This is a genomic window from Paraburkholderia hiiakae, from assembly GCF_904848665.1.
Classification (GTDB): domain Bacteria; phylum Pseudomonadota; class Gammaproteobacteria; order Burkholderiales; family Burkholderiaceae; genus Paraburkholderia; species Paraburkholderia hiiakae.
Window position 1 is genome coordinate 173014 of the sequence record NZ_CAJHCQ010000010.1, and the last position, 55717, is coordinate 228730.

Here is a 55717-nt window from a genome sequence, read left to right on the forward strand (position 1 = left end):
CGCGCTGCACGCCGCCAGCGCTCGCCGTAATGGGCCGTTCGTCGCGATCAACTGCGCGTCGCTGCCCGAGCATCTCGTCGAAAGCGAGCTGTTCGGCTATCGCGCCGGCGCCTTCACGGGTGCGCAGCGCGAAGGGCGGCGCGGAAAGATTCTGCAGGCCAATGGCGGCACGCTCTTTCTCGACGAGATCGGCGACATGCCGCTCGCACTGCAGGCTCGCCTGCTGCGCGTGCTCGAGGAGCGAGAGGTGACGCCACTAGGCTCCGAAGCTGTCATCAAGGTCGATTTCCAGCTCATCAGCGCGAGCCATCGCGATCTGGGCGAGCTCGTCGCCAAAGGACAGTTTCGCGAAGACCTCTACTATCGCCTGAGCGGCGTTGCCCTGCGCGTGCCGCCGCTGCGCGAACGCGAAGACAAGCTCCCGTTGATCCGGCATCTACTCGAACAGGACAACGAAGTCGCGCCCCTGCTTGGCAAGGACGCGCGACAGATCCTGCTCGATCATCCCTGGCCGGGCAATGTGCGCCAGCTGCGCAATGTGCTGCGCACGGCGGCTGCGCTGTGCGACGGTCCGGAGCTTACCGCTGCGCATCTGCCCGGCGACCTCGTACGCAGTGCGGGTCGGGCCGCCAGCCTGGCCGTGGCAGCCGCGCCGCTTGCGGTAACGGCAGACGCGGCTTCCGACTGCGGCGAGGACATCGATGACGACGATGGCACGGCACCCCTCAATGCCATCCTGCAGGCCGAGCGCGAAGCGCTCATGGGCCTGCTCGACACGCACCGCTGGAACGTGAGCGAAGTGGCGCAGGCGCTCGGCGTGACGCGCAACACCTTGTACCGGAAAATGCGGCGCGTCCACATTAAACGCTGACACGCCGCTCCCTTCCATTCAGGCATACGTCCCCGCAGGGCCGTCGTGCCGATAAGCGGCGGCCTCAGGGTGCATTGCGCGTTCAGGCTGATTCCGATGATGCGGACTGCCAAGCAGATCGAGCAGTTCGCTGGGCGTGTCGATGACGCGCAGACACGGCAGTTCTGAAATCGACTGATCGGCGCAGGCGCCATAACTCACGCGGATCATCGGCATACCGGCCGCCTGCGCGGCCAGCGCGTCGTTTGCCGAGTCGGCCACGTAGAGCGCGTGCGCCGGCGCGACAGCGAGCGCCTCGCAGGCGTGCAGAAGCGGCGCGGGCTGGGGTTTGCGCTGCGCGAGCGCATCGCCTTCCACAACGATGTCGAACCACACCGACAACCCGAAGCGCTGCAGCAGCGGCTCGACCTGATGCGCCTCCTTGTCGGTCACGACACCGAGCTTCAGGCCCATCTGGCGCAATCCGTCGAGTGCCGATTCGACGGCCGGAAAGAGCTCGGTGAGGTGGCCAGCTATGCTCCTGCCGTGCAGGATGCTGGCGAGATCGAACAGAACGGCGTCGACGGGCAGATTGCGCGACATCACTTGCATGAGGTATCTCCTGTTATTAAGCCGCTAACTGGCGGCCGAGTTTCCAGAAAGCGCGCGCCTTATCGTTACGCCGCGCGTTGCTGCCGATCGATCATCTTGAGGATCATCGGCGTGAAGATCAGTTGCATCGCGAGCCCCATCTTGCCGCCCGGCACGACGATCACATTTGGCCGGCTCATGAACGAGTCTTGCAGCATCGTGAGCAGATAGGGGAAGTCAATGCCTTTCGGATTGGCGAAGCGAATCACGACAAAGCTCTCGTCGGCGCTCGGAATATCGCGTGCCGTAAATGGATTCGACGTGTCGACAGTCGGCACGCGCTGAAAATTGACGTGCGTCCGGCTGAACTGCGGGCAGATGTAATGGGCGTAGTCGGGCATGCGGCGCAGGATGGTGTCCATCACCGCTTCCTGCGAGTAGCCGCGCAGCGTCTTGTCGCGATGCAACTTCTGGATCCATTCGAGATTGATGATGGGCACGACGCCCACGAGCAGGTCGGCGTGCTGCGCCACGTCGATGCCGTGTCCGACAAAGCCGCCGTGCAGACCCTCGTAGAAGAGCAGGTCCGTGTCCGGCTCGACGTCTGACCAGGGCGTGAACGTACCGGGCTCCGCGTCGTACTGCAGGGCTTCTGTCTCGTCGTGGACGTATTTGCGCACGCGCCCCTTGCCCGTTGCACCGTATTGCCGGAACAGATCTTCGAGCCGGTCCAGCACGTTCGCGGCAGGACCAAAGTGGCTGAACTGTTGCCGCTTCTCTTCCGCTTCCTTCATTGCGATGCGCATAGCCACGCGGTCGTGACGGTGGAAGGCGTCGCCCTCCACGATCTGCGCCTTGAGCTTCTCGCGCCGGAAGATGTGCTGAAAACTATTCATCACGGTGGTCGTGCCGGAGCCGCTCGAACCGGTGACGGCCACGATCGGGTGTTTGATCGACATGATGTCTCGCTTGAGTCCTCGTCCGTGTGCGGCATCAAGCGCATGCCTCGGGGCGGTACAACGAACGCTCGTTGAACAGCGGTGAGATGAACGGCCTGTCCACGCCGCGCTCGTACTCGCGGTAGTAGCGCTCGAGCCGCTCGACTTCGCACTTTGCGCCCAGAGCAACGCCGGCCCGTTCGCCGAGCGATGCAGGCCGCAGTTCGAGCACGCGCTCGCACCCCGTGCTCGCCGCGCCGCCCGCCTGTTCGACGAGCCACGCAAACGGCTGGGCCGCATGCAAGAGGCTCAGGCCCGCGCCGGGCGCCCCGTGGGGCTCGCAAGGTACGATACCCATACCGCCGCGCATCAGAATGCGGTGTACGTCCGCAACGGCGCAGCCGCTATAGCGCATGCTGAAGTCCCGCTCGCGCTCGCCCATGTTGCCCTCCCGGCATTCGCGCACATAGCGCAGCACGGGCGGCGCCCAGCAACGCTCGCGTGCGCCGTCGATCGACAATTCGGCACTGTCTTCCGGTATGCGCATCGAGCGGTGCGTGAGCACGAAGGCGCCGCTCTCGCGCGCCAGCGTGAAGCCGTGCGTGCCGCGTCCGAGCGTAAGTACGAGCGTCGTCGACGGACCATAGACGGCATAACCCGCTGCACGCAGGGCCACGCCTTCGCACAGCAATGCCCGCTCGTCGCCCATGGCCTCACCCGTTGCTTCGCGCACGGAAAAGCTGCTGCCAGCCATGCCGTTTTCGCCGGCCTGCCCGGCGCCGTCGAGTGCGTCGAAAGCCAACAGCCAGGCGCCGCGGGTCGAGGCCGCCGTGGCTCGTGCGGTGTCCACGCCGCTAGCCGTGTAGCCCGCGATGCTGGCGCTGCGCTCGCACAGCGCTACCAGTACTTCGCGCGCCGCGATGTCGACCGGCTCACGCATACCGCCCTCGGGCGTGCCCCCTTCCAGCGCAAACCGGTCGATCAGTGAAGCGATGAAGCGCACCGCCTGGGCGATCTCGCCGAGCAGGACAGGCAGGCCGGCGGCAGAAGATACGCCATCCTGGCTCGCCAGCTCACTGGCAAGGAAATCGTCGAGCGTCACGTGTTTGCTTTGCATGGTGGCCTCAGTGCTGGGCAAGGTCGACCGTTTGCTGACCCGTCGGCGCCATGCGGGCTTCGCCGGCGGCGGGTTCTGCGTGGGGCATTACGATCATGTCTTTCTCCAGGAGCGCCGCCACATGCGGCGACACAACAGATGGCAGCCCTACTGCACGAGCAAGATGCCTGCCAGCGCAGCGCCCCACCGCATCAGTTGCGTCCGCCAGTGCGCGTCTCGACAGCGTCAGCGCGGACGGCGTAGCGCTGCGTGCGGCCGGGCACTTCCTCGCGTTGGAGATGAAAGCCCTGCTCCACGGGCGGACGGTTGACGATGAACGATATGCGCATCGTCTCGAAGCCACGCGTCGAATCGAACACATTGAGCTCGATGTGCTCGTGCGGATGCGCCGGGCGGCACGCGTTCACATCGAACAGCACACCGGCCGCGCCGCGCAGGTCGAACATCGGCGGCCCCGCATTTCCCGATAGGTATTGCACGGATGCGTGTCGCTTTTCATCACGCCCGCCGCGTAGCGATCTCTCGTGGATTCCGTTCGGGCTTGCATTCAAAACTCCTTGATCCGGGTAAACCGTAGGCGTGTCTGCCGCGCTCTACATCGCGTAACACCTGGCACGCCTCTACGATAAAGCGCTGCGCAAATCAGTGAAATTCAAATATTCTTAGTCGTCCTATAAGGGAGCCCTTACCTGTCTCCGCGCGTTGCGCGCGCTTTCCAGGCGATTACCGGTCATGCTCAATTTCGTTCGTACGCTCACGCTGCGCCAGCTGCAGATCTTTGCCGCCGCGGCAACGCAAGTCAGCTTCGCGCGCGCGGCGCAAGACCTGCATCTCTCGCAGCCGGCCGTCTCCATGCAGATCAAGCAGCTCGAAGAAGCCGTCGGCCTGCAACTGTTCGAGCGCGTCGCGCGCAAGATGGCACTGACCGAAGCCGGCCAAACGTTCGCGCATCACGCCAACCGTATTCTCGGCGAAGTGAAGGATGCGCAAGACGCACTGCAGTCGCTCTCTCTCGCCGACAGTGGCGCAATCTCCGTCGGCCTCGTCAGCACCGCGTGCTATTTCGTGCCGCAACTCATCGCACGCTATTGCGCGCAATTCCCGAAAGTCGAAGTGCGCTTCACGATTGCGCATCGCGAATCGTTGTTGCACATGCTGCAAGACAACGCTATCGACCTCGCAGTCATGGGCCGCCCGCCGCGCGAGCTCGACGCCGTCGCCGAGCCGCTCGCGTACAACCCGCAGGTCATCGTCGCCGCGCGGGATCACGCGTTCGCCGTAGCCCGGCGCATCGACGTGCAGGAATTGCGCCATGAGACCTTCCTGATGCGCGAGCCGGGGTCCGGCACGCGCACGGTTGTCGAACAGATGTTCAAGCACCACCTCTTTGCGCCTGCGAAGGTCGTCACGCTCGACAGCAACGAGACCATCAAGCAGGCCGTCATGGCGGGCATGGGCATCAGCCTGCTCTCGCTGCATACGCTGCGGCTGGAGTTGCGCACCCGCGAAATCGCCCTGCTCGACGTGAGCGGCACACCCATCGACCGCGCGTGGCAGATCGTGCATCTACGCGCGCGCCAGCTCTCGCCCACCTGCCAGTCGTTCCGCCGCTTCGTAGTGGAAAACACCGAGACGTACCTCGCCGGCGAATATGCGGACCTGCCCACGGCGCCCGTTCGGGTCCGGCGTGGCGAGTGACACACTGTCACCGATACGGCACACGCACGCGGTGAACAGGTCGCCGTTCTCGATGCGCAGGTCACGCACGCTCACCACACGCACGCGCATCGGACCACGCGTCTAACCATCTAACAGCCCGCGTATAGACGGAAATTCGCTCAGCGAAGCGCGCATGGCATGACGCTTGCGTCGGTCGGCCCGGACCCGATGTCCGCTCACCGATCCGAGGAAGCGCCCATGACGCAATACGCCACGACGCCACACCCTGCGAAGCAAGCGAGCGCCGTCACCGTGAACGCACCCGGGCGACTGCATCTCGGCTTCCTCGATCCGGGGGCGTCGCTCGGCCGGCGTTTCGGCAGTCTCGGCCTCGTGCTCGACGGCATCAGCACGACGCTCGAGATGCGCCTCGCTCACCGTGGTGACGTTGGCAGCGACACGCCTGGCGATCAATATGCGGCCCCGCCCTATGCAAGCGAGGAGCTGCCGCGTCTGCGCGCGCACATCGAGGCGCTCAAGCGCCTGAGCGGGCATTGCACGCCGCTCGACGTGCGCTTGCGCCATGTGCTGCCCGTGCATGCGGGGCTCGGCTCCGGCACACAGCTCGCGCTCTGCTCGGGCCATGCGTTCGCGCGCCTGCACGGGCTCACACTCGATGCCTCCGAGCTCGCCCTCGCGCTCGCGCGCGGCGCGCGCTCGGGCATCGGCGTAGCGGGCTTCGAGCAGGGCGGACTGATACTCGACGGCGGCCCGCGCTCGGCCACGGAGCTGCCGCCGGTGCTCGCGCGCCTGCCGTTTCCCGACGAATGGCGCGTGCTGCTCGTGCTAGACGACGCGCGCAGCGGCTTGTCCGGCCCCGCCGAGCGCAAGGCCATGGCCGAACTGCCGCCGTTTCCGCAGGCGCTGGCCGCGCACGCCTGCCACCTCGCGTTGATGCAGATCCTGCCGGCCGCGGCCGAAGGCGATTTCGCGCCATTTGCGCGCGGCGTGAGCGAGTTGCAGGACGGCATCGGCCGCTACTTCGCGGCATCGCAGGGCGGCATCTATACGAGCCCCGCGGTCGCGCGCGTGCTCGACTGGGTCGGCGCGCGGCATTGCGCCGGCATCGGGCAAAGTTCGTGGGGCCCCACGGGCTTCGCCATCCTGGCCTCGCACGATGAGGCCGCGCAAGCCGTGGCCGCGGCGCGCAAGGCCGGCGTGGTCGGCCCGACGCTGCGACTCGAAATCGTCAAGGGGCGCAACACCGGCGCGACGGTCATTCATACGCCGGCCGTCGCCTGACGCGCCTTCTCAACCTCTCTTCGAGAATCGAAAAAACGATGGAACGTCCCTTCATACTCCATATGTTCACGCCGAGCCGGCAAATGAGCCCCTTCGACGTGAATATGGCCGTCGATGCGGGCTATCAGGTCGTCGTGCCCTACGCCGACGTCGGCATCGACAACATCGCTGCGCTCACGCAGGACGCGATCTTTTCACGCGGCCCGAAAGGCGTGGCGCACACCGGTCTCTTCATCGGCGGCCGCGATGTCGTGCTCGCCGCCGACATGTTGCTGCGCGCGCGCGAGGCGATGGTGCCGCCGTTCGAAGTCTCCGTATTCGCTGATCCGAGCGGGGCGTACACCACGGCCGCCGCGCTGGTCGCAGGCGTCGAGTGGCATTTGCGGCGTTCGCACGACACGGACTTCGAAGGCAAGCGCGTCGTCGTACTGGGCGGCACGGGACCCGTGGGCGTGATCGCGGGCGTGCTCGCGGCGCGCGCGGGCGCGCTGGTCTCGATCGCGAGCAGCCGCGGGCTCGAAGCCGCGCAGGCCGCCAGCAGCCGCATCAACGCGCGCTTTAACGTGCAGACGCGCGGCGCCGACGCGCAATTGACCGAAGCGCTCGACACCACGCTCTCGCGCGCAGACGTGGTCTTCTCGACCGCGGCGGCCGGCGTGCAGGTGATGAACACGCGCCAGGTCGATCAAGCTTCGCAACTGCTCGTCGCCGCCGACGTGAACGCCGTGCCGCCTGCGGGCATCGATGGCGTGGGCGTGGCTGACGACGGCAAACCGTTCGGCTTGCATCGGGCGCTGGGGATCGGCGCGCTGGCGATTGGCAACGTGAAGTATCAGGTGCAGCGGCGCCTGTTCGAACGCATGCTCGCGAGCGGGAAGCCGGTTTATCTCGGCTTCGAAGAGGCGTTCGCACTCGCGCGCGAAGTCGTGGCCGAGCGCGAGGCGCAGGCTGTCTGACCGGGCGATGCGCGACGTGAAACCCCGCCTCCCCAGCATGCGAACGCAGCCATGACGAGGCCCGGCATCGTCGTTGCCGGGCTGTCCGCGCGCATGCTCGCCGAGTCGGCGCAGCGCGCGGGCTGGCGAGTGATTGCGCTCGACGCGTTCGGCGATAGCGACACGCGGCGCGCCGCTGCATGCTGGGAGCCGATCGGCAACCCGGCGACGCTCACGCTCGATCCAGCCCGCACGCGCGCCGCGCTCGAACGCGCGAGCGGCTTGCGAGGCGTGACCGGCTGGATCGCGGGCAGCGGCTTCGAAGCCTGCCCGGAGCTGCTGCACACCGGCATCGAGTCGTTGCCGCTGATCGGCAATTCACGCGAGGCCTACGATGCGGTTCGCAGCCCCAAGCGTTTCTTCGCATTGCTCGAGGAATGCGGCATCGCGTTTCCCGAGACGCACATGGAACGCCCGCGCAACCCGCAAGGCTGGCTATGCAAGCACGCGAATGCCACGGGCGCCTGGCATATCCATCTCGCCGATGCAACAGACGATTGCACGCGCAACGATTCGTCCGATACGTATTACCAACGGCTCTGCTCCGGGCGCTCGATGTCAGCGCTGTTTCTCGCCACAGGCCGCAGCGCCACGGTACTCGGCATCAACGAGCAGATCGTCGTACCACACGGGGCGCATCCATTTGTCTGGCGTGGCGCGATCGGTCCGATTCCTGTGCCACCCAGGCTCGAGAAGCAGGTGCGCCATGCCGTGCAGACGATCGTCGCCGCGAGCGGTCTCGTGGGTCTCAATAGCCTCGATTTTCTGAGCGACGGCGAGCGTTGCATCGTGCTCGAAGTCAACGCACGGCCTTCCGCGACGATGGCGCTCCATGACCACGGCACGCGCGCTCCCCTGCTCGCGCAGCACGTCCGCGCCTGCCGCGGCGAGCTGCCGGAAATACCGGACGCAAAGGACCGACCGGCGCCGCCCGTGCATGGCCAACTGGTCGTGTTTGCACAGGGCGACCATATCGCGACGCCCGCCTTCGACGCCCAGGCGCGCCGCCTCGGCTGGTGTCACGACATTCCCGTCGCCGGCAGCACGATCGCCGCCGGCACGCCGCTTTGCACCGTCTCGGCGGCCTGTGCGCCGGGCACATCCGTCAATGCGATGCGCACGGCCCTCACCGTGCGCGCCGCCGCGATCGAACCCTTGATGAAGGTGTCCCATGAACGCTCACTCGCCCATCGTTGAATTCGCAACGAATGCCACGCCGCTCAGCGTCAACGCGCTCGCGCAGCCCCTGCTCGCATCGCTCCTCGAGCGGCAGACCGAACTCGGCCTCGCGGTGCAACGGGATGCGCGGGGCGTGCTGATCGTCGACGCCGGCATCGACACGCCCGGCAGCGTAGCGGCCGGCGCCGAAATCGGCGCCATCTGCATGGGTGGGCTCGGCAGCGTGCAGGTGCGCGCGAACGCCGGGGCGAGCGCACGCGACGAATGGCCCACCGTGATCGAGATCGCGAGCGCACAGCCGGTGCTCGCGTGTCTCGCGAGCCAGTACGCGGGCTGGAGCCTGTCGGCTTCTAAAGAGGAAACCGGCGGCAAGAAGTTCTTCGCGCTCGGCTCCGGTCCTGCGCGCTCGCTCGCGTGCAAAGAACCTCTCTACGAGGAACTGCGCTATCGCGACACCTCGTCGAGCGGCTGCCTCGTGCTCGAAGTGGACCGTGCGCCGCCCGAGGTCGTGATCGACAAGATCTTGCGCGATTGCTCACTGGACGCGCGCGGTCTCACCTTGATCCTCACCCCCACGACGAGCCGCGCAGGCACGACACAGGTGGTCGCGCGCGCGCTCGAAGTCGCGCTGCACAAGGCACATGTGCTGGGCTTTGCGCTAGAAGACATCGTCGAGGGCCGCGCGAGCGCGCCCTTGCCGCCGCCCTCGCGCGACGCCATCGAAGCGATGGGGCGCACCAACGACGCGATTCTCTACGGCGCTCGCGTGCACCTCACGGTGACCGGCAGCGACGATGCGGCACGCGATCTCGCGCAGCGTCTGCCCTCGTCGGCGTCACGCGACTTCGGCCGTTCGTTCGCCGAAATCTTCACCGAGTACGACTATGACTTCTATCGCATCGACCCGGCGCTGTTCGCGCCCGCCGAGGTGTGGGTGAGCAGTCTCGAAACAGGCCGCACCTGGCACGCGGGCGCCACGCGCTTCGATCTGCTCCATCCGCTCTGGCTCGGCGAGGCCTGACATGACCGCAAGAACGCTGCGCGTCGCGATCATGACCGACGAGACCGGCTGGCATACCTCGCGCCTCAAGCGTGCGCTGCGCGCGCGCGGCGCGCAGGGCCGCTGCGTGGACCTCGCCGACTGCCGCATCGACACCACCTGGGCCGCACACGGCCTCGTGATTCCGGGCTATGGGCGTGGCCTGCCGGACGCGGTGATCGTGCGCGGCGTCGCCGGCGGCAGCTTCGAGCAGGTGACCGTACGATTAGGCATCCTGCACGCGCTGCGCGAACTCGGTGTGCCCGTCTACAACGACGCACGGGCGATCGAGCGCAGCGTCGACAAGTCGATGACCACTTTCCTGCTGCACCGCGCGGGCATCGCCACACCGCCCGCCTGGGCCGGCGAGTCCTTGCCTCACGCGCGCCGTGTCGTGATGCGCGAGGCGGCGGCGGGCCGCGAGGTCGTGCTCAAGCCGCTGTTCGGCTCACAGGGCAAGGGCCTCGTGCGCCTTGGCGGCAGCGGTGAGAACGGGTGCGCTGCGCTGCCTTCTTTGCGCGATTACGGCGGCCTCGCGTATCTGCAACGGTTCGTCCCGCCCACGCGCACGCCGGGGTTCGACTGGCGGGTGCTGGTGGTGGGCGGCAAGGCGGTGACCGCCATGCGCCGGGTAAGCGAGCATTGGGTGCACAACGTCGCGCAAGGCGGGCGCTGCGAAGCGCAGCCGTTGACACCCGAACTCGCTCAACTCGCCGAGCGTGCCAGCGCCGCGCTCGGCCTCGACTACGCCGGCATCGACGTCGTGCCGTGCGACGACCCGGAGCGTGGCGCACAGGTCATCGAAGTGAACGGCGTGGCCGCGTGGCGCGGACTGCAGTCGGTGACTTCATTCGACATCGCGGGCTGCATCGTCGACGACCTGCTCACGCGGCGGCTCGCGCGTGCGCAAGCCGGCGCGCCTCGCGAGGCTGTCGCATGAACGCCCCGCACGACCCCGGGACGACGGCGAGGCTGGAAGCCGCGTTCCTGTGGGCCTGCGAGCAGGACGTCGTGTGCGCGAAACCGGGCAACGTCAGCTTTGCGTCCGCCGGACACGGCATGAGCGCCGAACTCTTCGTCGCCAGCGCCCGCGCGGCTTGCGCCCCGCTGACACGACGGGGCGCGCCGGTGGGCACGCGCATTGAAGCGGCCATCGCGAACACGCGCGCCGCCGCTGGCTGCAATACGAATCTCGGCATTGTGCTGCTGTGCGCGCCGCTCGCGGCGGCGTTCGAAGCGCCGCCGCCGCACGTCTGCCCGGCGCCCATCCAGGCGGCGCAGTCGATGCAGTCCGTGCAGCGCGTCTTGCGCGCGCTAACGGTCGAGGACGCCTGCGCCGCCTATCGTGCGATTGCGCTCGCCAACCCGGGCGGCCTCGGCAACGCGCCGAGTCAGAGCGTGGGCACGACGCCCACCGTTGACCTGCGCGCTGCCATGGCGCTCGCCGCCGATCGCGATAGCATCGCGCGCCAGTATGCGGAGGACTTCTGCGACGTGCTAGGCTTCGGTCTCGCGACTTTCCGTGCGGCCTACCTAGCGCGAGCCGAATCGCGCACGCCGCTCGCCGACGCGGTGCTGCTGACCTGGTTGCGCTTCCTCGCGCGCTGGCCCGATTCGCACATCGTGCGCAAGCACGGCGCGGCATGTGCACAGCACGTGTCGAACGAAGCGGCGGCCTGGCTCGCGCGCGGGCCGGATCGCCTTTGCGCGCCTCGCGCGCTCGACGGCTGGGACGCCGAACTCAAGGCGGCCGGCCTCAATCCCGGCACGAGCGCGGACCTGACGGTGGCGACGCTTTTTGCCGCCGCCTGCATGGACCCGTCACTGATTGCGCCCACAACGGCTTTTCTACCGGAGACACACTCATGACAAAGATAGACCGCGTGCTCGTTGGCGAATCGCTCGTCGGCGAGGGTAACGAAGTCGCGCACATCGACCTGATCGTTGGACCGCGCGGCTCGGCGGCGGAGAGCGCCTTCTGCAACGCGCTCACCAACAACAAGGACGGCTTCACGTCGCTCCTCGCGGTGGTCGCGCCGAATCTTCTTGCCAAGCCCAATACCGTGCTGTTCAACAAGGTGACGATCAAGGGCGCGAAGCAGGCCGTGCAGATGTTCGGACCGGCGCAGCGGGCGGTGGCGCTCGCGGTGGCGGACAGCGTGGAGGACGGCACCATACCCGCGGACGAAGCCGACGACGTCTTCATCAGCGTGGGCGTGTTCATCCACTGGCAGGCCGACGACGACCAGAAGATCCAGGACTACAACTATCGCGCCACACGCGAGGCGCTCAAGCGCGCGATCAACCGCGAGCCGCGCGCCGCCGAAGTGGTCAGCCGAAAAGGCGGGGCGAAACACCCGTTCGCTGCCAGCTGACGCCCCCACGAATCTCACCCGGCCGAACAAGCCGGACGGTCGCGGCGACGCCCGTCCGGCCATCCTTTCAGCGGCTGCCTTCGGGCGGAAACATGCCGGCGCCGAGCAGCGCCAACGCCACGCCTTCGCGCCGCGGCGCACCGCCCGTTGGCGCGCGGCGCCGCTCGATCGTGACACCCACGGCCTTCACATTCGCGAACTTGCGCGGCTTCACCAGCGCGACGCGCACCCAGTGCGCGCCGAAGTCGACCAGCAGCATCTGCGCGATCGTCTCGGCCAGCGCCTCGAGCAACTGCACGCCGTGGTTTTTCAGCAGCGCCTGCAACGCGCCGTGGACCTTGCCGTAATCGATGGTGTCGTGAATCGCGTCGGTCTCACACGCGCGGCTGCGCGGCAGTCCCGCCCAGAGGTCGATCTCCACCGGCTGCGGGTCGTGCAGTTCTTCCGGATCGATGCCGATCACCGTCTCGCCAGCAAAGCCCTCGATGAAAATGATGTCCATCGGCTGCGCGCCTTCGCCTTCGGTCTGACGCGACGTGCCGTCCGCGTACCGTGCGGGCCGGTCGAACATGCTCGTGTCGATTGCGTTCATCCTTGCTCCTCTCGCTTGCATGGGAAATGCCGGCACGCTCTTGTGCGCTCGCGTCGCGGCTCGCCTCGCGCCACCGGGGCGCGGGGTCTCGCAGCTCTCATGCAAGAACCGTCCCAGGCACGAATGTCGCAAGCAGAAGAAGCGTACGACGCCCATGTGCGGCGCGCGGGCAGGCCACAGGGGGCACCGGCAAGGCGAGACCCGTTGAGCACGCGCCTGCGCCCGTGACACTGTGTATCGCAAACTGCGCAACTCGCCGGAGCATCATGATCATGGCTGCAGTCCACGCCTACAACGAAGGTGAACGATGACCCAACCGCGGCAACCGGAAGACCCGCAGGACGACGCAACGCTCGCGAGGCCGCGCCTCGCGTGGGCGATCACCGGATCGGGGCACTGTCTCGAAGAATCGCTCGCGCTGGCGGCCGAGTTCCCGCACGTGGACCTGTTCCTCTCGCGCGCCGCCGCGGAGGTCTTGCCGCTCTACAAGATTGGCATCGCGCAACTCAAGACGCGCTTTCGCGTGTTTCGCGACAACAGCGCGAGCGCGGTGCCGGTGGGCATGCTCTACGAATCCGGCCTCTATCACACGCTGGTGATCGCTCCCGCCACGAGCAATACCGTTGCGAAATGTGCATTCGGCATCTCCGACACGCTGCCCACCAATCTGTTCGCCCAGGCGGGCAAGGTGGGTATTCCCGGCATTGTGTTCGCATGCGACACGGAGCCGGTCGTCGTCACGAAAAGCCCCCTCGACTGGGTCGAGCTGAGGCCGCGCAACATCGAGCTGCGCAACGTCGAGCGCCTGCGGGCCATCGATCACTGCCTCGTACCCACCTCGATCGATGCGTTGCGCGCGGCGCTCGAGACCCGGTACAGGTCGCTCGGTCTGCTCGACGCCGTGCACGGCTGCAACCTCGCTTGAGCACAATCGCCATGGAACATATCGTCTTTTTCACCGGACGCCTCGCCCAGCCGGGGCTGGAGCGGGTGCTGCGCAGCCTCGAACCCGCGCCGTTCACGTGGGAGATCCGCGAGGTCGGCCTGCAGGTCGCGGCGCTGATGACCGCCGACATGATTCGCCGCCGTGTGAGCGCGCCCATCGCCGCCGACCGCGTGATCGTGCCGGGCCGCTGCCGCGGCGACCTGGCCGCGCTCTCGGCACACTACGGCATGCCCTTCGAGCGCGGCCCCGAAGAGCTCAAGGACTTGCCCGCGTACTTCAACCGCACGGCGCGGCCTGTCGATCTCTCGAAGTACGACATCGCGATCTTCGCGGAAATCGTGGATGCGCCCAGGCTCGACGTCGAAGCCATCTGCCGGCGTGCCGAGCAACTGAAAGCCGACGGCGCGGACGTGATCGACCTCGGCTGCCTGCCCTCCACCGCGTTTCCTCATCTGGCCGACGCCGTGCGTGCGCTCAAGGAGCGGGGCTTGCGTGTCAGCGTGGATTCGATGGACGCGAAAGAACTGGTGCGCGGCGGCCGCGCCGGCGCCGACTATCTGCTCAGCCTTTCGAGCGAGACGACGTGGATCCTCAATGAAGTCGAGTCCACGCCCATCCTCGTGCCGCGTGAGCCCGGCGACGAGCCGTCGCTGTTCGCGGCGATCGAAGCCGTGAGCGCCATGGGCCGTCCGTTTCTCGCCGACCCGATTCTCGACCCCATTCCGTTCGGGCTGCTGAAGTCGCTGGTGCGCTACCAGCGCGTGCGCGACGCGTTTCCCGACGCGCCGATCATGATGGGCGTCGGCAATGTCACCGAGCTCACCGAGGCCGACACCTGCGGCATCAACGCGGTCCTGCTCGGCATGGGGGCGGAGCTGGGCATCTCCGCCATCTTGACGACCCAGGTGAGTCAGCATGCACGCCGGGCGATCCGCGAGGCGGACGTTGCGCGGCGCGTGATGTACGCCGCGCGCGAACAGCGCACACTGCCCAAGGGCATCTCTGACGCCTTGATGACCGTGCATGCGAAGCGGCCCTTCCCCGACACGCCCGAAGAAGTCGCCGAGACCGCGCGCGCCATCCGCGATCCGAACTTTCGCGTGCAGGTATCGAGCGCCGGCGTGCACGTCTACAACCGCGACGGTCACCACGTGGCCGCCGATCCGTTCGCGCTGTGGCCGCGCCTGAAGCTCGAAGGCGACGGCGCGCACGCGTTCTACATGGGCGTGGAACTCGCGCGCGCGGAAGTGGCGTGGCGGCTCGGCAAGCGCTACGCGCAGGATCAGTCGCTCGACTGGGGTTGCGCCGCCGAGCGCGATACCGAGAACCTGCTCGAGCAATGCGCGCCCGGCACGACGATGCGCAAGGAGGCCTGAATGATTCACGAGACCGTCGTCACCACCTGCTCGCTCACAGGCATGCGGCATGTCGCGCCGATGGGCGCGCGCTTCGAGCGCGAGAAGGTCATCCTGATGCCGTTCAGGCCGTCCACCACGTACGACAACATCATGGCGACCGGCTACGCGGTGATGAATTTCACCAGCGACGTGCGCGTCTTCGCGGGCTGCGTGACGGGCCGCAAAAGCTGGCCGACGCTGCCCGCCGATACCGTGCCGTGCGTGCGGCTGGCAGGCGCGCTGGCTCATGCGGAATTGCGCCTCGAACATGCAGGCGGCGACGCGGGCCGCCCGGTGCTGACCTTACGGCGCGTGGCCGAGGCGAATCACGCGCCCTTCACAGGCTTCAATCGCGCGCAGGCCGCCGTGATCGAAGCGGCGGTGCTGGTGAGCCGATTGCACCTGTTGCCGCGCGAAAAGATCGAGACGGAGATGGGCTGGCTCACGATTGCGATCGAGAAGACGGCCGGCCCCGCCGAGCACGAAGCCTGGCATTGGCTCACCGAAGCCGTAGCCGCTTATTACCCACGCGACGAGCGCGCCATCGAGCGCGAAACATCATGACCCGACTCCTCACCAGTGTGCGCGACCTCGCCGAGGCGCGCGAAGCGGCCGCAGCGGGCGCGGATTTCATCGACCTCAAGGAGCCCCGCGCGGGCGCGCTCGGTGCGCTGGCGCCGGCGCGCGTCTCGAGTATCGTCCGCATGTTGCGCGACACCTGGCCAGACCTGCCGGTGAGCGCGACGATAGGCGACCTGCCAGCGGGCGACCATGCGGCCATCGTCCATCACGCGGATCGTATCGGCCGCTGCGGCGTGGACTACGTGAAAGCGGGCGTGGCGCCTGGGCCCACGGCGCACGAGACGCTCACGCGCATGCGCGCGCTGCCTTGGGCCATGGTCCCCGTGCTGCTTTGCGACGACGGACTCGACCTCAGGCTCGTCGAGCACGCCTGCGAACTCGGCTTCGCCGCCGTGATGGCCGACACGGCGCGCAAGGACACAGGCAGCCTGTTTCACTGCGTGCCGCTCGCCGTGCTCGACAGCATGGTGCAGACCGCGCGCGCTCACGAGATCATGGTCGGACTGGCCGGCGCGCTGCGGATCGAGCATGTGCCGCGCGTGCGCGCACTGCAGCCCGACTTCGCCGGTTTTCGCAGCGCACTCTGCAGTGGCGCGCGCACGGGCCGACTGGAAGCCGCGCGCGTGCGCGAACTGCGCGCGGCGTTGAGCGGCGCGGCGCAGGTCGTGCCGCACGAGGCCGTGAAGGCCGCATAGCCGGTTCAGGAAAACTCAGGACGTTGCCGCGTGCAGCAGCAGTTCGCGAACACGCGGCCAGTCGTTCTTGCCAAGGATGTCCAACGGCCAGGAGGCGTCGCGGGAAAAGTGTGCGAAGCGCCGGTCGAGCACGCCTTGCTCCACATGTTGCGCGACGCTGCGCGCCGGGTCGATCTCGCACGATTTGACGATCAGGAGCCGCTCGGCGTTCAGCCGGTTGGCAAGCCACGCGGCGAGGCTATCCGACGTCACGTCCCAGTTCGTGAGCATGTCGGCCTGCTGCCGCAGCAGGTCGAACGGCGCCCATACGGCGGTCCTGCCTTCGTGCAGCGCGTGACGGATCTGGACCTCGCGCGCCGCCACCACGAGACGACGGCACAGACCCTGCATCATCAGCGCGTGCTGCGCCATCGCCAGCACTGCCATGTTGTGTGCGGCGACGTCGTCGAAGCGCCATACCGATTGATGCTCGCGCACCTGATCCGCGAAGCCTCCGCCTCCGGGCACGATGACCACGCGGCCACCGCCCAACTCGCTCAATTCGCGCAGCCACTCTCGTAGCAGCGGGTCGCGGCTCAGGCTGCCGCCGAGCTTCACCACCCACATAGGCGCCCCCCCGTCGGCATCGGGCACACCGCCGCGTCAGGCAAGCGCCGCATCGGCACGTTGTGCACGTTCATTGGCTTGCGCGAGCAGCAGCGCGACCGCCGCAGCGGGCGCGCATACTTGCGCCCAGTCAGCCACCTCGGCACGGGTCTCGATGAGCGTGGCGAAGCGCACGGCCTCATACCCGCACGACGCCGCCACAGCCTCCCCGAGAAACGCGCCGCAACCGGCCGCCACCACCACGACCGCGTCGCGCGACGGCGCACACGCTGCCAGCACGCGTGTCAGATTCGTGGCCAGATGCGCCAGTTGCAGGTCACGCCATTGATGGGCGAATGCGTTCCATTCGGCTTCCGTTGCATCGCGCGCATCATGGCCGATCATGCGTGCGAGACGCCGACGCGTTGCCTCAGCGTCCTTGCCGCATCCGTCAGCGGCGGGATGCTGGTCGTGCGCGGACTCCAGTTCGCCGGTGAGGCGGTAGATGTCGGCCGTGGTCGCAAAGTATTCGTTCATCACATTCCACGTCGCGCCGCGAAACCCGATACGTTGCGTCAGCGCGCACAGCGGCGTACGCACGACGCCCTGATAGACCAGTTCGCCCGTGCGCAGCCGCCCCGCATCGTCCGCGCCGTGCGCGACGATCCGATTGCCACGCACCGGAATCAGGTCCGTCGTCGTGCTGCCGATATCGATCAGCACCGCGTTGGACAAGCGTCTCGCGACCACCTGCGCCGTGGCTTGCCAGTTGGCCGAAGCGATGCGCGCCCAGTGCGCCGCCACGCCGTCGAGCGCACACCAGAACCCGTTCTCCTGCGGACCGGCGTAGAACGCAACGCGCTCGCCCAGATGCCCGGCAAGCCGCTGCGCGAGCGCCACCACGCCGGCTTCGCGGTGCTCGAACAGATCCACCATTTCGCCCGTCATCGTCACGGCGTGGCCGGCGCAGGCAAGATCGGGCCAGCGTGCCGCCACCTGCGCCAGCACGGTGTCCAGTTCCCCAAGACCCTGCCAGAGTGGACAAGGCCATTGCGCGACGTCGAGCACGCGGCCATGCTCGACGCGCGCGGCCTTCACGTGCGCGCCGCCAATGTCCCACCCGATCACGAGATCATGCTGCATGGCAAACCTGCTGCGCGGCGCTGTTCGCTTCCAGGTGCGCTTCGTGATGTGCCGCCAGCAGGCGCGCCGCCAGATTGGTTTCCAGGCGTTCGGACAGCCCTGCGTATGCACACGTCACACGCGGATTGACTTCGATGAGCACGGGCCCGCGCTCGCGATGCCAGACCAAGTCGATGCCGACGAAGCCCTGCAACCCCGGCAACGCGTGCGCGACGCGCGCCGCCAGTTCGGCGCAGGCGCGGCCAACGAGGCTGCTGAGCGAGATCGCGCCGACCGTCACGCCTTCATAGGTGAGCCGGCCCTGCGCGACGTCGATATGCTGCCAGTTCACGCTCAGCAGCTCCGCCTGGCCCTGCGTGCACAGCAGCGAGAGGCTCAGCGCGTCGCCTTCCACCCACTCTTCCAACGTCACGCGCTCCTGGGCGGCGAGGCGTTGGTGGAACGCGGACTCCGCCTCGCGCAAATCGTAGTAGACGTGCGTTGCGACCGCGCCCGCGCCATCGTCGGGCTTCACGACCCACGCGGGTGCGCCGGGTTGCAGGGGCGCGTCTGCCGCCCATGCCCGCGTCGTGGCAATCCCGGCCTGCGCGAGGCGCCGCGCCGTCTGGCGCTTGCTCAGCGCAATCCGCAGCGAGGCGGCGTCACAACCCATCCAGCGCGAAGCATCCACCGCATCACACATCGCGGCGAGCACGCCCGCCGTCTCGGGCGCGATCACCCAGACCGCGTCGTGACGCAACGCCTCATCGCGCACGACCGCGACGGCATCGTGGCCGCGCGGCAGCACGCGCCATGCCAGCGCACGCACATGCGCTGCGGTTGCGGCCGCTTCCCCGGCAGCGCAAACGCAGGTCACCTCGACGCCGGGGATGCGCGCGAGGTCACCCGCAACCGCGTCGCGCATCGCGCGCCCCATCGCGAGCAGCGCGGGCGATTCGAGGGCTGCCGCATCGCCGCCAGCACTGATATATTCGTAGACCAGCACCTTAGTCATCGCTCGTTTCCCCCATGCAGATCATTCCCGTTATCGACGTGCTAGGCGGCACCGCGGTGCGCGCCGTACGAGGCGAACGCAGCCGCTACCGCCCACTCGAATCGCAGCTTTGCCGCGGCAGCGATCCCGTTGACGCCGCCCGCGCACTCCTCGACTACTGCGCCGCTTCCATCCTCTATGTCGCCGACCTCGACGGCATCATGCGCGGCGCACCGCAACGCGACCTGCTCACCCGTCTCGCCGGCGCGCTGCCCGGCGTCGAACTATGGCTCGACGCCGGCTTCGCCGATCCCCCCTCGGCCGGCGCCCTCATCACGCCGCTACGGGAAGCCGGCGCCGCAATCACGCCCGTCTTCGGCAGCGAATCGCTCCATGCCGGCGCGATAGCGCGGCTGCCCTCGGACGCCATCCTCTCGCTCGACCGCCGTTACGACACGCCGCTGGGCGACCCGCACTGCTGGACCGACGTGACGCACTGGCCCGCGCGCCTGATCGTCATGACGCTGGAGCGCGTGGGTTCGTTCGACGGCCCCGCGCTTTCCACGATTGCGGAGGTCCGGCAACGCGCGGGCCAACGCGAGATCGTCGGCGCGGGCGGCATACGCGATGCAAACGACCTCCAGGCGGCGGCGGCCTCGGGCGCAACGGCGTGGCTCGTGGCCTCGGCATTGCACGAGCGGCGCATCCCTGCTGTGGTCTGAGCGTTTCGAAGATGCACGGCGCGAGCCACATCGCAACAATCACGTTTCATGCCAGTGAGGGGCACGGCCAGTCGCGCGCGCACGGCGCGGCCTCGAGGCGTGTACGTCCGTGAACAGGGCGTGACACTGTGTGACGTCGGACGGTGAACGCCGTGCGCATAGTGTGCCGTGGATGGCGCGCGCAGACGCCAGGCACCACGAATGAAACAGCGCGCCAGCACCGTCGCCGCTGCAACAACGCGCATGGCATGCGCCTTGCAATTCGGCAGGCATGGATGCCACTCTTCACTCCCCGCCCTGGACATGCCCGTTCTGCGCCTTGCTGTGCGACCGATTCGGCGTCGTCAAGGGCGAGACGCTGAGCCCGGCAGGCACGCGCTGCCCGCGCGCCACTCACGCGCTTGCACAGTTCGGCGCCGCGCCGTCGCGGGCGGCACCTTCGGTAAACGGGCAGAGCGTCGACGGGCAAACCGCGCTCGACACCGCGGCGCAGTGGCTGAGCCGTGCGCGCCAGCCTCTTTTCGGCGGCATGGCCACCGACGTGGCAGGCGCGCGCGCGCTCTACCGGCTCGCCAATGCATGCGGCGCGATCGTCGATCATGCGCATGGCCGCACGCTCATGCACGGCTTGACGGCCCTGCAGGACCGCGGCGCCTTTACGACGACGCTGGCGGAGATCCGCAATCGCGCCGATCTCATGGTCTGCATCGGCGCGTCGCCCTCGTCGAGGTATCCGGAATTCTTCGCGCGCTGCGCGGTGGGCGTCGATGCGCAGCAAGTGGGACCGGCGCGCCGCACAGTGGTCTTCCTTGGCTGCGACGCCGATCCCGCACTCGCGGACCGCTCCGACGTCGAAGCGATCTCGGTTCCATTGTATGGCGACCTCTACGACACGCTCGCCACGCTCAACGCCCTGCTCGGTGGCAAGTCGCTGCGCGGGCCGTCGGATCCCACACTGGCCGGCGCGGCCTCGCTCGTCGAGCGCATGCTCGCGGCGAACTACACCGCCATCGTATGGACTCCTGCTGACTTACCTGGCTCGCACGCTGCATTGCTCGTCGAAGGATTCGATCGACTGCTGAAAGCGCTCAACCGCACCCGGCGCGCGGGCGGTCTTGCACTCGGCGGCGACGATGGCGGCGCGAGCGTCAACCAGACGCTCACGTGGCTGTCCGGCCTGCCTCTGCGCACAGGCGTGCATCGCGGCGGCCTCGAGCACGCGCCGCAACGCTACGACACAGCGCACCTCCTTGCCGACCAGGCCGTCGACGCGCTGGTCTGGGTCGCGAGCTTCGGCGCGCACCTGCCGCCCCCGCGCGCGCCGATCCCGACGATCGTGCTCGGTCATCCGGGTCTCGCCGCCGCGTGCGCGGACCGCGAAGGCCCCTCCGTGTTCGTGCCGGTCTCCACGCCGGGCATCGGCTCAGCGGGACACCTCTTCCGCGCGGACGGCGGTGTCGTGCTGCCGCTCTCGCCGGTCTATGAAGACACGCTGCCCACGGTCGCCGCTTTCGCCGGCAAACTGGGTGAAGCGCTCGCGCCACGCAGGGAGGACACCGCATGAGCACGTTTCGTTTGCGTGGCGGCCGCGTATTCGATCCTGCCGGCGGCATCGACGGCAAGATCGCCGACATCTGCGTGCGCGACGGCCGCATCGTCGATCTGCCCGCCCATGAGCAGGTGAACCGCGAATACGACGTCACCGGCATGACCGTAATGGCGGGCGGCATCGATATGCACTCGCACATCGGCGGCGGCAAGGTCAACCTCGCGCGCATGCTGATGCCCGAGGACCATCGGCTGCGCGTGCAACGCGAAGAAGCTCAGAACGCGCTGGAGCTGGCCTCGTGCGGCGTCTGCACACCGGGCACGTTGGCGACCGGCTATCGCTATGCGGAGATGGGCTACACAGCGGCGTTCGAGCCCGCGATGATCGCGTCGAACGCGCGCCACACCCATCTCGAGATGGGCGACACGCCTATCATCGACCACGGCGCCTACGTGATGCTGGGCAATGACGAGTTGTTCCTGCGCCTGCTCGCGCAGGGCGCGGATTTCGAGCGCCTGCGCGACTACGTCGGCTGGTCCATCAACGCGACGAAGGCGCTGGGCGTGAAGGTCGTAAACCCGGGCGGCATTTCCGCGTTCAAGTTCAACCAGCGCAGCCTCGATGTCGACGAGGCACATGCGCACTACCCGATCACCCCGCGCCAGGTCCTGCACACGCTCGCGCGGGCCTTGAGCGAACTGGGTGTCCCGCATCCGCTGCATATCCACGCGAGCAATCTCGGCGTGCCCGGCAACGTTGAATCGACCCTCGCGACCATCGAGGCACTCGAAGGGCTGCCGGGCCATCTCACCCATATCCAGTTCCATAGCTATGGCACGGAGGGGCCGCGCAAGTTCTCCTCGGCGGCCGAGCGCATTGCCGAGGCCGTCAACGCCAATCCGCAGATCTCCATCGACGTCGGCCAGATCATGTTCGGGCAGACGGTGACGGCCTCCGGCGACATCATGAAGCAGGTGAAGCAGGCCGACTTTGCCTCGCCGCGCAAATGGATCGCCGGCGACATCGAGTGCGACGCCGGCTGCGGCGTGGTGCCGTTCCGGTATCGCGAGCAAAGCTATGTCAATGCGCTGCAATGGACGATCGGCCTCGAACTGTTCCTGATGGTGAAGAACCCCTGGCAGATCACGCTGACGACCGATCATCCGAACGGCGGACCGTTCACGAGCTACCCCCACCTGATCCGGCTGCTGATGGACAAATCGTTCCGTGACGAGCAGCTCGCGAAGCTGCATCCCGAGGTCGTGCAGCAGTCGGCGCTGGCAGGCATGACGCGCGAACTGAGCTTCGAAGAGATCGCGATCCTCACACGCGCCGCGCCTGCGCGCCTGCTCGGGCTGCGTGACCGAGGGCGCCTGGGTGCGGGCGCCGCCGCCGACATCGCCGTGTATCACGACAACGACGATCGCGAAGCCATGTTCAGCAAGCCTGAATACGTGTTCAAGGACGGCGAACTGGTCGCCCGGCACGGCCGCATCGTCGCGACGCCCGTGGGCGGCACGCATTTCGTCGAGCCCGAGTTCGACCGTTCGATTGAACGCACGCTGGAGGAGTACGGCGAGCGCCATCTCGCGTACAACTTCCGCCACGCCGCCATCGGCCGCGACGAGCTGTGCTCCTGCTGCAACGGTGGCCGGCTGCTGCCCGCGGTATGCGGCGTCCACCACGACACACCCGGAGGACGGCCGGCATGAACGCGACCCCGGGCATGACGGAAAAACCGCCGCTCACGATCAACGGTGTAACGATCGACGACACCTTCGCCGAAGCCTTTCCGATGAAAGCGACCCGGCTCGTCATCACCGCGCGCAACGCCGTCTGGGCGCGACACGCGGCCGTGGCGGCGACCGGCTTCGCGACCTCGGTGATCGCTTGCGGCTGCGAGGCCGCCATCGAACGCGAGATCGCACCGGATGTATCGCCCGACGGCAGGCCAGGCTTCGCGATCCTGCTCTTTTCGATGTCCGGCAAGGAATTGGCCAAGCAAGTCGAGCGGCGCGTGGGCCAGTGTGTGCTGACCTGCCCGACCACGGCCGTCTACGCAGGTATCGCGGAAGGCGAGGCCATCGCGCTGGGCAAGAACCTGCGCTTTTTCGGCGACGGCTGGCAAACCTCCAAGATGATCGACGGTGTGCGCTATTGGCGCGTGCCGGTGATGGACGGCGAATTCGTTGCGCAGGAAACGACCGCCGTCATCAAGGGCGTGGGCGGCGGCAACCTGCTGCTGCTGGCGCGCGACCCCGACGCCGCGTTGGCCGGCGCCGAAGCGGCGGTCGAGGCGATGCGGCGCGTACCCAACGTCATCATGCCGTTCCCTGGGGGCGTGGTGCGCTCAGGGTCGAAGGTCGGCTCGAAGTATGCGGCGCTGCCCGCTTCGACCAACGACGCGTACTGTCCCACGCTGGCCGGTCTCGCCCCGTACACCGCCTTGAGCGACGAGACGCGCTGCGTGCTGGAGATCGTCATTGACGGCCTCAGCGAAGGGGATGTCGCGCACGCCATGCGCGCCGGCATCGAAGCCGTCACCGCGCGCGGCGCGCGAACCGGCGTGACACGTATCGCAGCAGGCAACTACGGCGGCAAGCTCGGCCCGTTCCACTTTCATCTGCATCGGCTCTGCGGCGACGGAGAGAACTCATGAAGCGCACCACCCTGCGCATCAAGCAGCCTCCCGCGCTGCGCATCGACGCGCGAACGCTGCTGCCGGTTACGCTCGCGGCGCTCGACAAGGGCGAGATCGAGCGCCTGCCGCTCTGGCATGGGACCGAGCGCATCGTATTGGCGGACCTGTTCGAGGTGAGCGCGCAAACCACGCCCGAGTGCGGGCCGTGCGTCGTGTTCGAAGGCGACATGCGCCGTTTCGACCGCATCGGCAGCACGATGGAAGCGGGCGCGATCGTCGTGGAAGGCGGCGTTGGTGACCTCTTGGGCGTGCAAATGCGCGCGGGCGAGATCATCGTGCGCGGTGGCAGCGGCAGTTTTGCCGCTTGCGAGATGGCGGGCGGCCGCATCGAGATTGGCGGGAATTGCGGCGATTTCGCCTCGGCGGCGCTGCCGGGCAGCATGGACGGCATGCGCGGCGGCACCCTCGTCGTGCGCGGCGATGCCGGCGAGCGCCTGGGCGATCGCATGCGCCGCGGCACGGTCCTCGTGTTCGGCAACGCCGGGGCGTTTGCGGCCTCGCGCATGGTGGCGGGCACGCTCGGCATTGCTGGCAGCGTGGGCGAGCACCTCGCCTACGGCATGCGGCGCGGCTCGCTGATCCTGCCCGGCGTCCGGGCGTTGTCGGGCACCCACCGCTTCGTAGAGAACCATGCCGACGTGGATGTCTTCTGGCGGCTCATCACGCGCAGCCTCGCTCGCGAAGGTGGCGCGTTCGGCGAACTCGCACAACGGGCGCCGCTGCGCTTCGTGGGCGACGTTTCCGTGGGCGGTAAGGGGGAGCTGCTTTTCGCGGGCTGAGTGAGTGTGTCGATAGTCACGCTTCTGCGGCGGCTTTCTGCGCCTCGTCGATCAACGTCCGCTTGAAGGCTTCGACCGCCGCGGAAAGGCGCTTGCTCTCGCGATGCACGATATACAGATAGCGCACGATCGGGAAGCGCTCAACTTCCAGTACCTTCAGGCGCAGTGTTTCCAGCTCCGGCAGGACCGTCTGCAACGGCACAATCGACAGCCCCATGCCCGCATGCACGCAGCATTTGACGGCATCGTTGCTGCTCACTTCGAGGCCCGGACGAAAGCGGATGCGGTGCTCGGCGAAGAAGCGCTCCATCACGCGCCGTGTGCCTGAGCCCGGCTCGCGCACCACGAAAACCTCGTCCTCGAGTGCGCTCAGCGCAATGGCGCGTTGCCGTGCGAGCGGGTGATCGGGCGGCGCGACCACCACAAGCGGGTTCTTCATGAACGGCTGCCCAACGAGCCCCTGCCCTTCCGGCGGCTGACCCATGATCGCGAGATCGGTCTCGTTGCCGGCCAGCGCGCCGAGCACCGCTTCGCGGTTCGCGAACTTCAGGCAGACACGCACGCCGGGAAACGCCTTCGTATAGCGCGAAATGCACTCGAGCGCGAGATGGCCCGCCGTCCCGGTGACGGCGCACACCTCGATCTTGCCCTGCTTCGTGTCGCGCAACTGGTCGAGCGACTCTTCGAGTATCGCGAGTTGCTGCTGGATCGAGCGTGTATGGCTATAGACCTCGCGGCCCGCTTCGGTGAGAAAGACGCGCCGCCCGATCTGCTCGAACACGGGCATGCCGATCGTTTCTTCCAGACTCTTCAACTGCGCGGAAACGCCCGGCTGCGTCAGATGCAGCTCTTCGGCCGCGCGCGAAAAGCTCAGGTGACGCGCCGCCGCCTCGAAGACCCGCAATTGCCGCAGTGTCAGGTTAAGCATCCACTTCCTCTTCCGCTTACGAGCCTTCAGGGGGCCGTCAAAACGATCACCCGTCCTTGCCGTCACTGTACCAGCGCCGGCTAGTGCGGCAATGCCCACGACGGGGTATTCCTGCGCGTGCGAAGCCCGTCGCCATTGGCGCACAGGCGAGGTTATGGGTCGGATAAGAAACCGGAATGAGCGTTTTCGGCGTTGCGCCACTACCATCGTTCTCAAGTTCACGACATTGACCATCGACACCGAGGCGCCCATGTTCAGCTTCCAGCAGACCATTGCAGCAACCGATCCCGAATTGCGTCAGGCCATCGTGGCGGAATCAGTGCGGCAGCAGGACCACATCGAACTGATCGCGTCGGAGAACTACGCGTCGCCGGCCGTGATGGAGGCGCAGGGCTCGCCCCTCACCAACAAATACGCCGAGGGCTATCCGGGCAAGCGCTATTACGGCGGCTGCGAGCACGTGGACTTGGCCGAGCAGCTGGCGATCGACCGCGCAAAGCAGCTGTTCGGCGCCGAGTACGCGAACGTCCAGCCGCATTCGGGCTCGCAGGCGAATCAGGCCGTCTATCTCTCCGTGCTCAAGCCCGGCGACAAGATTCTCGGCATGTCGCTGGCTCATGGCGGCCACCTCACCCACGGCGCTTCGGTGAACGCAAGCGGCAAGCTCTTCGATGCCGTGGGTTATGGCCTGCACCCCGAAACCGAGGTCATCGACTACGACGAGGTCGAGCGCCTCGCGCACGAGCACAAGCCGCGCATGATCGTCGCGGGCGCCTCCGCCTATGCACTCGTGATCGACTGGCAACGTTTTCGCGCGATTGCGGACAGCGTGGGTGCCTGGCTCTTCGTCGACATGGCCCACTACGCCGGCCTGATCGCGGCAGGCCTCTACCCGAGCCCCGTGGGCATCGCCGACTTCGTCACCTCGACCACGCACAAGACGCTGCGCGGCCCGCGCGGCGGCCTGATTCTCTCGAGCGCCGAGCACGAGAAAGCGCTCAACTCGACCATCTTCCCCGGCATCCAGGGCGGGCCGCTCATGCATGTGATCGCAGCCAAGGCCGTCGCGTTTCGCGAGGCGATGAGCGATGAATTCCGGCTGTACCAGCGCCAGGTGATCACCAACGCGCAAGCGATGGCGCAGACGCTGCAGGAGCGCGGGCTGCGCATCGTCTCGGGCCGCACCGAGTCGCACCTCTTTCTCGTCGACCTGCGCGCGAAAGACATCACCGGCAAGGACGCCGAAGCGGCGCTTGGCAGGGCCGGCATCACCGTCAACAAGAACGCCATTCCGAACGATCCGCAAAAGCCGTTCGTCACGAGCGGCATTCGCATCGGGTCGCCGGCCATGACCACGCGCGGCTTCGGCGAGACAGAAGCGCGGCAGCTCGCCCACCTCATGGCCGATGTGCTCGAAGCGCCAGCCAACGATCTCGTGATTCGCCGCGTGGCCGACGCCGTGCACGCCCTCACGACACGCTTCCCGGTTTACGGTGACGCGCCGCAGCAGTTGCAAAGTGCAGCGGCAAGCGGCTCCGCCACCTGATTCGCCAGCCTCATCAGGAACGTCACATCGTTCGAATAACATAGGAGTGCAGACATGTCGAATACCACAGGAACGCGTATCCCGGGCCGCAACATTCTTGCCGTCCCCGGCCCCACGAACATTCCCGACGCCGTACTGCGCGCGATGGTCGTGTCGATGGAGGACCACCGCTCAAGCCGCTTTCCCGAACTCGCGAACGGCGTGCTGAGCGACCTGAAGCGCCTCTACAAGACCACGAGCGGCCAGCCGTTCATCTTTCCCTCGTCGGGCACCGGCGCGTGGGAAGCCGCATTGACCAACACCCTCTCTCCGGGCGACCGTGTGCTGGTCGCGCGCTTCGGGCAATTCAGCCACCTGTGGGCGGACATGGCGCAGCGCCTCGGCTTTGAGGTCGATATTATCGACGTCGACTGGGGCGAAGGTGTCCCCGTTGCGCGCGTCGAAGAGGTGTTGCGCGCCGACAAGAAGCATCAGATCAAAGGCATACTCGCGTGCCACAACGAAACGGCCACCGGCGTGACGAGCGATATCGGCGCGCTGCGCCACGCGATGGATAACGCCCACCACCCGGCGCTTCTGTTCGTCGATGGTGTGAGCTCAATTGGCTGCATCGACTTCCGCATGGACGACTGGCGCGTCGATCTCGCCGTCACCGGCTCGCAGAAGGGGCTGATGCTGCCCGCCGGCCTCGGCATTCTCTGCGTGAGCCCGAAGGCCCTCAAGGCGATGGAGCATGCGAAGTCCAAGCGCTGCTACTTCGATCTCGGCGACATGATCAAGGCGAACGCGACCGGCTATTTCCCCTACACGCCGGCCTTGTCGCTCCTCTATGGCCTGCGCGCGGCGCTCGACCTGCTCTTCGAGGAAGGGCTCGACAATGTGTTCGCTCGCCATCATTACCTCGCGGCCGGCGTGCGCGCCGCCGTGACCGAAGGCTGGGGCCTCGAACTGTGCGCCAAAGCGCCGAAATGGCATTCGGACACGGTGACCGCCATCGTCGTGCCGCAGGGCTTCAACGCGGCGCACGTGATCGACACGGCGTTCCGCCGCTACAACCTCGCACTGGGCGCCGGGCTCTCGAAGGTGGCGGGCAAGGTCTTCCGCATCGGCCACCTCGGCGATCTCAACGAGCTGATGCTCACGAGCGCGATCTCAGGCGCGGAAATGGCGATGCTCGATGTGGGCATCGACGTGCGCCCCGGCAGCGGCACCGGCGTGGCCACGCAGTACTGGCGCACGCATGACCGCACGCGCAAGGCGCAGCAGCCGGCGCAAGCGGAGCCGGTCGAACCGCTGCGCCGCGTGAGCGCCGCCTGATCGCTTCCCTCAACGCCCATCACGACCAGGCAGGACACCGAACCATGCGACACGACATCGTCTTTCTCGACCGCTCCACGTTGAAGGCCGACGTGCGGCGTCCCGCCTTCGATCATTGCTGGGCGGAGTATGACGTGAGCGCGCCGCACGAAGTCGTACGGCGGCTCGAAGGCGCGACCATCGCCATCACCAACAAGGTGCCGTTGCGCGCGGACACGCTCGTGCAGTTGCCGCGCCTCGCGATGATCGCGGTGGCCGCCACGGGCTACGACGTGATCGATACGGCGTACTGCCGCGCGCACGGCATCACCGTGACGAACATCCGCAACTACGCGACGCATACGGTTCCCGAGCACACCTTCGCGCTCATTCTCGCGCTGCGGCGCAATCTGCTCGCTTATCGCGACGACGTGCGGCGCGGCCGCTGGCAGGCATCGAGCCAGTTCTGCTTCTTCGATCACCCGATTCGCGATCTCCATGGCGCCACCCTCGGCATCGTCGGCGACGGTTCGCTCGGCCGCGGCACCGCCGCGATTGCACGCGGCTTCGGCATGCGCGTGGTGTTCGCCGAGCACGAATCGCAGAAGGCGAAGCCGCGCGATGTCGCGTTCATGCCGCTCGAACAACTGCTGCGCGAATCGGACATCGTTTCGCTGCATACGCCGCTGCGGCCCGAAACCCGTCATCTGATCGCGCTCGACGAACTGAAGTCGATGAAACGCACCGCACTCCTCATCAACACGGCACGCGGCGGCCTGGTTTGCGAAGCGTCGCTCGCGATGGCTCTGCGCGAGGGGCTGATCGCGGGCGCTGGCTTCGACGTGCTGAGCACCGAGCCGCCCAGGGAAGGCAATCCGCTCCTCGAGCTCGATCTGCCGAATTTCATCCTGACGCCGCACGTGGCATGGGCGTCGTACGGCGCGATGCAGTTTCTCGCGGATCAGTTGATCGACAACATCGAGGCCTATGTAAGCGGCGAACCTCAGCATCTGGTCGCCTGATTGCCTGGCGACGCCCTCTTTCTCACACGTTTGGAACGACCATCATGGACATTCACGAATATCAGGCGAAGGAACTGCTGTCCGGTTTCGGCGTGCCCATCCAGCGCGGGCTCGTCGCCTACACGCCCGACCAGGCCGTGTACTGCGCCACCGAACTGGGCGGCTGGCACTGGGCCGTCAAAGCGCAGATTCATTCGGGCGCACGCGGCAAGGCCGGCGGGATCAAGCTGTGCGAGACCTATCACGACGTGCATGAGGCGGCGGCTTCACTCTTCGGAAAGCGTCTCACCACTGCGCAAACCGGCCCGGAAGGCAAGGTCATCGAACGTGTCTATATCGAAGTCGCCGAGAAGTTCGAGCGCGAGATCTATCTGGGCATCGTGCTCGACCGCAAGGCCGAGCGCGTGCGGGTGATCGTCTCCGCGCAGGGCGGCATGGACATCGAGGAGGTCGCCCACACGAATCCGGAGGCGATCCTGCAGGTGATCGCGGAGCCTGCGGTCGGCCTGCAGCCGTTCCAGGCGCGCGAGCTTGCCTTCGGCCTCGGCCTGAACATGAAGCAGGTGAGCCGCGCCGTCGCGGCGATCATGGGCGCTTACCGCGCGTTCCGCGATCTCGACGCGACGATGGTGGAAATCAATCCGCTCGTCGTGACCGCTGACGACCGCGTCGTGGCGCTCGACGCCAAAGTCACCTTCGACGACAACGGGCTGTTCCGCCACTCGCATGTGTCCGAGATGCGCGACGGCTCGCAGGAGGATCCGCGCGAATCGGAAGCGGCGCAGTTCGGGCTCAACTACGTGGGCCTCGACGGCGACATCGGCTGCATCATCAACGGCGCCGGTCTCGCCATGGCGACGATGGACACGATCAAGTACGCCGGCGGCGAGCCCGCGAATTTCCTGGACGTCGGCGGCGGCGCTTCACCCGAGCGCGTGGCCGCGGCCTTTCGTCTCGTGCTCTCCGACACCAACGTCTCGGCGATTCTCGTGAACATCTTCGCGGGCATCAACCGCTGCGACTGGGTTGCCGAGGGTGTCGTGCAGGCCGCGAAGAACCTGCGCGTGCCGCTCGTGGTGCGCCTCGCGGGCACGAATGTCGAAGAGGGGCGCCGCATCATCCGCGAGAGCGGGTTGCCGATCATCGCGGCGGACACACTGCTCGAAGCGGCCCAGAAGGCCGTGGAAGCGTCGAAGGCGCATCGCGCCAGAAAGAGCAACTAGGAGCGCACACATGAGCATCTTGATCGACGAAAACACCCGCGTGATCCTGCAGGGCTTCACCGGTGACAAGGCGACCTTTCACGCGAAGGAAATGATCGCGTACGGCACCAACGTGGTGGGCGGTGTCACACCCGGCAAGGGCGGGCAGCGTCACCTCGAGCGCCCCGTCTTCAACACGGTGAAGGAGGCCGTGCAGGCCACCGGCGCCACCGCGAGCCTCGTGTTCGTGCCGCCCCCCTTCTGCGGCGACTCCATCATGGAAGCCGCCGATGCGGGCCTGCAACTCGTCTGTGTGATCACCGACGGCATCCCGGCGCAGGACATGATGCGCGTAAAGCGCTATCTGCTGCGCTATCCGAAGGAATCGCGCACGATGCTGGTGGGACCGAACTGCGCAGGCATTATCAGCGCGGGCAAGGCGATGCTCGGCATCATGCCCGGCCACATCTACCGGCGCGGCTCGGTGGGCATCGTCTCGCGCTCGGGCACGCTCGGCTATGAGGCAGCCGCGCAGCTCGACGCGCTCGGTCTCGGGGTGACGACGGGCGTCGGCATTGGCGGCGACCCGATCAACGGCAGCTCCTTCCTCGACCACCTGCGCCTGTTCGAGAACGACCCCGCAACCGAAGCCGTGATCATGATCGGTGAGATCGGCGGCCCGCAGGAGGCGGAAGCCTCGCGTTGGGTCCAGGAGCACATGTCGAAGCCCGTGGTAGGCTACGTCGCCGGGCTCACGGCGCCGAAGGGCCGCCGCATGGGCCATGCCGGCGCGATCATCTCGGCCGCAGGCGACAGCGCCGCCGAGAAGGCCGAGATCATGAAGTCGCATGGCCTCTTCGTCGCCCCCAGCGCCTCCGAGCTGGGTTCCACCGTTGCTGCGGCGCTCGCTCAACATGATGCCCGCCGCGTCGCTTGAGGCCGCCGAGGCCGAGGCGCGTGCCGTGACGCCGCGCGGCGTGGAGGCGCCGCGCGAGCCCGCGACCCCAGCGCCTGCTCAGCCCTCGCCGCCCGCAGCGCTCGAGCGCCTCGCCGCGGCAACCGTGGCGCTGCCCACGCTCGATGCCCAGGCCTACGAACCATGCGTGGTCGAGCTGCTCTTCGGGTTGCTGTGCGACGTCGCGCAGCGCCGCCAGCCGCTGGTCGCTCGCGCGCTGCGCGGCGAACCGCTGCCCCCGGACGTCCCACGCGCGGTGTGGCGGCGCGCGCTGCAGGCCCAGGGCATCTGGTTTCAGCTGCTCAGCGTCGCCGAGCAGAGCACCGCCATGCGCCGGCGCCGCGAGATCGAGATCGAAAGCGGCTATGCGCGGCTCTCGGCATCGTTCGCGCGGGTGGTGGCTGACGCAGCCGCGGCCGGCGTGAGCGCCGAAGAAGTCCGCGAGGTGCTCCGGCATCTGAAGATCCGGCCCGTGATCACCGCTCACCCTACCGAGGCCAAGCGCGTCACCGTGCTCGAAATCCACCGGCGCATCTATCGCAAGCTGATGGACCTGGAGTCGCCGCGCTGGACACCGCGCGAGCGGCGTGCGCTTGTCGCGCAACTCGGCAACGAGATCGAACTGCTCTGGATGAGCGGCGAGTTGCGCCGCGAGAAGCCCACCGTCGCGCAGGAGGTGGCCTGGGGGCTGCACTTCTTCGGCGAGACGCTCTTCGAGGCGGTGCCGACGCTATTCGAGCGGCTCGAAGACGCGCTGCATCAGTTCTACCCCGGCGAGCCCTTCGAGATCCCGCGTTTCTTCCAGTTCGGCTCGTGGATAGGCGGCGACCGCGACGGCAATCCCTTCGTCAACAACGATGTCACGCGCGCGACGCTGTACGAGAATCGGCTTGCGTGTCTGAAGCGCTATCGGCAGCGGCTCGTCGACCTCGCGCAGACGCTCAGCATCACCGCCGAAGCCTTGCCCGTACCCGACGCGTTTGCGAGTGAGTTGGCGCGCGCGCTGGCGCAAAGCGGCGACGGCGCGGCCATTGCCGCGCGCAATCCGGGTGAGGTGTTCCGCCAGTATCTGACCTGCATGCTGCGCAAGCTCGACGCAACGCTCGCCGACGCGCAGCGGCGCGGCACGCTCACGCCGGTGCCGGGCGGCTACGCAAGCGCGGACGAACTGGCCGCCGAGTTGCGCGCGATGGAGCAGGCGTTGCTGGCGTGCGGCAGCGACGCGCTGGCGGCAGCCTACGTGCGCCCCCTGCGCCGCGAGGTCGAAACGTTCCGCTTCTCGACGGTGCAACTGGACCTGCGCGAGAACACGACGGTCACCAACAAGACCCTGCTCGCGCTTTGGCGAGCGCGTGCCAGGCCCGGCTCCGAGCCGCCCGATCCGCAGTCCGAGGGCTGGAAGTCGTGGCTGCTCGCGGAACTGACGCGCCCGCTTGGACAGGATCGTCGGCATGGCCACGAGACAAACGCCGACACCCTGCCCGAAGTCGAAGCGGAAACGCTGCAGATCTTCAGCATGGTTCGCACGATGCGCGAACAGGTGGACCGCAATGCCTTCGGCGCGTTCATCCTGAGCATGACGCACCATGCAACGGACGTGCTCGGCGTCTATCTGCTGGCAAAAGAAGCGGGACTTTTCAGCGACGCCGGCGGGGTCGAAAGCTGCACGCTGCCCATCGTCCCGCTGCTCGAAACCATTGACGACCTGCGCCGCGCGCCCGACATCCTGCGCGAGTTGCTGGCCGTGCCGATGGTCAAGCGCAGCATCCGCGCGCAAGGCGGCGTGCTGGAAATCATGATCGGCTACTCGGACTCGAACAAGGACGGCGGGTTCTTCGCGAGCAACTGGGAACTCTCGAAGGCGCAGACGAAGATCGCGCGAGTCGGGCGCGAGCTTGGCATCACGATCTCGTTCTTCCACGGGCGCGGCGGCTCGGTGAGCCGCGGCGGCGTGCCCGCGGGCCGCGCGATCGCGGCGCTCCCCGCCGGCTCGGTGAACGGGCGTTTTCGCGTGACCGAGCAGGGTGAAGTCGTCTCCCACAAGTACGCCAACCGTGGTACCGCGCAATATCACGTGGAGTTGCTCGCGTCGAGCGTGCTCGAACATACGTTCAAGTCCGACCGGGAAGACGAGCTGCTGCCACGCGGCGACTTCGACGATGCCATGGAGGCGCTCGCGGGCGCATCGCGCGCGGCCTATGTGAAGCTCGTCGAGCGGCCCGAGCTGATCGCGTACTTCCAGGCGGCCAGCCCGCTCGAAGAGCTCTCCATGCTGAACATGGGCTCGCGCCCCGCACGACGTTTCGGCGCCCGCAGCCTGCACGACCTGCGCGCGATTCCGTGGGTGTTCGCGTGGTCGCAGAACCGTCACGCGCTGACCGGCTGGTACGGCGTGGGCAGCGCGCTTAGCGCATTCCTCGCGGTGCGCCAGGCGCGCGGCCTCGACCTGCTGCGCCGGATGTTCAACGAGTCGCGCCTGTTCCGGCTCATCGTGGACGAGGTGGAAAAGACGCTCGCCCAGGTCGATCTCGACATTGCGCGCGGCTACGCGAGCCTCGTGCCCGACGCGCAAGTGCGAGAAACCATCTTCGCGCAGATCGACGCCGAGTACCGGCTCACCGTGGAGACGGTGCTCAAGGTGAGCGGCGGCGCCACGCTCGCGGAGCGCTTCCCGCAGTTTCGCGAACGGCTTGCGCGCCGCCTGCCGGCCATCAACCAGGTGAGCCGCCAGCAGATCGAACTGCTGCGGCGCTACCGTGCGGCCGACGCCGATCAGGAACGTCGCGGCTATCTGGTGCCGCTCCTCCTGTCCATCAACTGCATCGCATCGGGATTCGGCGCGACGGGCTAAGCCGCGCGTCCCCCACTATCGAGGAGATGACTCATGAGCTTTACCGCGATCGAACAGGCTACCCCGCGGCTGCATCGTTCGGAGCTCGCCGTGCCCGGCTCCAACCCCGCCATGTTCGAAAAAGCCGCACGCTCGGCTGCCGACATCGTCTTTCTCGACTGCGAAGACGCGGTCGCGCCCGACGACAAGGAACAGGCCCGCAAGAACATCGTCGAAGGCCTAAACGACATCGACTGGGGCGCGAAGACGATGATGGTGCGCATCAACGGACTGGATACGCATTACATGTATCGCGACGTCGTGGATATCGTCGAAGCGTGCCCCCGGCTCGACATGATCCTGATTCCCAAAGTGGGTGTCGCCGCGGATGTCTATGCGATCGACATGCTCGTCACGCAGATCGAGACCGCGAAGAAGCGCACACGGCGTATCGGCTTCGAGGTGCTGATCGAGACGGCACTTGGCATGGCCAACGTCGAAGCGATCGCACAGTCGAGCCGGCGGCTCGAAGCGATGTCGTTTGGCGTGGCCGACTACGCCGCCTCCACGCGCGCACGCACGACCGTGATCGGCGGTGTGAACCGCGACTATGGCGTGCTGAGCGACAAGGACGACCAGGGCAAGCGCGAGTACTTCTGGAGCGACCAGTGGCACGCGGCGCAGACGCGCATGATGGTCGCCTGCCGCGCATACGGGCTGCGGCCGATCGACGGTCCCTTCGGCGACTTCAGCGATCCGGATGGCTACGATGCTGCTGCGAAGCGCGCCGCGGTGCTTGGCTATGACGGGAAGTGGGCGATCCATCCCTCACAGATCGAGCTGGCCAATCGCGTTTTCACCCCGAGCGATGCTGAAGTCTCCCGCGCACAACGCATCATGGACGCGATGGCGCAGGCGGCGAAGGACGGCAAAGGCGCGGTGTCGCTCGATGGCCGGCTGATCGATGCGGCAAGCATTCGCATGGCCGAAGCGCTGCTTTCGACCGCGCGCGCGATTGCGGCGTCGTCCGGCAAACGTTAGGTGGATGCGTGGTCCATGCAAGGCGCGGGACTCGGGCAGGCGGCCTCGATACATGCGGCCGCCTGCCGTGTCGCCCGCCAGGCCTCGATCATCGAATCGGCGGAACGATCGATATCGTCCCCGGTGGTCGGCCACGCGATCACCGAGAGGCGCATCACGCGGCGCCCCCGCCAATGTGCGCCGTGCGCGAAGCAGATTCCCGCTTGCCGGATGCGCTCGAGCGTCGCTTGCGTGAGCGCATCGCCGCGCGCTGCCGGCTCGTGCCGCCCGAACCGCACGACGACCTGATTCAATTCGACTTCGTTGAGCACCTCGATGCCCGGCTCGGCGCCAAGGCGGTCCGCGAGGCGTTGCGCCATCGCGCAATGCCGCTCGATCATGGCCGCGATGCCGCGTCTGCCGAACGCGCGCAGCAGCGCCCACAATGCGAAGCCGCGGGCGCGGCGCGAAAGTTCGGGCGTGTAGTGGAGCGGATCGCGAATGCATTCGCTGCCTGCGGGCGGCAGGTAGCCCGCGCCCATCGTCATCGCGCGCCGGTGCGCATCGGTATCGCGCACGAACGCGCAGCCGCACTCGTAGGGCGCCTGGAGCCACTTGTGCGCATCCGTCGCCCACGAATCCGCGAACTCGACGCCTGCGGCGAGCGGCGCGCGCGCCGGGCACGCCCTCGCCCAGAGGCCGAAGGCGCCATCCACGTGCAGCCAGCCGCCGCGCTCGCGCGTGAGCCTGACGATTGCCTCCACGGGGTCGAACGCGCCGGTCATGATGTGCCCGGCCTGCGCGATCACGACATGAGGTCCGCCGCACTGGGCGAGCGCCGCACGCAACGCCTCGACCCCCATTCGGCCTGCGCTGTCGCACGCAATCCTCACGACCTTGCGTTCGCCGAAACCAAGGTAGCGCAACGCGGCGAACACGCTCGCATGCGCTTCCTCCCCGGCGAAAACGGTAATGGGCGGGGCACCGGACATCCCGTCCGCCTCGACATCCCAGCCAACGCGTTGCAGCAATGCGCTGCGCGCGGCCGCGAGGCAGACGAAGTTGCTCATCGTCGCGCCCGTCGTGATACCCACCGAGCATTCGCGCGGCAGCCGCAGCACGTCGACGAGCCATTGCGCGGCTACCTGCTCGGCCACGGCGGCCGCAGGCGCACCCTCGTAGCAGGCGGCATTCTGCCCCCAGACGCTGGTGAGCCAATCGGCCGCGACGCCGGCCGGATGCGAGCCGCCGGCCACCCAGCCGAAAAAGCGCGGGCCCGCCGTGCCCATGAGGCCCGGGCCGGCCGCAGCGGCAAGCTGCTCGATGACCTGGCCTGCGGGCACGCCAAGCTCGGGCACGGGGCCGCCGAACGCGTGCATCAGCGCGCCAAAGCCGGCCGTTGCGGCAGGCGGCAGCGATCCGCGCCCGCGATGAAAGGAGAGCGCATGCCGATAAGCGGCCTCGAGTGCGGTGCGCGCATCGTCCGCGTCGTCCAGATCCATCGACCATTCAGCCACGGCCGCGCCCTCCCCGCCAGACTCGACAACCCGCGCGCTAACGCGCCGGCACCTGCCAGAACGGCTGCGCCGGATGAAACGCCTCGCCTTGCGCGAATCGCTCCGCCGAGCGCAGCGTGTTCTCGATCAGCATCGTCACGGTCATCGGCCCCACGCCGCCGGGCACCGGCGTGATCCACGCGGCACGTTCGCGCACGGCCTCGAAATCGACGTCGCCGACAATGCGTCCATCAGCGAGTCGATTGATCCCCACGTCGATCACAATGGCGCCTTCCTTCACCATCTCCGCCTTGATGAGGCCGGGCTTACCCGCCGCCACGACGAGAATGTCCGCGTGGATCGTGTGATGCGCCAGATCGCGCGTCTTCGCGTGGCAGATGGTGACGGTCGCCTCCTTCTGCAGCAGCATCAGCGCCATTGGCTTGCCGACGATATTGCTCGCGCCCACCACCACCACGTTCTTGCCCGCCACGTCGATGCCCGTGGTCTCCAGCAGCAGTTGCACGCCGTAGGGTGTACAGGGCGGAAAGATCGAGTTGCCGACCACCAGTGCGCCCACGTTGTAGAGGTGAAAGCCGTCCACATCCTTGTCGACGACGATACTCTCGAGCACGCGCCGCACGTTCACCTGGGGCGGCAGCGGCAGTTGCACGAGGATGCCGTGCGTGGCCGGGTCCAGGTTCAGCTCGCCGATGCGTTCGAGCAGTTCCGTTTCCGTACAGGCGGCGGGGAACCGGTGCATGAACGAACGCACCTGGCTCTCCTCGCACGCCTTCACCTTGTTTGCGACATAGACCTGCGACGCCGGGTTGTCGCCCACCAGCACGACGGCGAGTCCCGGCACGACGCCGCGCATGGACAGCGCGGCGACGCGCTCGCGAAAGCGCGTGCGCAAGCGCCGCGCCAGGTGCTTCCCATCGATGATCTGCGCCGTCATCGCGGTTCAGACTACGCCCGGGATCCAGTTGGTGCCCGCGAGCGGCACCCGCGCCATCGCCGCTGCCTCCACCGTGAGCGCGACGAGGTCTTCGGGCTCCAGGTGATGCACGTTCTGCTTGCCGCACGCACGCGCTATCGTGGTCAGTTCCATGTTCAGCGTCTTCAGATAGTTGCGCAGACGCTTCGCGCCCACCTCGGGCTGCAGACGCTCCTGCAGCACCGGGTCCTGAGTCGTGATGCCCACGGGGCACTTGCCGGTGTGGCAGTGGTGGCAATAGCCCGGCGCGGTGCCCAGGTTCGCATAGTCGTCGAGCGCCGGGACGTGCTGCCCCTTCTCCATGTATGACGCGCTGTTGCAGCCGAGCGAGACGAGCACGCCCTGGCCGATGGCCACGGCATCGGCCCCCATGGCCAGCGCCTTCGCGACATCGGCGCCGCTGCGGATGCCGCCCGAAATGATGAGCTGCACCGTGCCCTTCATGTTGAGGTCCTCGAGCGCGTCCACGGCCTGGCGCAGTGCGGCGAGCGTAGGAATGCCGACGTTCTCGATGAAGCAGGTCTGCGTGGCCGCCGTGCCGCCTTGCATGCCGTCCACCACGATCACGTCCGCACCCGCGTGCACGGCGAGCTTCACGTCGTTGAACGTGCGCGTCGCGCCCACCTTCACGTAGATCGGCTTTTCCCAGTCGGTGATCTCGCGCAGTTCCTGGATCTTGATGAGCAGATCGTCAGGGCCGGTCCAGTCCGGATGACGCGACGCGGAGCGCTGGTCGATCCCTTCGGGCAGCGTGCGCATCTTCGCGACGCGCGGCGAGATCTTCTGGCCGAGCAGCATCCCGCCGCCGCCCGGCTTCGCGCCCTGACCGATCACGACCTCGATGGCGTCGGCCTTGCGCACGTCGTCGGGATTGAAGCCGTAGCGCGACGGCAGGCATTGATAGACGAGCGTCTTCGACGAAAGCCGCTCCTCCTGCGTCATGCCGCCGTCGCCGGTCGTGGTGGACGTGCCCATCTCGGTCGCCGCGCGGCCGAGCGCTTCCTTCACGTTGGCGGACAGCGCGCCGAAGCTCATACCCGCAACGGTGATCGGGATCGCAAGCTCGATGGGCTTCTTTGCGAAGCGCGTGCCGAGCACGGTTTTGGTCGTGCACTTCTCACGGTAGCCTTCGAGCGGGTAACGCGAGAGCGACGCACCCAGGAACAGCAGGTCGTCGAAGTGCGGCACATGGCGCTTCGCGCCGAGGCCGCGAATCTCGTATAGCCCGTGCGCAGCGGCGTTCTGGATGTAGTTGATCGTCTTGCGGTCGAAGCCCCAGGATTCTTCGGTGGCGATTTGCTTCAGGTGAATCGGCTTGATTTCCATGGCGGGATCCTTGGGTCAATATTCCTGTTTCGCGTCGGCGTTCCAGTGATAGAGCGAGCGGGCCGAGGCAATGCGCTTGAACTCCTTCGCCTCGATGCCGGCGAACGCGGGGCCTGCCACGCGCAGCAGTTGCGCCACACCCTCGATGTCGGCGGCGGTCATCGGCTCCTCGCGTGCGTCGGCCCCGAGCGACTTGATGTTGCCTCGCACGTACAGCACCGCTTCGTACAACGAATCACCCAGCGCATCGCCCGCATCGCCGCAGATCACCAGCCTTCCGGCCTGCGCCATGAATGCCGAGAAGCTGCCCACCGAGCCCTTCACGACGATATCGGCGCCCTTGAGCGAGATGCCGCAGCGCAGTCCCGCATCGCCCTCGATCACGAGCAGGCCGCCCTGGGCGGAAGCGCCCGCCGCGTTCGACGCGAAGCCCTTCACGTGTACGCGCCCGCTCATCATGTTTTCCGCGACGCCGGTGCTTGCGCTGCCCGCAATGGTGACCTTCGCCTCCTTGTTCATGCCGGCCGCGTAGTAGCCGGCATGGCCGTCGATCTCGACTTCGATCGGCAGGTCGAGCCCGACCGCGATGTTATGCGCGCCGTCGGGGTTCGCGATGCGCACCATTTGCACGCCCTTGCCCGCGGCGTCCTTGTGCAGGAAGCGGTTGACTTCGGTCACCGACGTGCCTGCCAGGTCAAAGTTCACACTTTCCATACATACATCTCCTCGGGTGCCGGTTCGAACACGTTTGCATGCTTGATGTCGGGCAAATGGGCGAGCGAGCGGAACTCGGACGCAATCGCCACGTAGTCGTCGGTCTCGGCCACGACAGCGGGCTTGCACGCGAACGGGTCGCGGATCAGCGCGAGCTTGTCGGGCGTGCCCATCAGGAACGTATAGAAGCCGTCGAGCTGCTCGAAGCCCTTTTGCAGCGCGGATTCGAGGTCGTCCCCTTCGCGCAGGCGGTATTCGAGGAAGCGGCAGGCCGCCTCGGTGTCGTTGTCGGTCTCGAAGTGGATGCCATGCGGCTCCAGCATCCGGCGCACGCCATACGGGTTGGAAAGCGAGCCGTTGTGCACGAGGCAGAAGTCCTCTCCCGCCGTGAACGGGTGGGCGCGGTCCGGCGTCACTGCGGACTCGGTCGCCATGCGCGTGTGCCCGACCAGGTGCGTGCCGCTCAGGTTCTGGAACACGTAGCGGTCCGACACTTCCTTTGGCGTGCCGATGTCCTTGTACAGGTCGATCGCGCGGCCAGTTGAAAGAATATGCAGGCGCGGATGCTGCTCGCCGATCCAGCGCTTCGCGGTTTCCGGCGCGATGCTCACGCTCAGCACCGCGTGATTGCCCTTCGCGTGAACCGAGGCGCCCGCGCCCAGGTGCGTGTTCAGTTCGTGCGCGAGCCCTTGCCAGTTGAAGTCCTCGCCCTCTTCCGTGAGACCGGAGTACAGGCTGATCTTGCGGATGTCCCCGGCCACCGGCTCCGTGAATACGGCCAGTCCCGCCGAATCGGGCCCGCGCTCCGTCATGCCGAGCAACATGGGCACCATCAGCTCGCCCAGCCGCTCACGCAGCGACGGCTGCTTGATAAGCAATCCTACAATTCCACACATGATTATTCTCCTGCACCGGTTTCCCGCGTTCTATGGATGATTGGCTTGTCGCTGCCGGCGTGGCGCCCGCGCGCGCTGCCGTCTGCCTGTACGTAAGATCAGAAAAATTCGAGGTAGGACTTTTGTTCCCAGTCCGACACATGGCGCATGTACTCGATCCACTCCATGTGCTTCAGACGCAGAAACTCGCCGCCCGCCGGCCCGAGCGCCTCGAGCATCACTTCGTCGCGTTCGAGCGCGTGCAGCGCCTCCTGAAGGTTCTGCGGCAAGATGCTGATCTCGCGCTTGCGCAGGTCTTCCGCGCTCATTTCGTACAGGTTCAGATTGCACGGCTCGCCCGGCTCGAGCTTGTTGTTCACGCCGTCAAGGCCGGCCGCGATCACGGCCGCTGTCGCGAGATAGGCGTTGCACGCAGCATCGGGCAGGCGCAGTTCGATGCGCCCGCCAGGAATGCGGACCATCGAAGAGCGGTTGTTGTCGCCATAGCTCACGTAGGCCGGCGCCCACGTCGCGCCGGTGAGCGACCGCCCCACCACGAGGCGCTTGTATGAATTGACGGTAGGCGCGCAGATCGCCGAGAGCGCCGCGGCATGCTTGAGCAGGCCTGCCGTCCAGTGGTAGGCGAGCTTGGAGAGGCCGAGGCCGCGCTCATCGTGCTTGTCGGCGAACAGGTTGCTCTCGCCGTCCGAAATCGACATGTGCATATGCATGCCGTTGCCGGGCCGGTTTGAGAACGGCTTGGGCATGAACGAGCAGATGAGGCCCAGTTCGTTGGCGATCTCGGCAGCCGCCATCTTGAAGAAGACGTAGGAGTCGGCGGATTTCAGGCAGTCCGAATAGGTGTAGTTGATTTCGAACTGGCCGTTCGCGTCTTCGTGATCGATCTGATAGACGTCGATCCCGCACTTGATCAGCGACTCGGTCAGACGCTCGAGGAACTCGCGCGAGCGCGAGAGCCCTTTATAGTCGTAGCACGGCTTGGGCAGCGCGTCCGAGTCATCGCAAGGCACGATACGGCCGTCTTCCGTGCGCCGCAGCAGCGAGAATTCGGGCTCGAGGCCGGTGTTCAGAATCCAGCCGTGCTGTTTCAGGCGATCGACCTGCCGCTTGAGCGTCACACGGCTTTCGAACTGCCACGGCTCTTTTTTCACGTAGCCGTCGCAGGCGATGCGGGCGTAGCCGGGCTGCCACGGCACGAGCGTCAGCGTGTCGAGGTCGCCCACCGCCATGAAGTCCGGCCCCTGCGGATCGATGCCAAGACCCCACACCGCGAAGCCGGCAAAGCCTGCGCCTTCCTTGAGGATGAGGTCGAGATGCGCGGCGGGAACGGACTTCGTCTTCGCAACGCCGTGAATGTCGACAAATTGCGCGAGGATGTACCTCACATTGTTGTCTGCTAGGAATTGCTTGGCTTCTGCGGGGGTCATGTCGATTGTCCTCAAGCGTCCTGAATACGCGATGTCGAGGAAGCGTCCGGCGCGCGCCGGGCGCTTCCTCCCGGTGGCCTACCTGGTCGGTGCCTGGTCGATTTCGTTGATCACGGCGAGACCGACCGGCCCGCCTCCCAGTTCGGCGGCAATGCCGGCGAGGGTTTCCCACAAGTACACGCCGTACGTGCCGTCGGCCCACAGACGGTAGTACGGCCGCCCCAACCGCTCGCCCGGCAGGACGGTGACAGCGACGCCCGCCATCGAAGTCAGCACGACGGGTCGGGTCGCGAGGTCCAGCGCGCGGAAGTTGACGTTGCAGGTCTGCAGCAGCAACTCGCCGATCGCTTCGCCACACAGCACGAGCGCGAGGTCCTGGCGCAGCACCGGGTAGACCCGCAGCGCCGGCTCGCGGTGTGCCAGCTTCGCCGAGGTCCGGCCACTGATGCCGTCCTCGATCAGATATTCGGTCAGGCCGAGGCGCGCCACGAGTCCGCCGTTCGCGAGCGGCGCCCAGGTATTGGCCACTTCCGGCACGGGCATGCCCTGCTCGGCCAGCCACGCGGCGACGCCCTGACCTTTGAAGCCCATGCGGTACAGGTGCGACACGTCCGTGATGCCGGCGCTGCGCGCACGCGTCTCGTCATTGGCGCCGAAACGCTCCACGATCTGCATGTTCTCCACCACACGCCACTCGGGCCTGACGGCGTGCAACGCGTCGCGTACCGGACTTGTGCGCAGCGATACGTTCGTTGCGCTCGCAAGGTTCGATGCACTCATGCGGTCTCCTTCCTCGGTGCGCCAGCCTCTGCCAGCGCGGCGTCCTTCTGGCGCAGGTTCTCGGGGTCATAGAACGGCGTGGGCACGACCGTGGCCGCCACCATGACGCCGTCGCTCAGGCGAAAGCGGATACGCGTGCCCGGCTTCGCCATGGAGGGACGCACGAACGCGAGGCCGATCGTCTTCTGCACCGTCTCGCTCCATGACACGCTCGTCACACGCCCCGCGATCTCGCCGCCTTCGATCACGAGGTGACACTCGCGCAACGCCGCGCCCGTCGCGCCATCGTCGAGTGCAAAGCCCACGAGACGCTGCTGCTGCGGTTGCCCGTCGATGGCCTGCAGACTGCGCTGGCCGACAAAAAACGGCTTGTCCATCTTGACCGCCCATTCCATGGCGGCGTCGCGCGGGGTCGTCAGGCCGTCGGTGTCCTGGCTCACGATCACGTGGCCCTTCTCCAGGCGCAACAGCCGCTGCGCCTCGACGCCGAACGGCCGGATGCCGAATTCCTTGCCCGCCTCGTAGAGCGCGCTCCACAACGCCGCGCCATATTCAGCGGGAATGTGGATCTCGTAGCCCCATTCACCGACGAAGCCCACGCGCATCAGCCGGGCCGGCACGCGGTTCGCGCCGAGCGCGATTCCCGTCACGCGGATGCCGAGATACGGAAATGCTTCGGACGACAGATCGAGATCGACCAGCCTCGCCAGCACGGCGCGCGAGGACGGACCTGCGAGGTTGATCGCCGCATAGGCGCCTGTCACGTTGACGATGCCGCAATCGAGCCCCCAGATCGTGTTCAGGCGTGACAGCTCGCGGTAGATCAGCGCGGCGCCGGAGGACGTGGTCGTGAAGTAGAAGTGATCGTCGGAAAGCCGTGCCACCACGCCGTCGTCGATCACCACGCCGGTTTCGTCGCACATGAGCGCATAGCGGGTCATGCCGGACTTCAGCCCCGCGTATTTCGACACGTAGACGCGCTCGAGGAACTGCGCGGCCTGCGGCCCGCGCGCCTCGAGCTTACCGAGCGTTCCCACATCGATCATGGCCACGCCGTTGCGCACGGCATGGACTTCCTCCTGGATGCAGCGCGCGCGGTCCTTGCCCTCCACCGCGTAATACTCGGGTCGCTGCCACACGCCCGCGGGCATCCACTTCGCGCCATGGCGCTCGTGCAGTGCATGGATCGGCGTGCGGCGCTCGGGGTTGAAGCCGCGGCCGGCGAGCAGCGCCATCGGCACCGGATGAAAGAACGGCCGCGCGGTGGTCGTCCCCACTTCCTGCGGCGCCTTGCCGGTCAAGCGCGCAAGGATACGCAGGCCGTTCATGTTCGAATGCTTGCCCTGGCTCGGGCCCATGCCGTTGGTCGAGAAACGCTTGAGCAGCTCGATGTTGTCGAAGCCTTCCTGGACTGCGTTTTCGAAGTCCTTCAGTTGCAGGTCTTCGTCGAAGTCGACGAAGTTCTTGCCCGCCGGATGCGGCACGATCGGCCACGCGTGAGAAGGCGACTCGGGTTCGGGCGCAACCGTGACTGCATCGAGGCGCTCATGCGCGCCGGACTCGCCGCCCGTCACCCCCGCGTGCGTTGCCGCAAGCGCGCCAGCGCGGCGTCCGTCCTGCAGCTTGCTCTCGAACGTGTACACGCCGTTCACGCGGCCGCACGCGAACACGCCTTCCGGCAAGCGCTCGGGTACGAACTGCTCGACGCCTGTGTCGTAGCGCATCGCGGTGCCCGCCTGGTAAAGCAGGTTGGCGGCCGGCGCCCAGCCGACGCTCACCAGCAACGTGTCGCATTCAATCTGCCGCGTGTGATGGTGCGCGGCGCTCATGCCCGCGGGCGGCGTCGGGCCCACACGGACCGCCGCGAGGCGGTCGCCCGCCGCGTTGGGCACCGCTTCGATCACGCAGCTCGAGCCCAGCACTTCGACGCCGCGCGCTGCGAGCTCGCGGGCGAGTTCGCCACAGCAATGCGTGGCGCGCAGGTCGATCAGCGCGGTCACCTTGATGCCGCGCTCGAGCATGTCGAGCGCCGCGCGATAGCCGTCGGCGTTGGCGGCCAGCACGGCCGCGCGCTGGCCCGGCGCCACGCCATAGCGCCAGGCGAGGCGCTGCGCCGCCGAAGCGAGCATCACGCCCGGCAAATCGTTGTTGCGGAACACCGCGGGCTGCTCGAACGCGCCGCTCGCCACCACCACCGCCTTCGCACGCATCTTCGTGATGCGGTCGGCGTCCACGAGTGGCACCCAGTGGTCCGCGTAGTAGGCGGCGGCCAGCGTGCCGTTGAACATGCGTACGCGCGGATGCGCGCGTACTTCGGCTTCCAGCGCGCGCACCGCCTCGAGACGCTCCGGGTCGCCGCCCGCCTGATAAGTGCCGCTGCCGCCCGAGCGCGCGTTCTCGTCGACGATCACCACGTCGGCGCCTTGCCGCGCCGCCGCGAGCGCCGCGGCAAGGCCCGATGGCCCCGCGCCGATCACGAGCACGTCGCAGAACCCGTAGCGCTTGGGTGTGCGCACATGCGGCGCGCTGAGGTCGACCGCGCCGAGCCCGGCCATTTTGCGGAACATGCGCTCCCAGCGCGGAAACCAGCGCTTGCTGTAGAACGCCTTGTAGTAGAAACCTACCGGCAGGAACGGCGCGAGCTTGCCGACCCAGCGGCCACGGTCGGCGGCTACCCCGCCCGAGGTGTTGACGGCGCGCCAGTGCGCGCCGGCGATCAGCTCGGTCACGTCGGCGCGCACGTTCAGGCGCGCGCCGTCCTGAAACATCGCGTTGACATCGTGGTTCGCGAGCGAGAGCACGCCGCGCGGCCGGTGATACTTGAAGCTGCGCCCCAGTACCGAGACCTTCGACGCCCATAGCGCGCTCGTGATCGTGTCGCCGGCAAAACCCGTGTAACGCTGCCCTTCGAAGCCGAATTCGACCTGCCTGCTCCGGTCGATCCATTCGCCTGCATGCGGTGCCAGACGCATTTAAGCCTCCTCGTCATTCAGATACGTGCGGATGACACGATCCTTCGCGGTGTCGCGCTCGGCAATGAACCAGGTATTGCTCGGCGTGTGGCACCACCACTCCTTCTTCACGCCCGCGGCGCCATTGCGGCAGAACACGTAGTCGGCCCATTCATCGTCGCTCGCGGCCGTGGGGTCGGGCATCTCGCGCATCTCTCCCCAGTAGACGAACTCGGACACGGGGCGCGCGCCGTTCACGGGGCAGCTCATGATTTTCATTGTCGTGTCCTCCGTTCAATGTCCGACCGATGCCGCGCCCTTCTCGCCCGTCAAGGCATAGCGGCGGAAGCGGTCGAGCGTGAAGCCCTCGATCAGCGGATGATTCGTGTCGTTCGCAACGGTGTGCGACATCGTCTTGCCGCAAATCGGCGTGGCCTTGAATCCCCATGTGCCCCAGCCGGCGTCGAGATAGAAGCCTTCCACCGGGGTCTTGCCCATGACGGGTGCGAAATCCGGCGTCATGTCGGCCATGCCGGCCCATTGGCGCATGACCTTGGCATTCGAGAGGAACGGGAACATCTCCAGCATGTGTGCCGTCAACCCCTCCACGAAATCGAGCGTCGAGCGCGTGGCGTGCAGCTCGTAGGGGTCGAGCGAGGCGCCCATCACGAGCTCGCCGCGCGCCGACTGGCTGATGTACACGTGCAGGCTCCCCGAAACCAGGATCGGGTCGAGCCAGGGCTTGAGCGGCTCGCTCACCATCGCTTGAAGCGGATGGATGTAGATCGGCGTGCGCAGACCCACCATGTCGGTGAGGCGTGGCGTGGAGCCCGCCACCGCGCACAGTACCTTGTTGGTCGAAATGTAGCCGCGCGAGGTCTGCACGCCCTTGACCTTGCCGCCCACCACGTCGATGCCAAGCACTTCGGTTTGCTGATGAATTTCCACGCCACGCTGGTCGGCGCCGCGGCCATAGCCCCACGCCACCGCATCGTGGCGTGCGACCGAGCCGGGCGCATGATAGAGCGCACCCAGGATCGGCGCGACACCGCCGCACGAAAGATCGATCATCGGCGCCGCCGCCTTGATCTCCTTCGGCCCCACCACCTCGGAGTCCACGCCGAAATGCTTGTTCACCTCCGCGCGCCAGCGCATCGTGCGCATCGCTGAATCCGTGTGGGCCAGCGTGTAGTGGCCGCGCGTCGAGTAGAACAGGTTCAGGTCGAAGTCCTGCGAGAGGTCCTGCCAAAGCTTCACCGACGCGTCGTAGAACTTCACGCCTTCGGGCGTCAGGTAGTTCGAGCGGATGATCGTGGTATTGCGGCCCGTATTGCCGCCGCCGATATAGCCCTTCTCCAGCACCGCCACATTCTTGATGCCGTGCTCGCGGGCGAGATAGTAGGCGCTGGCGAGGCCGTGACCGCCCGCGCCGATGATCACAACGTCATAGGAACGACGCAATGTGTCATGCCGGGTGAACATCCTCGGCTCGGGATGCTTCTTCGAAACGGCAAAACGCACGAGACGCCACGGCATAGCTCACTCCTTGTTCGCGCGCCCGCGCACAGGGGCGCGCGGGCAATCCGGGTTGGACAGCAGCGCTGTTTCTAGCGAAGAACGATCGTCTTGTTGCCGTGTATCAGCACGCGGTCTTCGAGGTGGTAACGCAAGCCTCGGGCCAGCACGGCCTTCTCAATGTCGCGGCCGAGGCGCACGAGGTCGTCGGGCCGGTCCGAATGGCGCACGCGTATGACGTCCTGTTCGATGATCGGCCCTTCGTCGAGGTCTTCCGTCACGTAGTGGCACGTGGCGCCCGTGAGCTTGACGCCTCGGGTATAGGCCTGGTGATACGGCTTCGCGCCCACGAAGCTCGGCAGAAACGAGTGGTGAATGTTGATGATCTGCCCGGGGTATGCCGCGCACAGCTTGGGCGAGAGCACCTGCATATAGCGCGCGAGCACCATGGTGTCGGCGCGCGAGTCCTCGTACAGGCGCTGCACTTCGTCGTAAGCCTGCGCCTTCGTCTCGGCCGTAACCGGCACGTAGTGAAACGGAATGCCGTGCCATTCCACGAAGCTGCGCCACGTCTCGTGGTTCGAGATCACGCAGGGAATGTCGATGTCGAGTTCCCCGGCTTTCCAGCGCGCGAGCAGGTCGTACAGGCAATGCTCGAGCTTCGAGACCAGAATCACCACGCGCTTTTTCTTCGAGTGGTCGGTGACCTTCCAGTCCATGGAGAATTCGCGGCCGATGCGGGCGAAACGCTCGCGAAAGCCTTCGAGGCTGATGGGCAGCGAGTCGGTCGCGATCTCGTGGCGCATGTAAAAACGCTTCTCGATCTCGTCGGCGTGGTGCGTCGCCTCGATGATCCAGCCGTGATGTTCGGCAATGAACGCACTGACCGCGGCTACGATGCCGACCCGGTCGGGAGCCGACAGGGTCAAGGTAAAACGACGGGTATCAGACGTGGTGGACATGGAAATCGCCTGGTTCTCGACAAGATTTAGGTGTTGATTAAAAGTAATCAGCGGAATTTCACTTGTCAACGCCAATAAACTTTTTTTCCTGTCAGGAACCCACTCAGCTATACCTCTTTCTGGGTAGACGTTACCTACCCGAGCGTAGTGAGGCCGCGAAGAAGGCTACGCGCGCGCTGCGCCACGGCGCCGAAGGTAGAGTTCCCAGCGGTACCGAGCCATGCTGTACGCGTCGAGCACGGCGATCGCATAGACGAAGAGGCCACCCGCGTGGCGGCCCACGAACGAACGCTCGGGCGCCGCGAGCTGCAGCGTCAGGAACCCCAGCGACAGCATGAAGAACACCATGATGAGCGCCCGAGTAGGCATGCGGTTGAGCACTTGCCCCGCGCCCGGCAGCAGGACCGCTGCGGCCAGCACGAGGTAGGGATGCGGCGGGCGGCGCATGCGCGGCTCCTGCGCCCCTTCCGATGCCTCGTTGACCGACGCGGCGGCATTGACTTCAGGCGTTCGCATGGTCGCTTCCTCGCATCAGATCGGCACAGACAGCCGTGGCCCGCTCGAGCAGCGACTCGAGCAGCGCGACGCTCACGTGCGCGCCGCGGAACGTCGCGGAGCGCAGCACGAGGTACTCGCTGCGGTCCGCTCCCTGCACCTGATAGACGATGCGCACACCGCCCGGCATCACCACCAACTCTTTCGCACGCGGATCAGCAAATAACGCCCTCACATGCGGATCGAGCGCGCCCAGCGGTAATTCAAAAGCCTTGCGGTCAGACTTGAGCGTCGTGTGATCCGGCCAGCCGCCGGGCAGCTGGACGCACCACGGCAAGTCCGCGGCCGGCGAATAGAACTCGACGTTGCGTCTGCGGGCAAGCAGGTCGAACGTACCGGCGATGGGCAAGTCCTGCCTCACGGACACAACGAGCCAGAGCGAGGGCACCTGCCGGAAAACAACGCCATCCACGACCGGCTCGATGCGGACGTGGTGATTCCGCCAGCACCCGGTGAGCACGGGCCAGGCGACGTCGTCCTGCGTCAGCACGGCGCGCTCGAAGAGCGCAAAGCACCCGTCGAACAGTCTCATTCGCTGCGCCTTGCACACACTGCGCTCGCGCCGGTAGAGAATAACGAGCGCCACGGCAAACGCCGCGGCGAGCGTCATGCCAGCGACAGGCATGATGAGATCCTCCGTTCATGCGCACAGCGCGAGCGGTGTCACCCGCTCGCGCCGTCGCCGATGCCGATATGGCGGAATCAATAGTCTTTTGGCCGTGGCCAGTTCATCGTGAACTGGTCGCCGCGTTTGACATACTTGTAACGATGCAACGCGAACCAGATCGACGCGACGATGTAAAACGCCATGATCGATAGCAGCGACGCGCCGTAACCGAGGTACGTGGCGAAATAGGTCGCCGCGCACAGACAGACCAGGACGATCGCCGGAATGGGATGGTAGGGGTGCACATATCCCCGGTTGATGCTGCCGAGCGGCCACATCCGGCGAAACCGCACGATGTTGATCGACATGAACGTATAGCCGAGCAGCCCGGAGAGAATCGAGAACGTGATCACCTGATCCAGCAGGCCCGTGAACGCAAACGAAATCGCAATCGGCACGAGGAAGATGATCGCGCGGTACGGCGTACGATAGCGCGGATGCACCGCGCCAAACCACATCGGCATATAGCGATCGCGCGACATCGAGAACCACGCGCGCGACGCGTCGTTGATGCAGCCATTCGCCGATGCGACCGCCGAAAACAACGTGCCGACGAACAGCAGTGTCTGCAGGCCCCGGTTGCCCGTGAGCCGCGCGGCATCATAAAGCGGCGTCACGGCCTGGCCGAGATACTCCCACGGCATGAGGCCCGTGGCGACATACCATGTCAGCGCGGCGGCGATCAGCAGCGTGATCATGCCGCTCATCGTCCCGAGCGGGATCGAGCGCCCCGCCGAGCGCACCTCTTCGGCGGCCTGGCACGTGCCTTCAATGCCGAGGTAGTACCACATGCCGAACTGCAGCGCGGCGACCACACCGAGCCAGCCATACGGCAGTTGGGTCAGCAACTCGCGATGCTGAAGAATGTGTCCCGGGTTCCACGGCTGTACGCCGAAGAACAGCACGACAATGGCGAGAAAAGCGATGGCCGTGATCACGAAGTTGACGGTTAACGTGACGAACACGCCGCGATAGTTGAGCCACGCGAGAAAGGCGATCGTGACGAGCGCAAAGGGCCGCGAGTCGAGGTTCGCATACCCCGAGTCTGCCGCCACCGCCTTGATCAGGTCGCCGACCACGAGCGCATCGGCCGCTTCGAGCATCGTATAGGCCATCACGAGGTAGAGCCCCACGTTGAACGCCATGAGCGGCCCGATAATGTGTTTCGCCTGCGTATACTGGCCCCCGGCCGCGGCCACCGTGGAGGTCACCTCCGAATCGATCATGGCGACGCAGGTATAGAGCAACCCGATGATCCAGCAGGCGATCAGCGACCCATATGCGCCGCCCTTCGCCACTGAAAAATTCCACCCCATGAATTCGCCGACCAGCACGATACCGACGCCGAGCGCCCAAACGTGAATCGGCCCCAGCACCTTCAAAAGCGCGATCCGCTGGTCTTGCTGCACTGACGCTGCTGGATGACTCATTAGCTATCCTCTCTATCATGAGCGGATTCGGAGCCATGACTCCGGACCCATGCAAAACTGGGCGTTAGGGAAAAAGCCCCACCGACGGCGCCTCGCTACCCTATTCGCTCCCTTCTGTCGAACTCATCAGGAAGTCGTCGTCGTATTCGCGGCGAACCCGCAACGCGTCGACGATGATCCACGCGAACAGCAAGATAGCCACCGCCCAGGCGGCATGACTCAGCCATTGCCAGAAGTTCATCGTGTCACTCCGGGAATTTTTCGGCGATCACCTGCCGGTATTGCTTTTCAGAAACGCGCAGCACGAAGACGAAATAGCCTACGATCACGAGCGCCGTGACGATCAGCGAAACCGGATCGATCGTGTAGTCGAACCGGGTGGTGATGATGGGTTTGGCTTGCTCGGCGTCGAAGCCGAGTTTTTGCCATTGCGCCTGCATCGTGGGATTCTGGCCCAGCGTTTGCCACGACACCTGCGTCTTGATGGCCTGCGCGGGATCCGGTTGTTTGTCCGGCGCCTTGAGCAGTAACGGGGCAAGGAGGCTGCAGTAGACGAGGACAAGCAGAAATAAGCTATCCACCAGTTGGCCGAAACCTTTCTGCACGGGAGGCACGTAGTCGGATGCCATGTCGAGTTTCCTCTTTGTCGGCATTGCGTTGGCGGGACCTGCATCGTGGGGGACAACGGCGCAACGAAGGCACGCAGCGCCGCGAAGCGGGGCTATGCGAGCGCCTCTTCCTCGTTGTCATCGAGCGCGGCTTTGCGCGAGCGGTTTTCGTCGAGATGGTGGATGTCGAGGCCATAGATATGGTCCTTGTCCTCCTTGTAGTGCCGCACCATCGCAGTCACCGAGGCCGTGTTGAACACGAGCACGCCTGCGGCGCCAATGGTCAGCGCGACGCGAACCGCAGGATCCGCTGCGGAAAGGCTAACCGCAAAGTAGACATACCCCAGGGCAATCCAGAGGGCCACTAACGCGATGCCCGCCATCAAACGGTCTCGGCCAAACATGCTGTCGATACGCTTTCGCAGTCTGTGATCCACGTTCCAACCCTCCATAGGCAATGCGACGCGATGGGGAACCTCGATGTGAGCTTTCGCGTGTTTCCCTTTCAGCAACAAAGTTTCACCGTGGTATTTATTGTGGATTCCCCTTGCGGTGTCAATATTGTTTTTGTGGGTAGATAGAGACCCTGGGTCGCGTGAGCCCCTGCGCGCTATGCGGTATTGCGCAACGCATGTGCAGCTCGCGAGAAATGCTGCATGAGCACAGCCTCAACCTCGGCGTCATAGCCGGGTGCCGCGATGGCCTTCTTCATGCACGCCAGCCAGGCCTCGACTTGCGCGGACCCGATCTCGATGTGCGCGTGCATGGAGCGCAGATTCGCGTGGCCCATCCGCTCGAGGTAGTACTGAGGGCCGCCGAAGAAGCCCGAGAGAAACTCGAACTGGGCCTGCCGTATGTGCGCGAGGCCGAAGCCCTTCACATGCAGTGCATGGACGTCCGCCCCGTCGGGATCGGTTTCAATGATGTCGTAGAACGTTTCGACGAGGTGTGCCAGCGCCGCCTCGCCCCCTAGCATCTGGTGCGCCGAATTTCGTCCTCTCTCCACGATTTCCTCGGCCATACTCGTTATTCGCCCGCGAACAAGGCCCCGGTGATGATGTGGACAAAACAACGATCTTTTCGACCCGCTACCGGGACGTGCGCCGTCTGGATTGACGTACCCCTCATATCTTAGGGGAAGGCTCGCAGGGTCGGCCTCTCTCCGAAGAGGTAGCTCACGATACTCCCGTCCGCCTCCCGGCGAAGGACGTGGCGCGAGCGGTTTGCACCGCGCATTCGGCCATGTGCGGGCGGCTTGCCACTTACCTCCTGGGGGTTACCTACTACGCAGCATTGATGGGGCAGTTTTGTTCCCTGATGCTTGCCGCATTGCTTTTTCTCCCCGCCCCACGCGCGCCGCCCCATGAATACATGCCGCTTCGACGATTTCGTGGCTGGACGCGCTCTCGCCATGCGCGGGCCGTGCGCCCGGATCACGGCCCGGCACCGCGGCGAACTTGCGCGCGCACTGGACAGCGTGGATGCCGCGCGCAAGGACGGGCGCTGGATCGCCCTGCTCGTCGATTATGAGGTCGGTTACTGGCTGGAGCCCTCGCTTCACGAGCCGATCGAGCCGGCTCACGCGCAGCGCCCTTGCCTTACCGCGCTCGTCTTCGACCACGCCGATGAGGAGCCGCCATGCGAATACCCCGGAAACGATTCGGATAGCGATATTATTTCGATCAAGCCGCGCATCGACAGGCAGCGCTATATCGCGCAGGTTTCGGCGATACGCGACCTGATCGCAGCGGGTGAGGTCTATCAGATCAACTATACGTTTCCGCTCGACGTGAGCACGCGGGGCGACGCCCTGACTCTGTACCGCCGTCTTGCCAATGCGAATCCGTCTGCGCACGCGGCGTATATCGAGGACGGCGAGCGCCGGATTCTTTCCTTTTCTCCCGAGCTGTTTCTACACTACGGCGGCGGCAAGCTGACTACGCGGCCGATGAAAGGCACCGCACCACGCGACGCCGACCCGGCGCTCGACACCCGTCTTGGCGCGCAGTTGCAGGCGAGCACGAAAGACCGGGCCGAAAATCTCATGATCGTCGACTTGCTTCGCAATGACCTGGGGCGCATTGCGCGTACTGGTTCGGTCGCGGTGGAGAACCTGTTCGCGCTCGAACGCTACGCAACCGTCTGGACGCTTACGTCGACGATCACCGCCGATATTGGCGAAGCGAATCTCGAACGCATCCTGCGAGCGCTCTTTCCCTGCGGCTCGGTCACGGGTGCGCCGAAAATCGCGGCCATGCGCCACATACGGCGCCTCGAAATCGCACCACGCGGCGTGTACTGCGGCAGCGTAGGCTGGCTCGCACCGGATGGCCGGTTCTCCATGAATGTCGCGATACGCACGCTCGTCCTGGATCAGGATGGAGAGGGTGTGTACAGCGTGGGGGGTGGCATCGTCATGGACTCCGACCCCGCGCGCGAGTGGGAAGAATGCAAGTGGAAATCCCGAATCCTCGGTTCGTGGTAAGCAATTCGCCCATGTGCTTCGCATAACTTATTAATTGCCGGAACGTGGGCGTAGATTTCGTATCGCGAGTTGATCCTTCAACAACGGCGCGGACCACCGTATCCGCAGCCGATCAACAAGGAAACAAGGCTACCCCATGAGAAAACGCCATCTCAGCGCCGGCTTTGCGGCGCTCCTTGCCTCTGGCACCACATACGCCCAGAGCAGTGTCACGTTATACGGGACGATCGACGACGGCTTGAACTACACATCGAACGCGCGCGGCCATAGCGCTTGGGCCATGGTGAGCGGCGACAGCACCGAATCGAGCTTCGGCTTCAAGGGCAACGAGGATCTGGGCGGCGGACTTTCCGCCATCTTCACCCTGGAAAGCGGCTTCAACCTCAACAGCGGTCTGTCGAACGAGGGCGGAAGACTCTTCGGACGCCAGGCGTTCGCCGGGCTGAATTCCACCGCTTACGGCACGCTCACCCTCGGGCGCCAGTACGACGCAACCGTCGACATGTGGGCGCCCTTCACCGCGGCGGGCGCCACCATCGGCGACTTCGCGGCACACCCGTTCGACAACGACAACGCCGATCAGGATTTTCGCTTCAACAATGCGGTCAAATATGTAAGCCCGACCTTTCTAGGCCTCCAGGCCGAAGGCGTTTATGGATTCAGCAATGCCACCAACTTCGCCGACAATCGCGCGTATAGTGCCGCGCTCAGCTATGCAATCGGGCCGTTCTCGGCCGCGATTGCATATCTGCGGCAGAACAACGGCAACGTGAACAGCACGGGTGCGGTGGGCGGCGACGGGGTGTTCACCGCCGCGCGGCAGCAGAACATCGGCGCTGGCGCGAAATGGACCTTCGGCGACGGCTCGAACGTCGCCCTCGCGTACTCGCACGTCGACGTCTATCAGCCGACCGCCAACGCCTACGCCCCCGACATCGGGACTCAGGCGTGGTCATCGTGGAAGTTCGACAACATCGAAGTCAACGGACAGTACTACATCGACCCCGCATTGTCCTTGGTCGCCGCCTATACGTACACGCACGGCGATTTCAAGGAGGCGGCCGGAGGATCGAGCCCGAACTGGCATCAAGTCGCGCTCATGCTGAACTACTCGTTGAGCAAGCGCACCCAGGTCTACGTTCAGGGCGCCTATCAGCACACCAACGGCTCGACGGGAACCGACCTCGATTCCGCACATATCGTGGGCTCCGCGGATATCTCTTCTAGCGGCAATCAGACCGTTGTGCGGCTCGGCTTATTGCATCACTTCTAGGCACGCAGCAGAGGCGGCTACCACGCGAGGCGTACCCCCTCTTCTGGATGGCAGTTCCGGCGCAGATCGGAAAAGATGCCGGACAGGGAGACGGCGTGCACCAGCGTGCGCGGGCGGGGGCACCGCA

General features: G+C 66.4%; 54 protein-coding genes (1 of these 54 cut by a window edge). 27 read left to right on the forward strand and 27 right to left on the reverse strand.

Going from position 1 to position 55717, the window contains the following annotated elements:
* Positions 1-871, forward strand: partial view of a sigma-54-dependent Fis family transcriptional regulator gene (locus tag JMY28_RS20205; RefSeq protein WP_201697677.1) — the final stretch only. It extends 1163 nt beyond the left edge of the window; the window shows 871 of its 2034 coding nt (coding positions 1164-2034); the start codon falls outside the window, past its left edge; the stop codon is at positions 869-871.
* An 18-nt stretch (positions 872-889) separates the two neighbouring features.
* On the opposite strand, the gene JMY28_RS20210 is transcribed toward JMY28_RS20205, so the two are convergent.
* The 4 genes from JMY28_RS20210 to JMY28_RS20225 form a co-directional block, all read right to left on the reverse strand.
* Positions 890-1462: an HAD-IA family hydrolase gene (locus tag JMY28_RS20210; RefSeq protein ID WP_201697678.1), complete on the reverse strand. Its 573-nt coding sequence runs from the start codon at positions 1460-1462 to the stop codon at positions 890-892.
* Between the two features lie 65 nt (positions 1463-1527).
* A complete protein-coding gene (locus JMY28_RS20215) occupies positions 1528-2400 on the reverse strand; it encodes a phosphoribulokinase (RefSeq protein ID WP_201697679.1) in 873 nt (290 codons plus the stop codon).
* 34 nt (positions 2401-2434) lie between these two features.
* Positions 2435-3496: a class 1 fructose-bisphosphatase gene (locus JMY28_RS20220; RefSeq protein ID WP_201697680.1), complete on the reverse strand. Its 1062-nt coding sequence runs from the start codon at positions 3494-3496 to the stop codon at positions 2435-2437.
* Positions 3497-3687: 191 nt separating this feature from the next.
* Positions 3688-3975, reverse strand: a complete 288-nt coding sequence (locus tag JMY28_RS20225; protein WP_407945521.1) for a ribulose bisphosphate carboxylase small subunit — start codon at positions 3973-3975, stop codon at positions 3688-3690.
* A 253-nt stretch (positions 3976-4228) separates the two neighbouring features.
* On the opposite strand from JMY28_RS20225, the gene JMY28_RS20230 reads away from it, so the two are divergent.
* From JMY28_RS20230 to fae, 8 genes are all read left to right on the forward strand, one after another.
* The gene (locus tag JMY28_RS20230) at positions 4229-5194 is read left to right on the forward strand and encodes a LysR family transcriptional regulator (RefSeq protein ID WP_201697681.1); all 966 of its coding nucleotides are present in this window, start codon (positions 4229-4231) and stop codon (positions 5192-5194) included.
* 219 nt (positions 5195-5413) lie between these two features.
* Positions 5414-6457, forward strand: coding sequence for a beta-ribofuranosylaminobenzene 5'-phosphate synthase family protein (locus tag JMY28_RS20235; RefSeq protein ID WP_201697682.1), 1044 nt, complete (start codon positions 5414-5416; stop codon positions 6455-6457).
* A gap of 38 nt (positions 6458-6495) precedes the next feature.
* A complete protein-coding gene (locus tag JMY28_RS20240; RefSeq protein WP_201697683.1) occupies positions 6496-7413 on the forward strand; it encodes an NAD(P)-dependent methylenetetrahydromethanopterin dehydrogenase in 918 nt (305 codons plus the stop codon).
* A gap of 51 nt (positions 7414-7464) precedes the next feature.
* Complete coding sequence (locus JMY28_RS20245) at positions 7465-8649, forward strand: ATP-grasp domain-containing protein (RefSeq protein ID WP_201697684.1); 1185 nt, start codon at positions 7465-7467, stop codon at positions 8647-8649.
* Positions 8624-9652: a methenyltetrahydromethanopterin cyclohydrolase gene (mch, locus tag JMY28_RS20250; protein WP_201697685.1), complete on the forward strand. Its 1029-nt coding sequence runs from the start codon at positions 8624-8626 to the stop codon at positions 9650-9652. The genes JMY28_RS20245 and mch overlap by 26 nt, the downstream gene beginning before the upstream one ends.
* Position 9653: 1 nt before the next feature.
* Positions 9654-10610 carry an ATP-grasp domain-containing protein gene (locus JMY28_RS20255; RefSeq protein ID WP_201697686.1) on the forward strand — a complete coding sequence of 319 codons (957 nt, stop codon included), beginning with the start codon at positions 9654-9656 and terminating at the stop codon, positions 10608-10610.
* Positions 10607-11539 carry a triphosphoribosyl-dephospho-CoA synthase gene (locus JMY28_RS20260; protein WP_201697687.1) on the forward strand — a complete coding sequence of 311 codons (933 nt, stop codon included), beginning with the start codon at positions 10607-10609 and terminating at the stop codon, positions 11537-11539. The genes JMY28_RS20255 and JMY28_RS20260 overlap by 4 nt, the downstream gene beginning before the upstream one ends.
* On the forward strand, positions 11536-12045 hold the full coding sequence (gene fae, locus JMY28_RS20265) for a formaldehyde-activating enzyme (protein WP_201697688.1): 510 nt from the start codon (positions 11536-11538) through the stop codon (positions 12043-12045). Before JMY28_RS20260 ends, fae begins: the two co-directional genes overlap by 4 nt.
* Positions 12046-12112: 67 nt before the next feature.
* On the opposite strand, the gene JMY28_RS20270 is transcribed toward fae, so the two are convergent.
* Entirely contained in the window at positions 12113-12637 is a 525-nt protein-coding gene (locus JMY28_RS20270; RefSeq protein WP_201697689.1) for a dihydroneopterin aldolase, read from the reverse strand.
* Between the two features lie 307 nt (positions 12638-12944).
* Here JMY28_RS20270 and JMY28_RS20275 point away from each other — a divergent pair, with 307 nt between their 5' ends.
* The 4 genes from JMY28_RS20275 to JMY28_RS20290 are packed head-to-tail and all read left to right on the forward strand — an operon-like array spanning position 12945 to position 16257.
* Positions 12945-13562 (forward strand): flavoprotein, encoded by a 618-nt coding sequence (locus JMY28_RS20275; RefSeq protein WP_201697690.1) that lies wholly within the window; start codon positions 12945-12947, stop codon positions 13560-13562.
* Between the two features lie 11 nt (positions 13563-13573).
* Entirely contained in the window at positions 13574-14959 is a 1386-nt protein-coding gene (locus tag JMY28_RS20280; RefSeq protein ID WP_201697691.1) for a DUF6513 domain-containing protein, read from the forward strand.
* The gene (locus tag JMY28_RS20285) at positions 14960-15544 is read left to right on the forward strand and encodes a DUF447 domain-containing protein (RefSeq protein WP_201697692.1); all 585 of its coding nucleotides are present in this window, start codon (positions 14960-14962) and stop codon (positions 15542-15544) included.
* Positions 15541-16257, forward strand: coding sequence for a (5-formylfuran-3-yl)methyl phosphate synthase (locus tag JMY28_RS20290; protein ID WP_201697693.1), 717 nt, complete (start codon positions 15541-15543; stop codon positions 16255-16257). Before JMY28_RS20285 ends, JMY28_RS20290 begins: the two co-directional genes overlap by 4 nt.
* Before the next feature lie 15 nt (positions 16258-16272).
* Here JMY28_RS20290 and JMY28_RS20295 read toward each other — a convergent pair whose 3' ends face one another.
* From JMY28_RS20295 to JMY28_RS20305, 3 genes are read right to left on the reverse strand one after another with little or no spacing between them, the layout of a single operon-like run.
* On the reverse strand, positions 16273-16863 hold the full coding sequence (locus tag JMY28_RS20295) for an amino acid kinase family protein (RefSeq protein ID WP_201697694.1): 591 nt from the start codon (positions 16861-16863) through the stop codon (positions 16273-16275).
* Between the two features lie 36 nt (positions 16864-16899).
* On the reverse strand, positions 16900-17985 hold the full coding sequence (locus JMY28_RS20300; protein WP_201697695.1) for a hydantoinase/oxoprolinase family protein: 1086 nt from the start codon (positions 17983-17985) through the stop codon (positions 16900-16902).
* Positions 17975-18979 carry an ATP-grasp domain-containing protein gene (locus tag JMY28_RS20305; protein ID WP_201697696.1) on the reverse strand — a complete coding sequence of 335 codons (1005 nt, stop codon included), beginning with the start codon at positions 18977-18979 and terminating at the stop codon, positions 17975-17977. The genes JMY28_RS20300 and JMY28_RS20305 overlap by 11 nt, the downstream gene beginning before the upstream one ends.
* Before the next feature lie 14 nt (positions 18980-18993).
* On the opposite strand from JMY28_RS20305, the gene JMY28_RS20310 reads away from it, so the two are divergent.
* The 5 genes from JMY28_RS20310 (at position 18994) to JMY28_RS20330 (ending at position 24709) form a co-directional block, all read left to right on the forward strand.
* On the forward strand, positions 18994-19680 hold the full coding sequence (locus tag JMY28_RS20310; RefSeq protein ID WP_201697697.1) for a HisA/HisF-related TIM barrel protein: 687 nt from the start codon (positions 18994-18996) through the stop codon (positions 19678-19680).
* A gap of 271 nt (positions 19681-19951) precedes the next feature.
* Positions 19952-21244 carry a molybdopterin-binding domain-containing protein gene (locus tag JMY28_RS20315; protein WP_201697698.1) on the forward strand — a complete coding sequence of 431 codons (1293 nt, stop codon included), beginning with the start codon at positions 19952-19954 and terminating at the stop codon, positions 21242-21244.
* Positions 21241-22941, forward strand: a complete 1701-nt coding sequence (locus JMY28_RS20320) for a formylmethanofuran dehydrogenase subunit A (RefSeq protein ID WP_201697699.1) — start codon at positions 21241-21243, stop codon at positions 22939-22941. Before JMY28_RS20315 ends, JMY28_RS20320 begins: the two co-directional genes overlap by 4 nt.
* A complete protein-coding gene (gene fhcD, locus JMY28_RS20325) occupies positions 22938-23888 on the forward strand; it encodes a formylmethanofuran--tetrahydromethanopterin N-formyltransferase (RefSeq protein ID WP_236596951.1) in 951 nt (316 codons plus the stop codon). The genes JMY28_RS20320 and fhcD overlap by 4 nt, the downstream gene beginning before the upstream one ends.
* A complete protein-coding gene (locus JMY28_RS20330) occupies positions 23885-24709 on the forward strand; it encodes a formylmethanofuran dehydrogenase subunit C (RefSeq protein WP_201697700.1) in 825 nt (274 codons plus the stop codon). The genes fhcD and JMY28_RS20330 overlap by 4 nt, the downstream gene beginning before the upstream one ends.
* Positions 24710-24725: 16 nt before the next feature.
* Here the strand turns inward: JMY28_RS20330 and JMY28_RS20335 are convergent, their stop codons facing one another.
* The gene (locus tag JMY28_RS20335) at positions 24726-25637 is read right to left on the reverse strand and encodes a LysR family transcriptional regulator (RefSeq protein WP_201697701.1); all 912 of its coding nucleotides are present in this window, start codon (positions 25635-25637) and stop codon (positions 24726-24728) included.
* Positions 25638-25887: 250 nt separating this feature from the next.
* Here JMY28_RS20335 and glyA point away from each other — a divergent pair, with 250 nt between their 5' ends.
* Genes glyA through JMY28_RS20370 form a run of 7 tightly spaced genes read left to right on the forward strand, consistent with a single transcriptional unit; the run spans position 25888 to position 35529 of the window.
* Positions 25888-27183 carry a serine hydroxymethyltransferase gene (gene glyA, locus JMY28_RS20340; protein WP_201697702.1) on the forward strand — a complete coding sequence of 432 codons (1296 nt, stop codon included), beginning with the start codon at positions 25888-25890 and terminating at the stop codon, positions 27181-27183.
* Positions 27184-27237: 54 nt separating this feature from the next.
* A complete protein-coding gene (locus tag JMY28_RS20345) occupies positions 27238-28500 on the forward strand; it encodes an aminotransferase class V-fold PLP-dependent enzyme (protein WP_201697703.1) in 1263 nt (420 codons plus the stop codon).
* Between the two features lie 44 nt (positions 28501-28544).
* Positions 28545-29501, forward strand: a complete 957-nt coding sequence (locus JMY28_RS20350) for a D-2-hydroxyacid dehydrogenase (protein ID WP_201697704.1) — start codon at positions 28545-28547, stop codon at positions 29499-29501.
* 44 nt (positions 29502-29545) lie between these two features.
* Positions 29546-30724: a malate--CoA ligase subunit beta gene (locus JMY28_RS20355; protein WP_201697705.1), complete on the forward strand. Its 1179-nt coding sequence runs from the start codon at positions 29546-29548 to the stop codon at positions 30722-30724.
* A 10-nt stretch (positions 30725-30734) separates the two neighbouring features.
* Positions 30735-31640, forward strand: coding sequence for a succinate--CoA ligase subunit alpha (gene sucD, locus JMY28_RS20360; protein ID WP_201697706.1), 906 nt, complete (start codon positions 30735-30737; stop codon positions 31638-31640).
* Positions 31618-34509 (forward strand): phosphoenolpyruvate carboxylase, encoded by a 2892-nt coding sequence (locus JMY28_RS20365; RefSeq protein ID WP_236596952.1) that lies wholly within the window; start codon positions 31618-31620, stop codon positions 34507-34509. Before sucD ends, JMY28_RS20365 begins: the two co-directional genes overlap by 23 nt.
* Before the next feature lie 33 nt (positions 34510-34542).
* Positions 34543-35529 carry an HpcH/HpaI aldolase/citrate lyase family protein gene (locus tag JMY28_RS20370; RefSeq protein ID WP_201697707.1) on the forward strand — a complete coding sequence of 329 codons (987 nt, stop codon included), beginning with the start codon at positions 34543-34545 and terminating at the stop codon, positions 35527-35529.
* On the opposite strand, the gene JMY28_RS20375 is transcribed toward JMY28_RS20370, so the two are convergent.
* The 18 genes from JMY28_RS20375 to JMY28_RS20460 all read right to left on the reverse strand — a co-directional run bounded on the left by JMY28_RS20375 (position 35526) and on the right by JMY28_RS20460 (position 52853).
* Positions 35526-37025 (reverse strand): pyridoxal phosphate-dependent decarboxylase family protein, encoded by a 1500-nt coding sequence (locus JMY28_RS20375; protein ID WP_236596953.1) that lies wholly within the window; start codon positions 37023-37025, stop codon positions 35526-35528. The two genes, JMY28_RS20370 and JMY28_RS20375, sit on opposite strands and share 4 nt — an antisense overlap.
* Before the next feature lie 37 nt (positions 37026-37062).
* Positions 37063-37962, reverse strand: coding sequence for a bifunctional methylenetetrahydrofolate dehydrogenase/methenyltetrahydrofolate cyclohydrolase FolD (gene folD / locus JMY28_RS20380; RefSeq protein ID WP_201697708.1), 900 nt, complete (start codon positions 37960-37962; stop codon positions 37063-37065).
* A 6-nt stretch (positions 37963-37968) separates the two neighbouring features.
* Entirely contained in the window at positions 37969-39327 is a 1359-nt protein-coding gene (locus tag JMY28_RS20385; RefSeq protein ID WP_201697709.1) for an FMN-binding glutamate synthase family protein, read from the reverse strand.
* Between the two features lie 15 nt (positions 39328-39342).
* A complete protein-coding gene (locus JMY28_RS20390; RefSeq protein WP_201697710.1) occupies positions 39343-40041 on the reverse strand; it encodes a GltB/FmdC/FwdC-like GXGXG domain-containing protein in 699 nt (232 codons plus the stop codon).
* Entirely contained in the window at positions 40029-40937 is a 909-nt protein-coding gene (locus JMY28_RS20395; RefSeq protein WP_201697711.1) for a class II glutamine amidotransferase domain-containing protein, read from the reverse strand. The genes JMY28_RS20390 and JMY28_RS20395 overlap by 13 nt, the downstream gene beginning before the upstream one ends.
* Positions 40938-41035: 98 nt before the next feature.
* The gene (gene glnT / locus JMY28_RS20400) at positions 41036-42364 is read right to left on the reverse strand and encodes a type III glutamate--ammonia ligase (RefSeq protein ID WP_201697712.1); all 1329 of its coding nucleotides are present in this window, start codon (positions 42362-42364) and stop codon (positions 41036-41038) included.
* A 78-nt stretch (positions 42365-42442) separates the two neighbouring features.
* Positions 42443-43144 (reverse strand): hypothetical protein, encoded by a 702-nt coding sequence (locus JMY28_RS20405; protein ID WP_236596954.1) that lies wholly within the window; start codon positions 43142-43144, stop codon positions 42443-42445.
* Positions 43141-46116: a glycine cleavage T C-terminal barrel domain-containing protein gene (locus tag JMY28_RS20410; RefSeq protein ID WP_201697713.1), complete on the reverse strand. Its 2976-nt coding sequence runs from the start codon at positions 46114-46116 to the stop codon at positions 43141-43143. Before JMY28_RS20410 ends, JMY28_RS20405 begins: the two co-directional genes overlap by 4 nt.
* The gene (locus JMY28_RS20415; protein ID WP_201697714.1) at positions 46117-46374 is read right to left on the reverse strand and encodes a sarcosine oxidase subunit delta; all 258 of its coding nucleotides are present in this window, start codon (positions 46372-46374) and stop codon (positions 46117-46119) included.
* Positions 46375-46389: 15 nt separating this feature from the next.
* Positions 46390-47631 carry an FAD-dependent oxidoreductase gene (locus JMY28_RS20420; protein WP_028212668.1) on the reverse strand — a complete coding sequence of 414 codons (1242 nt, stop codon included), beginning with the start codon at positions 47629-47631 and terminating at the stop codon, positions 46390-46392.
* A gap of 71 nt (positions 47632-47702) precedes the next feature.
* Positions 47703-48572: a formyltetrahydrofolate deformylase gene (purU, locus tag JMY28_RS20425; RefSeq protein ID WP_201697715.1), complete on the reverse strand. Its 870-nt coding sequence runs from the start codon at positions 48570-48572 to the stop codon at positions 47703-47705.
* A 165-nt stretch (positions 48573-48737) separates the two neighbouring features.
* Positions 48738-49088, reverse strand: a complete 351-nt coding sequence (locus JMY28_RS20430; RefSeq protein WP_236596955.1) for a hypothetical protein — start codon at positions 49086-49088, stop codon at positions 48738-48740.
* Positions 49075-49752 (reverse strand): hypothetical protein, encoded by a 678-nt coding sequence (locus JMY28_RS20435; RefSeq protein WP_201697716.1) that lies wholly within the window; start codon positions 49750-49752, stop codon positions 49075-49077. The genes JMY28_RS20430 and JMY28_RS20435 overlap by 14 nt, the downstream gene beginning before the upstream one ends.
* 77 nt (positions 49753-49829) lie before the next feature.
* Positions 49830-51224, reverse strand: a complete 1395-nt coding sequence (locus tag JMY28_RS20440; RefSeq protein ID WP_201697717.1) for an APC family permease — start codon at positions 51222-51224, stop codon at positions 49830-49832.
* Positions 51225-51324: 100 nt separating this feature from the next.
* Entirely contained in the window at positions 51325-51465 is a 141-nt protein-coding gene (locus tag JMY28_RS20445) for a hypothetical protein (protein ID WP_201697718.1), read from the reverse strand.
* 4 nt (positions 51466-51469) lie between these two features.
* The gene (locus tag JMY28_RS20450) at positions 51470-51853 is read right to left on the reverse strand and encodes a hypothetical protein (protein ID WP_201697719.1); all 384 of its coding nucleotides are present in this window, start codon (positions 51851-51853) and stop codon (positions 51470-51472) included.
* A gap of 92 nt (positions 51854-51945) precedes the next feature.
* A complete protein-coding gene (locus tag JMY28_RS20455; RefSeq protein WP_201697720.1) occupies positions 51946-52269 on the reverse strand; it encodes a hypothetical protein in 324 nt (107 codons plus the stop codon).
* Positions 52270-52442: 173 nt separating this feature from the next.
* Entirely contained in the window at positions 52443-52853 is a 411-nt protein-coding gene (locus JMY28_RS20460; RefSeq protein WP_201697721.1) for a group II truncated hemoglobin, read from the reverse strand.
* A gap of 342 nt (positions 52854-53195) precedes the next feature.
* Here JMY28_RS20460 and JMY28_RS20465 point away from each other — a divergent pair, with 342 nt between their 5' ends.
* Both JMY28_RS20465 and JMY28_RS20470 read left to right on the forward strand, forming a co-directional pair.
* Positions 53196-54317, forward strand: a complete 1122-nt coding sequence (locus JMY28_RS20465) for an aminodeoxychorismate synthase component I (RefSeq protein ID WP_201697722.1) — start codon at positions 53196-53198, stop codon at positions 54315-54317.
* A 136-nt stretch (positions 54318-54453) separates the two neighbouring features.
* Complete coding sequence (locus JMY28_RS20470) at positions 54454-55590, forward strand: porin (protein ID WP_201697723.1); 1137 nt, start codon at positions 54454-54456, stop codon at positions 55588-55590.
* The last annotated feature ends 127 nt before the right edge of the window (positions 55591-55717 follow it).

What these genes read in the sequence shown, in the direction of transcription:
- JMY28_RS20210 (WP_201697678.1), bottom strand. Translation starts at nt 1,462, where the DNA reads ATGCAAGTGATGTCGCGCAATCTGCCCGTCGACGCCGTTCTGTTCGAT.
- JMY28_RS20215 (WP_201697679.1), bottom strand. Translation starts at nt 2,400, where the DNA reads ATGTCGATCAAACACCCGATCGTGGCCGTCACCGGTTCGAGCGGCTCC.
- JMY28_RS20220 (WP_201697680.1), bottom strand. Translation starts at nt 3,496, where the DNA reads ATGCAAAGCAAACACGTGACGCTCGACGATTTCCTTGCCAGTGAGCTG.
- JMY28_RS20230 (WP_201697681.1), top strand. Translation starts at nt 4,229, where the DNA reads ATGCTCAATTTCGTTCGTACGCTCACGCTGCGCCAGCTGCAGATCTTT.
- JMY28_RS20235 (WP_201697682.1), top strand. Translation starts at nt 5,414, where the DNA reads ATGACGCAATACGCCACGACGCCACACCCTGCGAAGCAAGCGAGCGCC.
- JMY28_RS20240 (WP_201697683.1), top strand. Translation starts at nt 6,496, where the DNA reads ATGGAACGTCCCTTCATACTCCATATGTTCACGCCGAGCCGGCAAATG.
- JMY28_RS20245 (WP_201697684.1), top strand. Translation starts at nt 7,465, where the DNA reads ATGACGAGGCCCGGCATCGTCGTTGCCGGGCTGTCCGCGCGCATGCTC.
- mch (WP_201697685.1), top strand. Translation starts at nt 8,624, where the DNA reads ATGAACGCTCACTCGCCCATCGTTGAATTCGCAACGAATGCCACGCCG.
- JMY28_RS20255 (WP_201697686.1), top strand. Translation starts at nt 9,654, where the DNA reads ATGACCGCAAGAACGCTGCGCGTCGCGATCATGACCGACGAGACCGGC.
- JMY28_RS20260 (WP_201697687.1), top strand. Translation starts at nt 10,607, where the DNA reads ATGAACGCCCCGCACGACCCCGGGACGACGGCGAGGCTGGAAGCCGCG.
- fae (WP_201697688.1), top strand. Translation starts at nt 11,536, where the DNA reads ATGACAAAGATAGACCGCGTGCTCGTTGGCGAATCGCTCGTCGGCGAG.
- JMY28_RS20270 (WP_201697689.1), bottom strand. Translation starts at nt 12,637, where the DNA reads ATGAACGCAATCGACACGAGCATGTTCGACCGGCCCGCACGGTACGCG.
- JMY28_RS20275 (WP_201697690.1), top strand. Translation starts at nt 12,945, where the DNA reads ATGACCCAACCGCGGCAACCGGAAGACCCGCAGGACGACGCAACGCTC.
- JMY28_RS20280 (WP_201697691.1), top strand. Translation starts at nt 13,574, where the DNA reads ATGGAACATATCGTCTTTTTCACCGGACGCCTCGCCCAGCCGGGGCTG.
- JMY28_RS20285 (WP_201697692.1), top strand. Translation starts at nt 14,960, where the DNA reads ATGATTCACGAGACCGTCGTCACCACCTGCTCGCTCACAGGCATGCGG.
- JMY28_RS20290 (WP_201697693.1), top strand. Translation starts at nt 15,541, where the DNA reads ATGACCCGACTCCTCACCAGTGTGCGCGACCTCGCCGAGGCGCGCGAA.
- JMY28_RS20295 (WP_201697694.1), bottom strand. Translation starts at nt 16,863, where the DNA reads ATGTGGGTGGTGAAGCTCGGCGGCAGCCTGAGCCGCGACCCGCTGCTA.
- JMY28_RS20300 (WP_201697695.1), bottom strand. Translation starts at nt 17,985, where the DNA reads ATGCAGCATGATCTCGTGATCGGGTGGGACATTGGCGGCGCGCACGTG.
- JMY28_RS20305 (WP_201697696.1), bottom strand. Translation starts at nt 18,979, where the DNA reads ATGACTAAGGTGCTGGTCTACGAATATATCAGTGCTGGCGGCGATGCG.
- JMY28_RS20310 (WP_201697697.1), top strand. Translation starts at nt 18,994, where the DNA reads ATGCAGATCATTCCCGTTATCGACGTGCTAGGCGGCACCGCGGTGCGC.
- JMY28_RS20315 (WP_201697698.1), top strand. Translation starts at nt 19,952, where the DNA reads ATGGATGCCACTCTTCACTCCCCGCCCTGGACATGCCCGTTCTGCGCC.
- JMY28_RS20320 (WP_201697699.1), top strand. Translation starts at nt 21,241, where the DNA reads ATGAGCACGTTTCGTTTGCGTGGCGGCCGCGTATTCGATCCTGCCGGC.
- fhcD (WP_236596951.1), top strand. Translation starts at nt 22,938, where the DNA reads ATGAACGCGACCCCGGGCATGACGGAAAAACCGCCGCTCACGATCAAC.
- JMY28_RS20330 (WP_201697700.1), top strand. Translation starts at nt 23,885, where the DNA reads ATGAAGCGCACCACCCTGCGCATCAAGCAGCCTCCCGCGCTGCGCATC.
- JMY28_RS20335 (WP_201697701.1), bottom strand. Translation starts at nt 25,637, where the DNA reads ATGCTTAACCTGACACTGCGGCAATTGCGGGTCTTCGAGGCGGCGGCG.
- glyA (WP_201697702.1), top strand. Translation starts at nt 25,888, where the DNA reads ATGTTCAGCTTCCAGCAGACCATTGCAGCAACCGATCCCGAATTGCGT.
- JMY28_RS20345 (WP_201697703.1), top strand. Translation starts at nt 27,238, where the DNA reads ATGTCGAATACCACAGGAACGCGTATCCCGGGCCGCAACATTCTTGCC.
- JMY28_RS20350 (WP_201697704.1), top strand. Translation starts at nt 28,545, where the DNA reads ATGCGACACGACATCGTCTTTCTCGACCGCTCCACGTTGAAGGCCGAC.
- JMY28_RS20355 (WP_201697705.1), top strand. Translation starts at nt 29,546, where the DNA reads ATGGACATTCACGAATATCAGGCGAAGGAACTGCTGTCCGGTTTCGGC.
- sucD (WP_201697706.1), top strand. Translation starts at nt 30,735, where the DNA reads ATGAGCATCTTGATCGACGAAAACACCCGCGTGATCCTGCAGGGCTTC.
- JMY28_RS20365 (WP_236596952.1), top strand. Translation starts at nt 31,618, where the DNA reads ATGATGCCCGCCGCGTCGCTTGAGGCCGCCGAGGCCGAGGCGCGTGCC.
- JMY28_RS20370 (WP_201697707.1), top strand. Translation starts at nt 34,543, where the DNA reads ATGAGCTTTACCGCGATCGAACAGGCTACCCCGCGGCTGCATCGTTCG.
- folD (WP_201697708.1), bottom strand. Translation starts at nt 37,962, where the DNA reads ATGACGGCGCAGATCATCGATGGGAAGCACCTGGCGCGGCGCTTGCGC.
- JMY28_RS20385 (WP_201697709.1), bottom strand. Translation starts at nt 39,327, where the DNA reads ATGGAAATCAAGCCGATTCACCTGAAGCAAATCGCCACCGAAGAATCC.
- JMY28_RS20390 (WP_201697710.1), bottom strand. Translation starts at nt 40,041, where the DNA reads ATGGAAAGTGTGAACTTTGACCTGGCAGGCACGTCGGTGACCGAAGTC.
- JMY28_RS20395 (WP_201697711.1), bottom strand. Translation starts at nt 40,937, where the DNA reads ATGTGTGGAATTGTAGGATTGCTTATCAAGCAGCCGTCGCTGCGTGAG.
- glnT (WP_201697712.1), bottom strand. Translation starts at nt 42,364, where the DNA reads ATGACCCCCGCAGAAGCCAAGCAATTCCTAGCAGACAACAATGTGAGG.
- JMY28_RS20405 (WP_236596954.1), bottom strand. Translation starts at nt 43,144, where the DNA reads ATGAGTGCATCGAACCTTGCGAGCGCAACGAACGTATCGCTGCGCACA.
- JMY28_RS20410 (WP_201697713.1), bottom strand. Translation starts at nt 46,116, where the DNA reads ATGCGTCTGGCACCGCATGCAGGCGAATGGATCGACCGGAGCAGGCAG.
- JMY28_RS20415 (WP_201697714.1), bottom strand. Translation starts at nt 46,374, where the DNA reads ATGAAAATCATGAGCTGCCCCGTGAACGGCGCGCGCCCCGTGTCCGAG.
- JMY28_RS20420 (WP_028212668.1), bottom strand. Translation starts at nt 47,631, where the DNA reads ATGCCGTGGCGTCTCGTGCGTTTTGCCGTTTCGAAGAAGCATCCCGAG.
- purU (WP_201697715.1), bottom strand. Translation starts at nt 48,572, where the DNA reads ATGTCCACCACGTCTGATACCCGTCGTTTTACCTTGACCCTGTCGGCT.
- JMY28_RS20430 (WP_236596955.1), bottom strand. Translation starts at nt 49,088, where the DNA reads ATGCGAACGCCTGAAGTCAATGCCGCCGCGTCGGTCAACGAGGCATCG.
- JMY28_RS20435 (WP_201697716.1), bottom strand. Translation starts at nt 49,752, where the DNA reads ATGCCTGTCGCTGGCATGACGCTCGCCGCGGCGTTTGCCGTGGCGCTC.
- JMY28_RS20440 (WP_201697717.1), bottom strand. Translation starts at nt 51,224, where the DNA reads ATGAGTCATCCAGCAGCGTCAGTGCAGCAAGACCAGCGGATCGCGCTT.
- JMY28_RS20445 (WP_201697718.1), bottom strand. Translation starts at nt 51,465, where the DNA reads ATGAACTTCTGGCAATGGCTGAGTCATGCCGCCTGGGCGGTGGCTATC.
- JMY28_RS20450 (WP_201697719.1), bottom strand. Translation starts at nt 51,853, where the DNA reads ATGGCATCCGACTACGTGCCTCCCGTGCAGAAAGGTTTCGGCCAACTG.
- JMY28_RS20460 (WP_201697721.1), bottom strand. Translation starts at nt 52,853, where the DNA reads ATGGCCGAGGAAATCGTGGAGAGAGGACGAAATTCGGCGCACCAGATG.
- JMY28_RS20465 (WP_201697722.1), top strand. Translation starts at nt 53,196, where the DNA reads ATGAATACATGCCGCTTCGACGATTTCGTGGCTGGACGCGCTCTCGCC.
- JMY28_RS20470 (WP_201697723.1), top strand. Translation starts at nt 54,454, where the DNA reads ATGAGAAAACGCCATCTCAGCGCCGGCTTTGCGGCGCTCCTTGCCTCT.